The 57,671-nt window shown below is 58.3% G+C and carries 49 protein-coding genes and 1 tRNA gene (1 of these 50 cut by a window edge); 26 read left to right on the top strand and 24 right to left on the bottom strand.

Annotation, left to right across the window (positions count from 1 at the left end; all coding sequences use genetic code 11):
- Positions 1-22: 22 nt before the first annotated feature.
- Positions 23-235 (bottom strand): hypothetical protein, encoded by a 213-nt coding sequence (locus ACP3TA_RS14530; RefSeq protein WP_004928089.1) that lies wholly within the window; start codon positions 233-235, stop codon positions 23-25.
- 227 nt (positions 236-462) lie between these two features.
- Positions 463-550 (bottom strand) — tRNA-Ser (locus ACP3TA_RS14525).
- 229 nt (positions 551-779) lie between these two features.
- Here ACP3TA_RS14525 and yccA point away from each other — a divergent pair.
- Together yccA and tusE are read left to right on the top strand one after the other, a co-directional pair.
- Positions 780-1,439, top strand: coding sequence for an FtsH protease modulator YccA (gene yccA, locus ACP3TA_RS14520; protein ID WP_033642602.1), 660 nt, complete (start codon positions 780-782; stop codon positions 1,437-1,439).
- Between the two features lie 110 nt (positions 1,440-1,549).
- Positions 1,550-1,879 (top strand): sulfurtransferase TusE, encoded by a 330-nt coding sequence (gene tusE, locus ACP3TA_RS14515; RefSeq protein WP_033642601.1) that lies wholly within the window; start codon positions 1,550-1,552, stop codon positions 1,877-1,879.
- A 34-nt stretch (positions 1,880-1,913) separates the two neighbouring features.
- Here the strand turns inward: tusE and yccX are convergent, their stop codons facing one another.
- A complete protein-coding gene (gene yccX / locus ACP3TA_RS14510) occupies positions 1,914-2,192 on the bottom strand; it encodes an acylphosphatase (protein ID WP_033642600.1) in 279 nt (92 codons plus the stop codon).
- A gap of 93 nt (positions 2,193-2,285) precedes the next feature.
- On the opposite strand from yccX, the gene rlmI reads away from it, so the two are divergent.
- Together rlmI and hspQ are read left to right on the top strand one after the other, a co-directional pair.
- Positions 2,286-3,476 carry a 23S rRNA (cytosine(1962)-C(5))-methyltransferase RlmI gene (gene rlmI, locus ACP3TA_RS14505; RefSeq protein ID WP_072627929.1) on the top strand — a complete coding sequence of 397 codons (1,191 nt, stop codon included), beginning with the start codon at positions 2,286-2,288 and terminating at the stop codon, positions 3,474-3,476.
- Between the two features lie 60 nt (positions 3,477-3,536).
- Complete coding sequence (gene hspQ, locus ACP3TA_RS14500; RefSeq protein WP_004928104.1) at positions 3,537-3,854, top strand: heat shock protein HspQ; 318 nt, start codon at positions 3,537-3,539, stop codon at positions 3,852-3,854.
- 58 nt (positions 3,855-3,912) lie between these two features.
- On the opposite strand, the gene ACP3TA_RS14495 is transcribed toward hspQ, so the two are convergent.
- Positions 3,913-4,326 (bottom strand): CoA-binding protein, encoded by a 414-nt coding sequence (locus tag ACP3TA_RS14495; protein WP_033642598.1) that lies wholly within the window; start codon positions 4,324-4,326, stop codon positions 3,913-3,915.
- 256 nt (positions 4,327-4,582) lie between these two features.
- Between ACP3TA_RS14495 and ACP3TA_RS14490 the strand changes: the two genes are divergently transcribed.
- Positions 4,583-5,248 (top strand): DUF2057 family protein, encoded by a 666-nt coding sequence (locus tag ACP3TA_RS14490; protein ID WP_046686791.1) that lies wholly within the window; start codon positions 4,583-4,585, stop codon positions 5,246-5,248.
- Between the two features lie 121 nt (positions 5,249-5,369).
- Positions 5,370-5,828 (top strand): methylglyoxal synthase, encoded by a 459-nt coding sequence (locus tag ACP3TA_RS14485; protein WP_033642596.1) that lies wholly within the window; start codon positions 5,370-5,372, stop codon positions 5,826-5,828.
- Between the two features lie 33 nt (positions 5,829-5,861).
- Here ACP3TA_RS14485 and helD read toward each other — a convergent pair whose 3' ends face one another.
- Entirely contained in the window at positions 5,862-7,916 is a 2,055-nt protein-coding gene (gene helD / locus ACP3TA_RS14480; protein ID WP_033642595.1) for a DNA helicase IV, read from the bottom strand.
- Positions 7,917-8,082: 166 nt separating this feature from the next.
- On the opposite strand from helD, the gene ACP3TA_RS14475 reads away from it, so the two are divergent.
- Complete coding sequence (locus ACP3TA_RS14475; protein ID WP_025302313.1) at positions 8,083-8,535, top strand: YccF domain-containing protein; 453 nt, start codon at positions 8,083-8,085, stop codon at positions 8,533-8,535.
- 26 nt (positions 8,536-8,561) lie between these two features.
- Positions 8,562-10,697: a YccS family putative transporter gene (gene yccS, locus ACP3TA_RS14470; protein WP_103101158.1), complete on the top strand. Its 2,136-nt coding sequence runs from the start codon at positions 8,562-8,564 to the stop codon at positions 10,695-10,697.
- Between the two features lie 4 nt (positions 10,698-10,701).
- Here yccS and ACP3TA_RS14465 read toward each other — a convergent pair whose 3' ends face one another.
- Positions 10,702-11,358: a TfoX/Sxy family DNA transformation protein gene (locus ACP3TA_RS14465; protein ID WP_046686788.1), complete on the bottom strand. Its 657-nt coding sequence runs from the start codon at positions 11,356-11,358 to the stop codon at positions 10,702-10,704.
- A 257-nt stretch (positions 11,359-11,615) separates the two neighbouring features.
- Here ACP3TA_RS14465 and sulA point away from each other — a divergent pair, with 257 nt between their 5' ends.
- Positions 11,616-12,122: an SOS-induced cell division inhibitor SulA gene (sulA, locus tag ACP3TA_RS14460; protein ID WP_241440476.1), complete on the top strand. Its 507-nt coding sequence runs from the start codon at positions 11,616-11,618 to the stop codon at positions 12,120-12,122.
- Between the two features lie 356 nt (positions 12,123-12,478).
- A complete protein-coding gene (ompA, locus tag ACP3TA_RS14455) occupies positions 12,479-13,561 on the top strand; it encodes a porin OmpA (protein ID WP_033644244.1) in 1,083 nt (360 codons plus the stop codon).
- 101 nt (positions 13,562-13,662) lie between these two features.
- On the opposite strand, the gene matP is transcribed toward ompA, so the two are convergent.
- Positions 13,663-14,121, bottom strand: a complete 459-nt coding sequence (matP, locus tag ACP3TA_RS14450; RefSeq protein ID WP_033642591.1) for a macrodomain Ter protein MatP — start codon at positions 14,119-14,121, stop codon at positions 13,663-13,665.
- A gap of 210 nt (positions 14,122-14,331) precedes the next feature.
- Here matP and ACP3TA_RS14445 point away from each other — a divergent pair, with 210 nt between their 5' ends.
- The 4 genes from ACP3TA_RS14445 to fabF all read left to right on the top strand — a co-directional run bounded on the left by ACP3TA_RS14445 (position 14,332) and on the right by fabF (position 18,935).
- Positions 14,332-16,080 (top strand): AAA family ATPase, encoded by a 1,749-nt coding sequence (locus tag ACP3TA_RS14445; protein WP_206196411.1) that lies wholly within the window; start codon positions 14,332-14,334, stop codon positions 16,078-16,080.
- A 68-nt stretch (positions 16,081-16,148) separates the two neighbouring features.
- Positions 16,149-16,667 (top strand): bifunctional 3-hydroxydecanoyl-ACP dehydratase/trans-2-decenoyl-ACP isomerase, encoded by a 519-nt coding sequence (gene fabA, locus ACP3TA_RS14440; protein ID WP_004928144.1) that lies wholly within the window; start codon positions 16,149-16,151, stop codon positions 16,665-16,667.
- Positions 16,668-17,133: 466 nt separating this feature from the next.
- Positions 17,134-17,661: a winged helix-turn-helix transcriptional regulator gene (locus ACP3TA_RS14435; RefSeq protein ID WP_033642590.1), complete on the top strand. Its 528-nt coding sequence runs from the start codon at positions 17,134-17,136 to the stop codon at positions 17,659-17,661.
- Positions 17,658-18,935 carry a beta-ketoacyl-ACP synthase II gene (gene fabF / locus ACP3TA_RS14430; RefSeq protein ID WP_060659699.1) on the top strand — a complete coding sequence of 426 codons (1,278 nt, stop codon included), beginning with the start codon at positions 17,658-17,660 and terminating at the stop codon, positions 18,933-18,935. Before ACP3TA_RS14435 ends, fabF begins: the two co-directional genes overlap by 4 nt.
- Before the next feature lie 64 nt (positions 18,936-18,999).
- On the opposite strand, the gene rmf is transcribed toward fabF, so the two are convergent.
- From rmf to rlmKL, 6 genes are all read right to left on the bottom strand, one after another.
- On the bottom strand, positions 19,000-19,170 hold the full coding sequence (rmf, locus tag ACP3TA_RS14425; protein WP_004928150.1) for a ribosome modulation factor: 171 nt from the start codon (positions 19,168-19,170) through the stop codon (positions 19,000-19,002).
- A 270-nt stretch (positions 19,171-19,440) separates the two neighbouring features.
- Positions 19,441-20,001 (bottom strand): membrane integrity-associated transporter subunit PqiC, encoded by a 561-nt coding sequence (gene pqiC, locus ACP3TA_RS14420; RefSeq protein ID WP_206196412.1) that lies wholly within the window; start codon positions 19,999-20,001, stop codon positions 19,441-19,443.
- Positions 19,998-21,644: an intermembrane transport protein PqiB gene (gene pqiB, locus ACP3TA_RS14415; protein WP_033642587.1), complete on the bottom strand. Its 1,647-nt coding sequence runs from the start codon at positions 21,642-21,644 to the stop codon at positions 19,998-20,000. Before pqiB ends, pqiC begins: the two co-directional genes overlap by 4 nt.
- On the bottom strand, positions 21,631-22,944 hold the full coding sequence (pqiA, locus tag ACP3TA_RS14410) for a membrane integrity-associated transporter subunit PqiA (RefSeq protein ID WP_426784644.1): 1,314 nt from the start codon (positions 22,942-22,944) through the stop codon (positions 21,631-21,633). Before pqiA ends, pqiB begins: the two co-directional genes overlap by 14 nt.
- Before the next feature lie 76 nt (positions 22,945-23,020).
- Positions 23,021-24,925, bottom strand: a complete 1,905-nt coding sequence (locus ACP3TA_RS14405; RefSeq protein ID WP_033642586.1) for an ABC transporter ATP-binding protein — start codon at positions 24,923-24,925, stop codon at positions 23,021-23,023.
- Positions 24,926-24,930: 5 nt separating this feature from the next.
- Positions 24,931-27,057 carry a bifunctional 23S rRNA (guanine(2069)-N(7))-methyltransferase RlmK/23S rRNA (guanine(2445)-N(2))-methyltransferase RlmL gene (gene rlmKL / locus ACP3TA_RS14400; RefSeq protein WP_089192583.1) on the bottom strand — a complete coding sequence of 709 codons (2,127 nt, stop codon included), beginning with the start codon at positions 27,055-27,057 and terminating at the stop codon, positions 24,931-24,933.
- Positions 27,058-27,160: 103 nt separating this feature from the next.
- Between rlmKL and ACP3TA_RS14395 the strand changes: the two genes are divergently transcribed.
- Complete coding sequence (locus ACP3TA_RS14395) at positions 27,161-28,264, top strand: YcbX family protein (RefSeq protein WP_197775714.1); 1,104 nt, start codon at positions 27,161-27,163, stop codon at positions 28,262-28,264.
- A 6-nt stretch (positions 28,265-28,270) separates the two neighbouring features.
- Here ACP3TA_RS14395 and ACP3TA_RS14390 read toward each other — a convergent pair whose 3' ends face one another.
- Positions 28,271-28,819 carry a cell division protein ZapC gene (locus tag ACP3TA_RS14390; protein ID WP_004928171.1) on the bottom strand — a complete coding sequence of 183 codons (549 nt, stop codon included), beginning with the start codon at positions 28,817-28,819 and terminating at the stop codon, positions 28,271-28,273.
- A gap of 176 nt (positions 28,820-28,995) precedes the next feature.
- A complete protein-coding gene (gene pyrD / locus ACP3TA_RS14385) occupies positions 28,996-30,006 on the bottom strand; it encodes a quinone-dependent dihydroorotate dehydrogenase (RefSeq protein WP_019454516.1) in 1,011 nt (336 codons plus the stop codon).
- A 258-nt stretch (positions 30,007-30,264) separates the two neighbouring features.
- Here pyrD and ssuE point away from each other — a divergent pair, with 258 nt between their 5' ends.
- Genes ssuE through ssuB form a run of 5 tightly spaced genes read left to right on the top strand, consistent with a single transcriptional unit; the run spans position 30,265 to position 34,577 of the window.
- On the top strand, positions 30,265-30,843 hold the full coding sequence (gene ssuE / locus ACP3TA_RS14380) for an NADPH-dependent FMN reductase (RefSeq protein WP_033642583.1): 579 nt from the start codon (positions 30,265-30,267) through the stop codon (positions 30,841-30,843).
- A gap of 24 nt (positions 30,844-30,867) precedes the next feature.
- Positions 30,868-31,833: a sulfonate ABC transporter substrate-binding protein gene (locus ACP3TA_RS14375; RefSeq protein ID WP_033642582.1), complete on the top strand. Its 966-nt coding sequence runs from the start codon at positions 30,868-30,870 to the stop codon at positions 31,831-31,833.
- Between the two features lie 19 nt (positions 31,834-31,852).
- Positions 31,853-33,001, top strand: coding sequence for an FMNH2-dependent alkanesulfonate monooxygenase (gene ssuD / locus ACP3TA_RS14370; RefSeq protein ID WP_016928301.1), 1,149 nt, complete (start codon positions 31,853-31,855; stop codon positions 32,999-33,001).
- Between the two features lie 11 nt (positions 33,002-33,012).
- On the top strand, positions 33,013-33,807 hold the full coding sequence (gene ssuC / locus ACP3TA_RS14365) for an aliphatic sulfonate ABC transporter permease SsuC (RefSeq protein WP_033642581.1): 795 nt from the start codon (positions 33,013-33,015) through the stop codon (positions 33,805-33,807).
- Entirely contained in the window at positions 33,804-34,577 is a 774-nt protein-coding gene (ssuB, locus tag ACP3TA_RS14360) for an aliphatic sulfonates ABC transporter ATP-binding protein (protein ID WP_042784124.1), read from the top strand. Before ssuC ends, ssuB begins: the two co-directional genes overlap by 4 nt.
- 52 nt (positions 34,578-34,629) lie before the next feature.
- On the opposite strand, the gene pepN is transcribed toward ssuB, so the two are convergent.
- On the bottom strand, positions 34,630-37,248 hold the full coding sequence (pepN, locus tag ACP3TA_RS14355; RefSeq protein WP_426784332.1) for an aminopeptidase N: 2,619 nt from the start codon (positions 37,246-37,248) through the stop codon (positions 34,630-34,632).
- A gap of 336 nt (positions 37,249-37,584) precedes the next feature.
- On the opposite strand from pepN, the gene ACP3TA_RS14350 reads away from it, so the two are divergent.
- From ACP3TA_RS14350 to ACP3TA_RS14330, 5 genes are all read left to right on the top strand, one after another.
- Positions 37,585-39,285: a GGDEF domain-containing protein gene (locus ACP3TA_RS14350; protein WP_163964879.1), complete on the top strand. Its 1,701-nt coding sequence runs from the start codon at positions 37,585-37,587 to the stop codon at positions 39,283-39,285.
- A gap of 255 nt (positions 39,286-39,540) precedes the next feature.
- On the top strand, positions 39,541-40,746 hold the full coding sequence (gene pncB, locus ACP3TA_RS14345; protein ID WP_206196413.1) for a nicotinate phosphoribosyltransferase: 1,206 nt from the start codon (positions 39,541-39,543) through the stop codon (positions 40,744-40,746).
- 217 nt (positions 40,747-40,963) lie between these two features.
- Positions 40,964-42,364, top strand: a complete 1,401-nt coding sequence (gene asnS / locus ACP3TA_RS14340; protein ID WP_033642576.1) for an asparagine--tRNA ligase — start codon at positions 40,964-40,966, stop codon at positions 42,362-42,364.
- A gap of 301 nt (positions 42,365-42,665) precedes the next feature.
- Positions 42,666-43,805 (top strand): porin OmpC, encoded by a 1,140-nt coding sequence (gene ompC, locus ACP3TA_RS14335; protein WP_269474742.1) that lies wholly within the window; start codon positions 42,666-42,668, stop codon positions 43,803-43,805.
- Positions 43,806-44,049: 244 nt separating this feature from the next.
- On the top strand, positions 44,050-45,240 hold the full coding sequence (locus tag ACP3TA_RS14330) for an amino acid aminotransferase (protein WP_033642574.1): 1,191 nt from the start codon (positions 44,050-44,052) through the stop codon (positions 45,238-45,240).
- 74 nt (positions 45,241-45,314) lie between these two features.
- Here ACP3TA_RS14330 and ACP3TA_RS14325 read toward each other — a convergent pair whose 3' ends face one another.
- The 7 genes from ACP3TA_RS14325 to cmoM form a co-directional block, all read right to left on the bottom strand.
- On the bottom strand, positions 45,315-45,962 hold the full coding sequence (locus ACP3TA_RS14325) for an MBL fold metallo-hydrolase (protein ID WP_033642573.1): 648 nt from the start codon (positions 45,960-45,962) through the stop codon (positions 45,315-45,317).
- Between the two features lie 64 nt (positions 45,963-46,026).
- Positions 46,027-46,575, bottom strand: a complete 549-nt coding sequence (locus ACP3TA_RS14320; RefSeq protein WP_004928217.1) for a YcbK family protein — start codon at positions 46,573-46,575, stop codon at positions 46,027-46,029.
- Between the two features lie 180 nt (positions 46,576-46,755).
- Positions 46,756-48,564, bottom strand: a complete 1,809-nt coding sequence (ldtD, locus tag ACP3TA_RS14315; RefSeq protein WP_072022477.1) for a L,D-transpeptidase — start codon at positions 48,562-48,564, stop codon at positions 46,756-46,758.
- A gap of 221 nt (positions 48,565-48,785) precedes the next feature.
- Complete coding sequence (gene mukB, locus ACP3TA_RS14310) at positions 48,786-53,234, bottom strand: chromosome partition protein MukB (RefSeq protein WP_089196851.1); 4,449 nt, start codon at positions 53,232-53,234, stop codon at positions 48,786-48,788.
- Positions 53,231-53,959, bottom strand: coding sequence for a chromosome partition protein MukE (gene mukE / locus ACP3TA_RS14305; protein WP_004928226.1), 729 nt, complete (start codon positions 53,957-53,959; stop codon positions 53,231-53,233). The genes mukB and mukE overlap by 4 nt, the downstream gene beginning before the upstream one ends.
- Positions 53,940-55,262: a chromosome partition protein MukF gene (gene mukF / locus ACP3TA_RS14300; protein WP_004928228.1), complete on the bottom strand. Its 1,323-nt coding sequence runs from the start codon at positions 55,260-55,262 to the stop codon at positions 53,940-53,942. Before mukF ends, mukE begins: the two co-directional genes overlap by 20 nt.
- Positions 55,259-56,044 (bottom strand): tRNA uridine 5-oxyacetic acid(34) methyltransferase CmoM, encoded by a 786-nt coding sequence (gene cmoM, locus ACP3TA_RS14295; RefSeq protein WP_033642570.1) that lies wholly within the window; start codon positions 56,042-56,044, stop codon positions 55,259-55,261. Before cmoM ends, mukF begins: the two co-directional genes overlap by 4 nt.
- Positions 56,045-56,196: 152 nt before the next feature.
- Here cmoM and elyC point away from each other — a divergent pair, with 152 nt between their 5' ends.
- On the top strand, positions 56,197-56,970 hold the full coding sequence (gene elyC / locus ACP3TA_RS14290; protein ID WP_033642569.1) for an envelope biogenesis factor ElyC: 774 nt from the start codon (positions 56,197-56,199) through the stop codon (positions 56,968-56,970).
- A gap of 8 nt (positions 56,971-56,978) precedes the next feature.
- Here the strand turns inward: elyC and ACP3TA_RS14285 are convergent, their stop codons facing one another.
- A protein-coding gene (locus ACP3TA_RS14285) for a YcbJ family phosphotransferase (RefSeq protein WP_033642568.1) crosses the window boundary here: on the bottom strand, positions 56,979-57,671 show its 3' portion. The gene runs 204 nt beyond the window's last position; 693 of the gene's 897 nt are visible here — the last part of the coding sequence; its start codon lies beyond the right edge, outside the window — the gene reads right to left on this strand; the stop codon is at positions 56,979-56,981.

Below are 57,671 nucleotides of genomic sequence, written 5' to 3'. Positions count from 1 at the left end.
TAGCAACACAGACATTCGACGATCAGAGCGGCTTTTCAGTCCGTACGATGCCGTGATTCTTCATCACCTCTTCCATCGTAAGGCTATCGTCATACGGCGTCTCGTCGACCACGACGTCTTTCGGACGCTCATAGGGTTTGGTCGCACGTTTGAACATCCACCACCATACGAACACCAGGAAAGCGCCGGACTTGAGAAAAATCATGGTCCATAGGGCGACTTGATACCAGTTCATCTCTGTCTCCTAAGAGTATTAAGCAAAATCGATAAGGCGGCGTTAATTATCGTGCCGGTCACGCCTGACAGCAGCAGGCATCCGAGCAGCCTGCCTTGATGACCGCATAATCTCACCGATGCGTAGCCCTTATCAATAGCCGTTCGCGTTTCCTGCGGGCGACCGTCAAGTTCTCAGCACGCAAAAGCAAAAAACCCCGCGCTCTAAGAGCGCGGGGTCAGAATGTATGGCGGAGGAGCAGAGATTCGAACTCTGGAACGGTTTCCCGTCGACGGTTTTCAAGACCGTTGCCTTCAGCCACTCGGCCACCCCTCCGCAACGACGCGCACTATAAACAGAGCTTATTCGCTTGTAAAGCCCAGGCGCGTTCAACCGCGCGAAAAATCGACGGAATGATGCAAGCCGGCGAACAAACGCGCGGCCGCTCCCCCCGCTGTTGCAACAATGATAACTAAGGGTAAAGATTGGTAAACAAACTTTAATCAAGCGCTTGCGCTGCCTATCATCGGGATTATTTTGTGATGGCCTGATAAGAGAGATCATTATGGACCGCATTGTCGTCTCGTCTTCCTCGCGCGACTCCCTGCTCAGCACGCATAAAGTCCTGCGCAACACCTATTTCCTGTTATCCCTGACGCTGGCTTTCTCGGCGCTGACCGCAACCGCCAGTACCCTGCTGGGCCTGCCTGCGCCGGGCTTGCTGCTGATGCTGGTTGGCTTCTACGGCCTGATGTTCCTGACGCATAAACTGGCCAACAGCCCGGCAGGCATTCTGGCGGCGTTCGCGTTGACCGGTTTCATGGGGTATGCCCTCGGCCCGATCCTCAGCTCGTTCCTGAACGCCGGCGCGGGCGATCTGATCATGCTGGCGCTGGGCGGCACCGCCGCGGTGTTCTTCTGCTGCTCGGCCTACGTGCTGACCACCCGTAAAGACATGTCGTTCCTGTCCGGCATGATGATGGCCGGTTTTGTGGTGCTGCTGGTGGCGGTGATCGCCAACCTGTTCCTGCAGATCCCTGCTCTACACCTGGCGATCAGCGCGCTGTTCATTCTGTTCTCCGCCGGCGCGATCCTGTGGGAAACCAGCAACATCATTCACGGCGGCGAGACCAACTACATTCGCGCCACCGTCAGCCTGTACGTGTCGCTGTACAACATGTTCATCAGCCTGTTGAGCATTCTGGGCTTCGCCCGCAGCAACTGATCGCGTGTTACCCCGCCTTCCAGGCCCCGCTCCGGCGGGGCTTTATTTTTTGCGGCTGAAAAAATTTGCTAAACTGGCGGCCGTTCCGAATTATCCGTTATCGAGGCAGTATGTTGGAGTTTGAAGGTCGGGTTATCGACACTGACGCGCAGGGCTATCTGAAAAACAGCGCCGACTGGCATGAAGGCCTGGCGCCGCTGCTGGCCGCGCAGGAAGAGATCGTGCTCACCGAAGCACACTGGGAAGTGGTGCGCTTTGTGCGCGACTTCTATCAGGAATTCAATACCTCACCGGCTATTCGCATGCTGGTCAAAGCCATGGCGCAGAAATACGGTGAAGAAAAAGGCAACAGCCGCTATCTGTACCGCCTGTTCCCGAAAGGGCCGGCCAAACAGGCCACCAAGATCGCCGGATTGCCCAAACCGGTAAAATGCATCTGACCGCTCCGCCCGCAGCGCCGCTGCAGGCGAGCACTTAATAGCGAATGCCGAACCCGTCGTAGTCGGTCACGCCCTGCGGCTCCACCAGCACGCGTTCGACGCGCGCGCTGCGCGGGCCGCCCTGCTTCAGCCATGCGACCAGCGAGTCCACCTGCTCCTGTGTGCCGCAGGCCACCACCTGAACGCTGCCGTCATCAAGGTTGCGCGCATAGCCCGTCACCCCCAGCGCCTCAGCCTGCCGCTGAGTGGAATAGCGAAACCCTACCCCCTGCACCACGCCATACACATACGCAGCAATGCAAACTTGTGTCATAATCGCCCCCTTAATTCAGTTTTCGTTATGGCATTGCCGTGCCTTTGCACCGCCGTGTCACTTTTTCTATCCTAGCTGGCAGCATTATTAATTATGACCGTACGCCTGTTTCTCGCCAAAGGACGTGAAAAGTCCTTACTCCGTCGTCACCCTTGGGTATTCTCCGGCGCCGTTCAACGCGTCGAGGGCAAAGCGCTCTCCGGTGAAACCATCGATATTCTCGACAGCCAGGGCAAATGGCTGGCTCGCGGCGCCTACTCGCCCGAGTCGCAGATCCGCGCACGCGTCTGGACTTTCCAGCAGGATGAAGAGATTAACATCGATTTCTTCATTCGCCGCCTGCAGCAAGCGCAAAGCTGGCGTGATTGGGTCGCGCAGCGCGACGGCCTGGACGGATACCGCCTGATCGCCGGCGAATCCGACGGCCTGCCGGGCATCACTATCGATCGCTTCCAGAATTTCCTGGTGCTGCAGCTGCTGTCCGCCGGCGCCGAATATCAGCGCCCGGCGCTGCTTTCCGCTCTGCAGCATTGTTACCCGGAATGTTCGATTTACGATCGCTCCGACGTGGCGGTGCGTAAAAAAGAAGGCCTGCCGCTGGCGCAGGGTCCGGTGCTGGGCGATCTGCCGCCGGAGCTGCTGCCGATCACCGAACACGGCATGAAACTGCTGGTGGACATTCAGCAAGGGCACAAGACCGGTTTCTATCTCGATCAGCGCGACAGCCGCTTGGCGGCGCGTAACTACTCCGCCGGCCGCCGGGTGCTGAACTGCTTCTCCTACACCGGCGCCTTCGCCGTTTCCGCTCTGATGGGCGGCTGCGCGCAGGTGATCAGTGTAGATACCTCGCAGGCGGCGCTGGATATCGCCAGACAGAACGTCGAGCTCAACAAGTTGGAGCTGAACAAGGCAGAGTTCGTTCGCGATGACGTGTTCCAACTGCTGCGCAACTACCGCGCCCAGGGCGAGAAATTCGATCTGATCATCATGGATCCGCCGAAGTTCGTCGAGAACAAAAACCAGCTGGCCAGCGCCTGCCGTGGCTACAAAGACATTAATATGCTGGCGCTGCAGCTGCTGAACCCGGGCGGCATTCTGCTCAGCTTCTCTTGCTCCGGGCTGATGCCGACCGATCTGTTCCAGAAAATTTTGGCCGACGCCGCTGTAGATGCCGGACGTGATGTACAATTTATAGAACAGTTCCGCCAGGCTGCCGATCACCCGGTGATCGCCACGTACCCTGAGGGGCTGTATCTGAAAGGCTTCGCTTGTCGGGTGATGTAACTTGAAATGCGCTGCCTTGCCCCCATATATGAGCAAGGCATTGTTTCTCAGGAGGTCATCATGATTGCCAGCAAATTCGGTATCGGACAACAGGTTAGGCATAAACTGCTGGGGTATTTGGGCGTCGTTATCGATATCGACCCTGAATACTCTTTGGAACAACCCAAAGCTGACGAGATAGCGGCGAACGATGAACTGCGTTCCGCTCCTTGGTACCACGTGGTGATGGAAGACGAGGAAGGCCAACCGGTGCATACCTATCTGGCGGAAGCGCAGCTGGATGGCGAGCCCCAGGAAGCGCATCCCGAGCAACCATCGCTGGATGAACTGGCGGAATCCATCCGTCACCAGTTACAGGCGCCACGCTTGCGCAATTGACCGCGCCAAGACCTGAGAAACCCTGAAAGAGCCCGGCAGCGCGCCGGGCTCTTTTTATTTAGCGCTCCAGCCCCAAACGCGGGATTTCGATTTTCGGGCAGCGATCCATCACCACCTGCAGCCCGGCCTGTTGCGCCAGCACTGCCGCCTGGTCATTAATCACGCCGATCTGCAACCACAGCGCCTTGGCACCGATCGCTATCGCCTCTTGCGCCACGCCGTAGGCTGCCTCCGAATTGCGAAAAACGTCGACCATATCGACCGGCTGCGGGATGGCGGCCAGCGTGGCATAAACCGGCTGCCCCAACAGCGTCTGCCCCGCCAGTTTTGGGCTCACCGGGATCACCTGATATCCCTGCGACAACAGATAAGCCATCACCCCATAGCTGGGCCGCGACGGGTTATCGCTGGCGCCCACCAGCGCGATGGTTTTCACCTGCTGCAATAACTCAACAATCTCTTGATCTTGCATCTTCAACTCCCGTTTATCACTGCGTCACTTTTCCGTTTCGAGTGTAACCGATCGGCATTCGCGCGGCTAAACGCTACGCGCAGGAAACTTCAGCGTAATCTTATGGTCTGAGGCTGTCGCGGTTCAGCCACGCACAGACGTGTCTAATTACAAATAAATATGTAAAAATGTAAATAAAATACCCGATTGAAAAATTTTGACACAACCTATGCCATGTTCAACACTTAGAGCTACGTCACTTTATAAGGAGATAATGATGAAATTTGGTCTGGTGGTTGCGGCGTTGCTCAGCATCAGCATGCCTGCCGCGGCTACGACCCTGAAACTCTCCCCGGACATCGATCTGCTAGTGGTCGACGGCAAGAAAATGACAGGTTCGTTGTTAAAAGGCGCCGACAGCCTTGAACTGGATGGCGGACAGCACCAGCTGCTGTTTAAAGTGACCAAAACCGTACGTTCCGGCCAGCATACGCAGGCCTATGCGTCCCTGCCGCTGGTTGCCACCTTCAATACGCAAAAGATCAGTCAGGTGGCAATCGAACTGCCGCGCATCGAGAACGATCGTGACACGCAACGCTTTGATAAAACGCTGAACTATCGGGTGGTGGATAAAGAGGGTAATGCCCTGCCGTTCCAGCATGATGTGCTGCATCCCGACAGCGTCACCTTCAATGCCGATTTGGAAAAGGTGATGACGGATTACAATCGCCAAAACCGCCCGGCTTCCGTCCCGCTTTTCGTCCAGCCGAACACAGGCAACACAATAGCCTCCCTGCCGGCCGGCGCACCGGTGAATGCCCCGACGGTGACGCTGAAAGGTGAAAACGTGTCGGAACAGATGCTGCAATACTGGTTCCAACAGGCGGACAAGGAAACCCAGAAGCGCTTCCTGCACTGGGCCAACAAACAACCGGTTCGCTGATCCCTCCCGGCGCCTTAGCCGCAAAGGCGCCTTTTCTTCGCATTTTCAGCTGCAAACGCTAGGCAGTGAAAAACAGTTTCAGTAATCTGTCGCACATCCCCGATTAGCGAAGGACACTGAGATGGAATTGACCACCCGCACTATCGCCGAGCGCAAGCACATTGCGCTGGTGGCGCACGATCACCGCAAACAGGCCCTGCTGGAATGGGTTGAAAGCCACAAGACCATTCTGGCGCAGCACCAGTTGTACGCCACCGGTACCACCGGCAACCTGATCCAGCGTGCCAGCGGCATTCCCGTCACCAGCATGCTGAGCGGCCCAATGGGGGGCGATCAGCAAGTCGGCGCACTGATTGCGGAAGGCAAGATAGACATGCTGATCTTCTTCTGGGATCCGCTGAACGCGGTTCCGCACGATCCGGACGTGAAGGCGCTGCTGCGGCTGGCGACCGTCTGGAATATTCCGGTAGCGACCAACCGTTCGACCGCTGATTTTTTGATTGACTCTCCGCTGTTCAAAAGCGAGGTGGCGATCGCCATCCCCGACTATCAGCGTTACCTGCAAGACCGCCTGAAATAGTCCTTTCGGCCTGGCTGCCGCCAGGCCTGCTGCTTACGGTTTTTTCTGCACCGGAACGCCAAGCTCACGCAGGTGGTCGACGAACACCGAAGGACGTTCACGATCCTGCAACAGCCATACCTGATGTTTGGCGCGAGTCAACGCGACATACAGCAGACGGCGCTCTTCAGCATCCGGAAAGTCCTCCGGCTGCGGCAGTAACACCTCTTCCAACACCGACTCGCGCGCCACGGCGGGGAAGCCGTCACGCCCCTCATGCAAACCGGCGATGATGACGTATTCCGCCTGCTGCCCCTTGCTGGCGTGGATGGTCATAAACTCCAGATCCAGCTTTGGCCAGCGGGTGGCCGCTTTCGCCAGCGCTTCCGGTTTCAGATGGTGGTAACGCGCCAGCACCAGGATGCGCTCATCCGGCTTGGCGTAGCCGCTCAGCTTGTCCAGTAGCGGCTCCAACTGCTCGTGCGGCAGGATCGTCACCGACTTTTTATTGCCCTTGCTCAGGCTATTGAGCGGTTTTTTCAGCTGGTGCGGGTTCTGCTGCACGAACCGGTTGGCCACCTCGCCGATGCGTTCATTGAAACGATAGGTGGTATCCAGCGCGCACTGCGCGCCTTCGCCGAAGTTCGTGGCGAAGGCCGTGGTTAACGTCAGTTCTGCGCCGCTGAAGCGATAAATCGCCTGCCAGTCATCCCCTACAGCAAACAGGCAGGTCTGCTTGTTCTGTCGGCGCAATGCCGCCAGCAAGAGCGCACGCTGCGGTGAGATATCCTGAAACTCGTCGACCAGAATATGTTTCCACGGGCTGACGAAGCGCCCCTTGTCGAGAATGTTGACCGCCTGATGGATAAGGCCGGAGAAGTCCACCGCCCCTTCCTCTTTCAAGGCGCTTTTCCAGGCTTTCAGCAGCGGCGCCATCAGCCTGATGCGTTTTGAAAACAGATCGCGGATTTCTTCATCCGCCTGCTCGATCATTTCCGCCTGGCTGCCACCGTGCATGCGCATCAGCCCCAACCAGCGTTCCAACCGGCTTGCCAGGCGATCCGCCAGGCGCTTATCCTGCCAGAAGTCGCCTTCCGGCACTTCCCATTCCAGCTCTTCGGTCAACCATTGACGCCACCCCTTGGCCTGCGCTTTCTTCTCCGCGCACTGTTGGCGCCAATGGGTGATCAGCAGCTCTTTGCGCGCTTTGGCATCGGTTTCCAACCGGCTGATGGCCGGCGCTTTGCGGCTGCCTTGTTGAATGATTTGCAGCGCCAAGGCATGGAAGGTCTTGGCCTGAATACCGACATCACCCAAACGTTCTTTGATGCGGTCGTTCATCTCGCCGGCGGCCTGACGGCCGAACGCCAACAGCAAGATTTGACCCGGTTCAGCCTCCTGACGACGCAACAGCCAGCCGGCGCGCGCCACCAGCACCGACGTTTTGCCGCTGCCGGCGCCGGCCAACACCAGCACGGAATCCTCGCCATTGACCACCGCCCGGCTCTGGGCGTCGTTGAGCGGCGAACTCTCGACGGTCTGGAAGAAATCATGGTGTTGATCCAGCATGCGCTCGGTCCACTGCCGGTTGCGTTGCTCGATACTGCGCTCCCCCTGCTGCAACCATTGCAAACACAGATGGTAATCAGCCCGGCAGTTATCGAATTCCTCCAGGCGCGCCACCGGCATCGGCAGCGCGGAGAAAGCCTCGCGAATTTGCTGCTGCAACTTGCCCAGCTCAGACTTTTTGAACCATTTATCTTGTTGTTCAATGCGCTTAATCTGCGCCACCTGCTGTTGCAACACGCCGGCGCTGACGTCGCTCATCTCGGCGCTCCACTGCTGCCACGCCTGCTGCAGAAAGTGATAAAAACGCTGCGTTTCCTGCCATTCGGTGCCGTGCAACCGCACTACTTTTTCGTCCGGTAATTCAAATTCCAGCTCGCCCCAGACGATGCCACGCTTGCACCTGACCTGAATCAGTTGATTGAAGGGGATCAGGTATTCATGTTTTTCCCCGCTCACCTCAACGCCGGCGTGCAGCAACCGCACGCGGTTATAAGGGTGCTGAGCCAGGTGTTTCCCCAGCGATGTCGCTTTAAGTTCCATATCGTCGCGCCATGACTATGTTGAGATTAAATAACGGATATATGCCAGTTTACCTGCGATAAGCAGTGGCACTCTAGCGCTAAAAAAAGGGTAGAATAGATTTTGCGTTTTTATCGTGAATACGCCCGCATCGCGGTTTGGCTATCATTAGAGCAGAATGACGTCTATGCGTACTGTACTGAATATTCTTAATTTTGTGTTGGGCGGTTTCTTCACCACGCTAGGCTGGCTTATTGCTACGGTGTTCAGCGTGCTGCTTGTCATCACACTGCCGCTTACCCGCTCCTGTTGGGAAATCACCAAGCTGTCGCTGGTGCCGTTCGGCAACGAAGCGATACACGTCGATGAACTGTATCCGGAAAAAAGCAATGCGCTGCTCTCCGCCGGCGGCTCGCTGCTCAACATTATCTGGCTGGTGCTGTTCGGCTGGTGGCTGTGTCTGTCACACATTGCCGCCGGTATCGTGCAATGCGTTTCAATCATCGGCATTCCGGTCGGCATCGCCAATTTCAAAATAGCCGCCATCGCGCTGTGGCCGGTGGGACGCCGCGTCGTCTCGGTAGAAATGGCTCAGCAAGCCCGTATTGAGAATGCTCGCCGCCACTATCAACAGCGTTAATTTTTTCTCCGTTTGAGGAGTTTTTCGTGCTCTCTTTTGCACCCGCAGTTCGTCGTTATACTTACAACAGCAATCTGCTGTATCACTTGCGCATCCTCATTGCGCTGATCGGCACCACCGCCGTTCCCTGGTGGCTCGGCATTCCCAAGCTGACTATCCCGTTAACGCTGGGCGTGGTGGCAGCCGCCCTGACTGATTTGGACGACCGCCTGGCCGGCAGATTACGCAATCTGCTGATCACGTTGGTATGCTTCTTTATTGCTTCCGCCTCGATTGAGCTGCTGTTTCCCTACCCTTGGTTGTTCGCGCTTGGCTTAACCACCTCGACCTGCGGTTTTATCCTGCTGGGCGCCTTGGGGCAACGTTACGCCACCATCGCCTTCGGTGCGCTGCTGATCGCGGTTTACACCATGCTCGGCACTTCCATGTACGATGCCTGGTATCAGCAACCGCTGCTGCTGGTGATCGGTGCATTGTGGTACAACTTGCTGACGCTGGCGGGCCACCTGCTGTTCCCGATCCGGCCGCTGCAAGAGAACCTGGCGCGCTGTTACGATCAACTGGCCAACTATCTGGATGCCAAGGCCAATCTGTTCGATCCCGACGCCGAACGCGCCGCCGACCTGCCATGGATGGATGTCGCGATGGCCAACAGCGCGTTGGTCGCGTTACTCAACCAGACCAAAGCCTCGCTGCTGACGCGCCTGAAAGGCGATCGCGGCCAGCGCGGCACCCGCCGCACCTTGCACTACTATTTTGTCGCGCAGGATATCCACGAACGCGCCAGCTCTTCCCACGTTCAGTACCACGCGCTCAGCCGGCAATTCCGTCACAGCGATATTTTATTCCGCTTCCAGCGTTTGCTGAGCATGCAGGCGCGCGCCTGCCGCCAGCTGGCACAATCGATCCTGCTGCGGCAAAAATACCAGCACAACCCGCGTTTTGAGCCGGCTTTCAGCCGCATTCAGGAGGCCTTGGCACGCATCGCCGAAACCCAGGGCAATAGCGAACAGACCAGGGCGCTGGCGCATCTGCTGAAAAACCTGCATGCGATAGATGCGCAGTTGGCCAATATCGAGTCCGAGCAAACGCTGGCGAGCGGACAAGCGGAAGAGAACAGCCTGGCCGACGATCGCTTAACCGGTTGGAGCGACATCCGGCTGCGCATCAGCCGCCATTTAACGCCGCAGTCGGCCCTGTTCCGCCATGCGATCCGCATGTCGGCGGTGCTGTGCGTCGGTTACGCCTTTATCCAGTTCACCGGTATGCAGCACGGTTACTGGATCCTGCTGACCAGCCTGTTCGTCTGCCAACCGAACTACAACGCCACCCGCCGGCGCCTGGCACTGCGCATCATCGGCACTCTGGCAGGTATCCTGATCGGCCTGCCAATCCTCTATTTCGTGCCTTCCGTAGAAGGGCAACTGGTGTTGATCGTCATCACCGGTGTCTTGTTCTTCGCTTTTCGCACCGTACAGTATGCCCATGCAACGATGTTCATCACGCTGCTTGTGTTGCTGTGCTTTAACCTGTTGGGTGAAGGTTTCGAAGTGGCCGCCCCGCGCGTTTACGATACCTTATTGGGTTGCGCCATCGCCTGGGCGGCGGTCAGCTTCATCTGGCCGGACTGGAAGTTCCGCCAACTGCCGGCGGTGGTGGATAAAACGCTGAATGCCAACTGCCGCTATCTGGACGCCATTTTGGTGCAATATCATCAAGGTAAGGATAACGGCCTCGCTTACCGCATTGCACGACGAGATGCCCATAACAGCGATGCGGAACTGGCTTCGGTCATCTCCAACATGTCAGCCGATCCCAAGGCCGACAAAGCGCTGCAGGAAGCCGCCTTCCGCTTGCTCTGTCTGAACCACACGCTCCTGAGCTATATCTCCGCATTGGGGGCGCACCGCGAGCGGCTTAACACCCCGGCCACGCTCGATCTGCTCAATGACGCCGTGTGTTACGTGGACGGCGCCCTGCATCAGGAAGAACGGAACAGCCAGCGCATTGCGCAGGCGTTGGAACAGCTGGCGGAGCGCATCAGCAAAGCCGTTCCGGAACCTGAAAGCAAAGAACAATTGGTCTTGCAGCAGGTGGGATTGGTGCTCGAGCTGCTGCCGGAGCTCACCGCGCTGCATGCCCAAATCAATAAGGCAGCCTAACTATTCAGGGCCCGATCGATGGGCCCTGAATAACCGGCTCATGCCCATGGCGGCGCATCGCCATCGTATGATCGAACCAACGCACTAGCTCGCTGCGTAATTCGGCCGGCAACGCCGCCTGATGATAACCGGCTATCGCCCCGCCCAGCGACAGCAGCACTCGTAGCCCCAAATTAGTCTGCTGTTTCAATAAACGGAGATAGCTGCGTTTGGCGCCATGCAGCCGTAGGTCATACGCGTTGCGAATGCCCGCTCGCCACAGCAGACGTTCCATATTGACGTCAATATTCGGCAATGCCTTCAGTCGGCCATGATCGCCAGCCTTAAGCCGCTGCTCCCGGCGCGCCTCCCTGACAGCCTGCCAGGCCAGCCCCACCAGCTCGTTGCGTTCCCGCCACAGCGACTCGTCAACCCAGTAATAGCGCAAGGTAATGGGCACACCGCGTTTGGAATAGACCATATTGACCATTCCGCGGGCGCGAAAGGCGGGTTCCATGCTTGCCGTAGCCCGCAAATACAGCTCCCCCTCCGCTATCACCGCAAACATGACGCCCTCAGCCAGCAGACCGTAACCGCCGAACTGCGACCGAGTCGTGATGGCCCCCAATGCCGCAAAGCAATTTTTAGCCTGCGCGATTCTTCTCGTCGACATCCTTTTCATAGCGTTCCTCCTTTTTAGGTTCTGGCCTTTAGGTTCTGGCCTTTAGGTTCTGGCCGTATTATTTCTCTCATCAATGAAAAAAGTAACGTGAACAACTAATTAGAAAAATACGCACTATCCGCCCGCCTGCCAATCACAAAAACCATCGGTACAAAAAATGATCGCAATTATGCGAGCCGCTACGAAAATTTGGGTTGATCTTATCCTAAATCAGGGATACTGTATAAACATACAGTAACACGACGGGCGGGAACTTTATGCGTACTCAATCACTCTACCAACCTCATTTCGGCCATGGCTCTTATACAACGCGCAATGTTGCGAAGAACACGGATGTCGGCAAAGAGAATGGCTTGATCAGTGAACTTGTTTACAACGAGCGCCAGCCCGCAGTGGCTCAATTGCTGTTGCCCCTGCTGCAGCAACTGGGCAAGCAGTCTCGCTGGCTTCTGTGGCTCACGCCGCAGCAAAAATTAAGCAAACAGTGGCTGCAGCAATCCGGCCTGCCGGTGGATAAAGTGGTGCAATTGAGCCAGATCAGCCCGGTGAATACGGTTGAGGCAATGGAAAAAGCGCTGCAAACGGGGAATTACAGCGTGGTTCTCGGCTGGTTGCCCGAGCTAACGGAGGGGGATCGTCTAAAATTAAGACGAGCGGCAGAATTGGGTAACGCATACGGGTTTATCATGCGTCCACAACGTGACATTAGCCCGACTCACGGACAGTGTTCTACCCTAAAAATTCACTCTTCTTTGTATCATTAAGTAAATTTAGGATTTTTCCCATCATTTTCGCACCCCGTAAAGGGAACCTTTGCGGGATAAGGCAAAAAGCTAGTCCGGCCGCGGTTCGGCAAGGAAAAACGCCCTGTTGATCGCCGCTTTTTTGAGCGGAGAATGTTAGCAAATATGTACGATTCTGCGTTTTTTTTTAGAGCCTTATCACATCACACTTGTAACTTTCGCGCCACGTTGTAGACTTTACATCGCCAAGGTTGCTCTATAACGTCAGAAAAACTGGCGAGTAACAAACGAGGGCTTAAACCTTGGCGAAGGAATTTAACCAAGGGCTTAAACAGCTTTAAAGCTCATTGCCTATTTGGATGATAACGAGGCGCAAAATGAAAAAGACAGCTATCGCATTAGCAGTGGCACTGGCAGGTTTCGCTACCGTAGCGCAAGCCGCTCCAAAAGATAACACCTGGTACACCGGTGCTAAACTGGGCTGGTCCCAGTACCACGACACTGGTTTCTACGGTAACGGTTACCAGAACGGTATCGGCAATGGCCCAACCCATAAAGATCAGCTGGGTGCAGGCGCGTTCCTGGGCTACCAGGCAAACCAATATCTGGGCTTCGAACTGGGCTATGACTGGCTGGGCCGCATGCCTTACAAAGGCAGCGTGAACAACGGTGCTTTCAAAGCGCAGGGCGTTCAACTGGCCGCTAAACTGAGCTACCCAATTGCTGACGATCTGGACATCTACACTCGTCTGGGTGGTATGGTATGGCGCGCAGACTCCAAAGCGAACTACGGCCGTACTGGTCAGCGTCTGAGCGACCACGACACCGGCGTTTCTCCGCTGGCTGCTGTTGGTGTTGAATACGCACTGACCAAAAACTGGGCTACTCGCCTGGACTACCAGTTCGTAAGCAACATCGGTGACGCAGGTACCGTTGGCGCGCGTCCAGACAACACAATGCTGAGCCTGGGCGTTTCTTACCGCTTCGGTCAGGATGACGTAGTTGCTCCAGTTGCTCCAGCTCCAGCTCCGGCTCCAGTTGTTGAAACCAAGCGTTTCACTCTGAAGTCTGACGTGCTGTTCAACTTCAACAAGTCTACTCTGAAAGCAGAAGGCCAGCAGGCTCTGGATCAGCTGTATACCCAACTGAGCTCCATGGATCCTAAAGACGGTTCCGTAGTGGTTCTGGGTTACACCGACGCCGTTGGTTCTGACCAGTACAACCAGAAACTGTCTGAAAAACGCGCACAGAGCGTTGTTGACTACCTGGTCTCCAAAGGCATCCCGTCAGACAAAATCTCTGCACGTGGTATGGGTGAAGCAGAGCCAGTTACTGGCAACACCTGTGGCTACAAATCTGGCCGCGCTACCAAAGCTCAGATCGCTTGCCTGGCACCAGATCGTCGCGTAGAGATCGAAGTTAAAGGTATCAAAGACGTTGTAACTCAGCCTCAGGGCTAAGTTTACTCGCCTAATAAAAAACCCCGCAATGCGGGGTTTTTTTTCGTCCTGTTTTTGTCAGAGCATTCAAGGCCTGGTGCAACGAAGGCGCTCTGCCCCGTTTATTTAGGTTCTTTGCCGAGAATCGCCTTCAGGTCTTCTTTCAACGACGACATCTGATTCGCATACTTCTCTTTGCGCTCAGCATCTTCGATAAGCTGCACGACGGTTTCCGACAGCGTCACGCCGCGACGACGCGCCAGGGCAGCCAAACGTTGCCAAACCAAAAACTCCAGATCGATAGATTTTTTACGCGTATGCTGGTGTTCTGCGTTAAAATGACGTTTGCGGCGGGCGCGGATCGTTTGTTTCATCCGGTTATCCAGATCCGGATTCATATGAGCGGCAATCCATGCAAGTACCTTTACCGGCTCATTTTCCAGTTTCAGCAGCTCGTTAACCGCTTCCTGAGCAGCGCTGTTTTCAATGTAGCGGGTAATGAGTTCCCCTTCCCGGTGCTTCTTCACCAGGTACTTCCATTTCCAACCGCTCTCCAGATTTTCCAGTTGCTGATATTTCATCTTGAGCTCTTCAGTGACCGCGTAACTTCAAATAAGCATAACAGCTTTACGCCGAATTTCCCCGGCAATTAAGCCGTCTTTTAGACTGTTTTTTGCACAGTCATCGCGCGATGTCAAACTCCCTGATGCCAACTGGCACTCCACATGTATCAAGCTGCCGTTATTCTTGTATAATCGCCCTTTCCCTTTTTAACGATTGCATCTAACACTTTGACCAATAACCGACTTGAATGGCAATCTTTATTGCCGGACGTAACGCCTTATCAGGCGATATTTGATACCGCCGCTCAGTTGGCACCCGTGCCCTTTTCCGCCATTCAGCCTCGGCTGGAAAATGCCCTGACGCTATTTTGTCACCCCCAATCGCCACCGCGATTCATGCTGTTGAAAGCGCAAGAAACGCGAGAATACCTGGAACTGATCGCTAACGCCGTCAAACCACTGCCGCCGCAAAACACGGCATGCCGCGGCAGCCACTATGTCATTCAGGATGGCAAGGTCAGCGTAGAGCCTGCCAGCCATGGCGATGAACCTTTCGCTGCCGGCGGTGCTTGCGTGTTCCAAGAGTGGATTGAACCGGAGCAGCTGTTTGGTTGCGTACGGATCCACAATGGCGACATCACTCTGCAGCCCGGTCTGGTGCACCAGGCCAACGGCGGTATTCTGATCCTGTCAGCCCGGGCGCTGCTGGCCCAGCCGTTGCTATGGCTGCGGTTGAAGCAAATGATCGGCCAGCGTCAGTTCCATTGGGTTTCGCCTGACGAAACCCGCCCGCTGCCGGTTGCTATTCCGCCGATGCCGCTGGATCTGCGGCTGATTGTGGTCGGCGACCGCCACGGCCTGGCCGATTTCCACGATATCGAGCCAGAACTGAGTGAACAAGCGGTCTATGGCGAATATGAAGACGATCTGCAACTGACTGAAGTTGATGATATGGCGCAGTGGTGCGGCTACGTCAACGGTGTGATCGCCGAGCGGCAGTTACCGATGTTGGCGGCCGATGCCTGGCTGCCGCTGATCGTTCAGGCGGTGCGTTATAGTGGCGATCAGGGCATCCTGCCACTCTCACCGGTTTGGCTTGGGCAGCAGTTGTCCGAAGCTGCACTGTACGCCGAAGAAGACCGCATTACGGCCAAAGCGTTTGAAGCGGCATTGAATGCCCGCGAATGGCGTGAAAGCTATCTCGCCGAGCGTATGCAGGATGAGATCGAACTGGGTCAGATCCTGATCGAGACCGAGGGTGAAGTGGTTGGGCAAATCAACGGCCTGTCAGTCCTGGATTATCCCGGCCACCCACGCAGCTTCGGCGAACCGTCGCGCATCAGTTGCGTTGTGCATCTCGGCGACGGCGAATTTACCGACGTCGAACGCAAGGCCGAGCTGGGCGGCAACCTGCACGCTAAAGGTATGATGATCATGCAAGCGTTCGTGATCGCCGAACTGGACCTGGATCAGCAGCTGCCCTTCTCCGCCTCGATCGTTTTTGAACAATCTTACGGTGAAGTGGACGGCGACAGCGCCTCGCTGGCTGAACTGTGCGCCCTGATCAGCGCCCTGTCACAGCAGCCGATCACACAACAGATCGCCGTCACCGGCTCCGTTGACCAATTCGGCAACGTACAGCCGATAGGGGGCGTTAACGAAAAGGTCGAAGGTTTCTTCGAGGTTTGTTTACGCCGCGGCCTGACGGGCAAACAGGGCGTCATACTGCCCGTGACCAACGTGCGCCACCTGTGCCTGCGTCAGGATGTCGTTGACGCAGTGCGCGAGGGACAATTCCACCTGTGGGCGGTAGAGAGCGCGGCGGAAGCCTTGCCTTTGCTCACCGGTTGCCTCTACTCTGACGAACAACAGCCGAATTTGTTGGCGGCCATTCAGGAACGGATTGCGCAGGTGAGCCTGCAGGAACGCCGTCGTCCATGGCCGCTACGCTGGCTCAACTGGTTCAACCACGGCTGATCGGACTTGTTCAGCGTACACGTGTTAGCTAACCTGCGTCCTTCATTAAAATAAGGCTTACTGAGAACATGGTAGATAAACGCGATTCCTATACGAAAGAAGACCTCGAAGCATCCGGCCGCGGCGAGCTGTTCGGCGCCGGTGGCCCGCCGTTGCCGGCGGGTAACATGTTGATGATGGACCGCGTGGTCAAAATGACCGAAGACGGCGGGACTCACAACAAAGGTTATGTGGAAGCGGAGCTGGATATTAATCCGGACCTATGGTTCTTCGGTTGCCACTTTATCGGCGATCCGGTCATGCCGGGCTGCCTGGGCCTGGATGCGATGTGGCAGCTGGTCGGTTTCTACCTCGGTTGGCTCGGTGGCGAAGGCAAAGGCCGCGCGCTGGGCGTCGGTGAAGTCAAGTTCACCGGCCAGGTGCTGCCGACCGCGAAAAAGGTAACCTATCGTATTAACTTCAAACGCGTCATCACCCGCAAGCTGATCATGGGCGTCGCCGATGGCGAAGTGCTGGTTGACGGTGAAGTGATCTATACCGCCACCGATCTGAAAGTGGGCCTGTTCAAAGATACCACCGCGTTCTAATCACGCTGACGAGAAGGCGGCCACTGCCTTCTCTCTAACGTTCTTCGCATGCCGTCATGTTCGACGTGATGGCATTTCTTTCTCTTATCCTTTCCCGGCCTTTCAAAGACTCCCGCCCCTCTTTTTAACCGCCGTTAGCATCATCTTATTATTCAGTTCTCATCAAAGAGGGTTAGGGCCGATAGCGAAGATGCGCTATCGGGCGATATGAAATATCGCATCACGCTGGCATTGACGCTGGGTGCTCCTTATTTCATCGCCCGACACCGAAATGCCTTCCCCCACCGCTCTCTGCCCTATGCTTACCCGAAGCGGCCAAAGCAACAGGCAGCCTGAAAGGCGGCCTCCCTCAATACCCGCATCAGTGCGATAGCGGTTTTTTTGCATCCGGTTATTCTCTTGCCCCTCAAGATCCTCTAACATGACTAGCATAGTAACTACAATTATTGTACTTAGTGAGAAAGGTATGCAAAAAACCCGCTTTAGCGACGCGCCTTGCCCCGTAGCGCGTGCATTGGATCGCGTGGGGGAATGGTGGAGCATCCTGATCCTTCGCGATGCTTTTCAGGGGCTGTCCCGGTTCGACGAATTCCAACAAAGTCTGGGGATGTCACCCACGCTACTGGCGCGTCGCCTGAAGGATTTGGTGGCCCACGGCATTCTGTATAAAGAACGTTATCAAACGCGGCCGGTGCGCTATCACTACCTGCTTACTGAGCGCGGCAACGATTTTCTCCCGGTGTTGGCGGCGCTCTCACAATGGGGCAACAATCATCTGACCGACGGGGACGTCAGCGCCCTATTGGTCGACGGACGCAACGATCGGCCGATCCAAGTCCAGTTGGTCAATCGTGATACCCAACAGCCGGTGCCGCCGCAGTTCATTACGCTGGCGCCAGGGCCGGCGGCAAGCGACGGCATACATCAACGCGCCGAACTGATGCGGCAGCGGCGCCTCGCCGACTTACCCGAATTTACCAAGGAGCCATCATGAGCAATCGTCGTATCGTCATTACCGGCATGGGCGCCGTTTCACCGCTAGGGTGCGGTGTTGAAGCCATCTGGCAACGTTTGTTAAAAGGAGAATCCGGCATTCGAGCGTTGCCTGACGAGATCGTTGCAGATTTACCGGTCAAGGTCGGAGGACAGGTCCCGGCGCTGGCGCAGGATGCTGAAGCGGGCTTCAACCCCGACGCCTCCGTCGCCCCCAAGGACCAAAAGAAAATGGACCGCTTTATCCTGTTTGCTATGGCGGCGGCGGACGAAGCCATTCGTCAGGCCGGCTGGATAGCCGATACGGACGAAAAACAAGAGCGCACAGCCACCGTCATTGCCTCGGGTATTGGCGGTTTCCCGGCGATTGCCCAGGCGGTGCGCACAACCGACAGCCGCGGCGCCAAGCGGCTGTCGCCGTTCACCATCCCCTCATTCCTGGTCAATCTGGCGGCCGGCCACGTTTCAATCAAACACCACTTCAAAGGGCCGATTGGCGCGCCGGTCACCGCCTGTGCCGCCGGCGTGCAAGCCATTGGCGACGCAGTGCGTATGATCCGCAATGATGAAGCCGATATCGCCGTGTGCGGCGGTACCGAAGCCGCTATAGATACCGTCAGCCTGGGCGGGTTCGCCGCCGCGCGCGCCATGTCCACCGCTCCGGCCGAATTGGCGCAACAGGCCTCTCGGCCCTTCGATAGCGCCCGGGACGGATTTGTCATGGGGGAAGGCGCCGGCATGCTGGTCATTGAAACGCTGGAACACGCACTGGCGCGCGGCGCCACCCCGCTCGCGGAAATCGTCGGCTACGGCACCAGCGGCGACGCCTACCATATGACATCCGGCGCTGAAGACGGCAACGGCGCCTATCGGGCGATGAAAATCGCGTTGAAGCAGGCGAACGTCGTTCCCGAGGAGGTACAGCATTTAAATGCTCACGCGACGTCGACACCCGTAGGGGATTTGGGCGAAATCAACGCCATCAAACACCTGTTTGGCACGGCCGGGACTGTCGCCGTGACCTCAACAAAATCAGCGACGGGGCACCTGCTGGGCGCCGCGGGCGGGCTGGAAACCATCTTTACCGCCTTGGCTCTGCGCGATCAGATAGCCCCTGCCACGCTAAATCTGGATAACCCCGATCCGGCGGCGGCAGGTTTGCATCTGGTCGCGAAACAGGCGGAATCGATGGACATGACCTACGCCTTATCAAACGGCTTCGGCTTTGGCGGCGTGAATGCGAGTATTTTGTTGAAACGCTGGCGGGATGAATAAGCGCCTGAAACAAAAACCTCCGCCAAGGGGCGGAGGTTATTCCTTTTATTTGACAGGGAGCCGCTTAAGCGGTCACAGCCCTGTCTTCCATGGCTTCTCGCCAACCTCCCAGCCATTGAGACCGGGCGTCCACTGATGATTGGTAGGGACAATGTTCCCTGGAACGCCCTAAAATACCTGCCTGATACCCTCTCGAATGCGCCCTTTCCAGACGATCGCGTTTCTGTCTCTTCATGCCTCGTTTCCCTCATTTTGGTCTGGTGGAAAGAAAACAATGGCTGCTTTTTGCGCAGCCACGAGTAATCAATAGCGCTAAAAGAAGAGAAGATCAATGCGCAAAATTCACGCCAATGTCATATTTGTGAGCTACGCCCGAGGAAAATGCTAAGTGGCTGATCTGCAGAGGAAGGAGTTAACCAATTGAAATGAAATAGAAATCCCTGCCAGCGAGAAAAAACGACTTTTCACGCCGACAGGGATTAGACGATTTTAGACCAAATTATGACTAAATGCCGCCCATCTGTGCTGCGATAGCCTGGGCTTCCTGCTGCCACCCCTGCGCCAGAGTGCGCACCAGGGCATCATAGCCGTCTTCACCCTGTTTCAGCTCCAGGCTGAAAGGCCTTTTGATCAAACGCCCCTGGCGGTTCAGCACCCACTCGCCGCGAATGATCGCTTTCCCGTCAAAGCGGCCGTGGAAGCCGCTGATGGTCACGTTCAGCACATCCTGCTCGCTGCTCATCGGCTGCGAAGAGACCACCCACCCCGGCAGCGCGCTGCTGAGGTTGGTGACCAGCGTTTGCTGCAGCTGCTGATCGAGCGGGCTGGCCCACAGGTTGTTCTGGGCTATCACATACTGCACGTCGTTGGTCTGATACACCACGCCGCTCTGCGCCAGATAATCCGCCACGCTCACGTGCTCCAGCCACAGCTGGCGCGTGGAGGCGCCGCTGCTGCCGGCCGCGGCCGGCGCGCCCAGCGCCGGCAACTGATAGTAAGTCTTCTGTGGCGAACTGCTGCAGGCGCTGAGCAACAGCGCCAGGGCTACCGGGATCCATTTCATCATTTCGTGGCCTTCTTCGGCTGAGGGTCATTGCTGCCGGCGGCTTCAAACACCAGCGCGTTGCTCTTCTCATTCAGGGTGCGCAACACCGGTTGCAGCTCACGCAAGACCTGATCGAGACGCTGCATGTCGCCCACCATCTTGTTGTAAGCCGGTGAACCAGGCTGGAACCCTTTCATGCTGCGGTTCAGCTCCAGCAGCGTTTTCTGCATGTCCTGCGGCAGCGCCTGCATCTCTTTGCTGGCGATGATGTCGTTCAACGACTTCATGGTCTGCTGCGTCGACTTCATGGTTTTCTGGCTTTCCGCCAGCGTCTTGGTCGCTTCGCTGATCATCGGATTGATCGGCATCGAATTAATCTTATCCAACGTCTGCATCAGCTTCTGCTGGATCTGCGCCAGACCGCCGCTGGTGGTCGGCATCAGCGGATAACCGAACAGCTCGCGCGGCCCTTTCCACGGTTTTTCCTGCGGATAGAAGTCGAGATCGATGTACAGCGAACCGGTCAGCAGGTTGGCGGACTTCATCGAGGCGCGCATGCCGCGGGATTCCGCATCTTTCAAGTGCCCTTCAATATCGAAGTTGCCGCCCAGCTGTTTCTGGAAGCGATCCGGCTCGATGCGGATCAGCACCGGAATGCGGTAGTCGTTATCCAGACGCTGCGCCATGCCGTCTTTATAGAACGGCACCTGCGCCACCGTCCCCAGACGGATGCCGCGGAACTCGACCGGCGCGCCCGGCTGCAGGCCGCGTACCGAATCGGAGAAGAACAGCAGGTAGTCTTTATGCACGGTATACAGCGAATCCTGCGTGCTGCGCTGGTTGTCGAACAGCCGGTACTCCGCTTTCTCTTTCGCCTGTTCACCGCGATCCCAGCCGTCCGGCACATCGAAGCTGACGCCGCCGCTGAACAGCGTGGTCAACGAGCCCATCTCCACCCGCATGCCCTGTGCCGACATGTCAAACGCCACGCCGCTGTCTTTCCAGAAGCGCACGTTGGTGGTGACCAACTGATCGTAAGGCGCAGTGATGAACAGCTGATAGCGCATGGCGCGCTCTTTAGGATCGAAGTAGCTGGTTTCCACCGACCCGACGCGATAGCCGCGGAACAGCACCGGATCGCCGGCGTTGAGCTGGCCTGACTTCTCGCTGTCCAGCACGATGCGCAACCCTTTGGCGTCCGGAGAGGCCAGCGGCGGCGCATCGAGCAGTTGATAGTTGTCTTTGCCGTCTTTGCCTTTGTTGCCCGGCTGCAGTTCGATATAGGCGCCGGAGAGCAGCGTGCCCAGCCCGGAGACGCCTTCACGGCCGATCTGCGGCTTCACCACCCAGAAGGCGGAATCCTGGCGCAGCAATTTCTCCATGCCGGAATTGAGACGCGCCTGCACCATCACCTTGCTCAGGTCATCGCTCAACGTGACGGTTTCCACCACGCCGACGTCAACGCTGCGGCTTTTGATTTTGGTTTTACCCGCTTCCAGCCCTTCCGCCGTCGTGGTCACCAGCGTCACCACCGGCCCCTGATGGCTGAAGTGGTAAAACAGGATCCAGGCGCCGATCAGCGCGGTCACGATGGGAATGATCCACACCGGCGACCAGCGTTTGATCTTCTCGACGTCCGCGACGCTATGATTATTTTCCGTCACCTTGCGGCTCCTTGTTTATTGTTTCACTTGCGCGATCCCAGGTCAGCCGGGGATCAAATGTCATGGCGGCGAACATGGTGAGGATCACCACCAGCGCGAACAGCACGGCGCCCGTCGCGGGATAAATGCTCATCAACTGCCCCATTCGCACCAACGCCGACAACACGGCGATCACAAACACGTCGATCATTGACCAACGACCAACGAATTCGACCACTTCATAAATCAGATGCATACGCTCGCTGTCGGCGCGCGGTTTCTTCCTGCCGTTCGCATCCCAGCACAGCCAACCGATCGCCAACATTTTCAGCGACGGCACCATGATACTGGCGATGAAAATCACCATCGCTACCGGATAAGAGCCGTCCCCCCACAGCAGGATCACCCCCGCCATGATGGTGGAATTCATCTTGTTACCCAGCGCCTCGGTCACCATGATGGGCATCAGGTTGGCCGGAATATACAGCATGACAGAGGTCACCAGCAGCGCCTGCGTCCACTGCAGGCTGTGGCGGCGACGCACGTAGCCCTTGGTGTGGCAGCGCGGGCAGCGCACCTGATCGGCCGGCAGGATCGCCGTGCAGCACGCGCAGGAGCGCACGCCCTGGCGCATGCCGGTGCGCCCCACCGTCAGCGGGCGATTAAGCCGCGGCGCCGGTTCGATATCCTGCCACAGCCAGCGCCGATCCACGCACTGGAAAGCGCGCACCTGCAGCAGACAGAACAGGCAGTAAGGCACGAAGCTGCTGCCGATGCCGATGTCGCCGTAGGCCATCAGCTTGACGAAGCTGACCAGCACCCCGGCGAGGAAAATTTCCACCATGCACCAGGTCTTGAACTGGAACAGCACCCGGGCCATCCACTCTTTGAGACCCAGCGGCAAGCGCACCCTGGCGCACAGCAGGATGATCGCCACCATGCAAAACGCCGGGATCAGCTGCACGAACACCATAAACAAGGTGGCCATGCTGGCGTAGTCTTCCGCCACCATGACTTCCGGGATTTGGATCAGCCGGATTTCGTTGCCGAGGCCGGCGACGCGCATGTTGATAAACGGGAAAATGTTGGCCAGCACCAGCATGAACAAGGCGCTGAGCGCGTAACCGATCGGCCGCTTGCGCGGCTCGTCCCAGCGGGCGCTGAGCGTGGTTTTGCAGCGCGGGCATACCGCTTTGCTGCCATAGGCCAGCGGCGGCAGCGCCACCAGCATGTCGCACTGCGGGCACAGCATCAGGTTATCCTGCTGCGCCGCCGAGGGTGCGGAATGACTATGCTGCTGATGATTGTTGTGGGAACACACCATATTCCTCCTAAATAACGTTGCTCACCGGCACGTCGATACCGCCCGCAGCAGCGCGCGGGCGGTATCGCAACGGTCAGCCGTTTTTCATCGCTTCCAGCTCTTCCCAGCGGGCGAAGGCCTGCTCGAGCGCCTGCTCGGCGTTAGCCAACGCCGTCAGCACTTCTTGCGTTTCGCTGTGCGGCCGCGTGAAGAAGTCGGCATCGCTCATCTGCGCCTGCAGCGCTTCGATTTCCGCTTCCAGCTGTTCGAGCCGCTGCGGCAGCTGTTCCAGTTCGCGCAGCAGGTTGTAACTCAGCTTGGCCGTCGCTTTCTTCGGCTGTTCGGCCTTTTTCTCCGCCGCCGGTTTGCTCGCGCTCGGCGCCGCCTGACGAATCGGTTTCGCTGTCGCGCGCTGGTGATGCGCATCGTAGTAACCGCCGACGAAGGCGTTGATCACGCCATTGCCTTCGAAGATCCAGCACTCGGTCACCGAGTTGTCGACGAACTGACGATCGTGGCTTACCAGCAGCACGGTGCCCTGATAGCCGTCGATCAGCTCTTCCAGCAGCTCCAGCGTTTCGACGTCGAGATCGTTGGTTGGTTCATCGAGGATCAGCAGATTGCTCGGTTTCAGAAACAGCTTAGCCAACAGCAAGCGGTTACGCTCACCGCCCGACAGCGCCTTCACCGGCGTCATCGCGCGTTTCGGGTGGAACAGGAAGTCCTGCAGGTAGCCCAGCACGTGGCGAGGACGGCCGTTGACCATCACTTCCTGCTTGCCTTCCGCCAGGTTGTCCATCACCGTGCGCTCCGGATCGAGATCGGCGCGGTGCTGGTCGAAATAGGCCACTTCCAGCTTGGTGCCGCAGTGCACGCGGCCGCTGTCGGCTTTCAGCTGACCGAGCATCAGTTTCAGCAGCGTGGTTTTGCCGCAGCCGTTCGGCCCCACCAACGCAATCTTGTCGCCGCGCTGCACCTGGGCGGAGAAACCGCGTACCAGCACCTTTTCGCCAACCTGATAATTGACGTCTTCCAGCTCGAATACGATTTTGCCGGAGCGGGTCGCCTCTTCCACCTGCATCTTGGCGGTGCCCATCACTTCACGGCGCTCTGAACGCTCGACGCGCAGCGCCTTCAGCGCGCGCACGCGGCCCTCGTTGCGGGTGCGGCGCGCCTTGATGCCCTGACGGATCCAGACCTCTTCCTGCGCCAGCTTGCGGTCGAACTCGGCGTTTTGCAGCTCTTCCACCCGCAGCGCTTCTTCTTTGCTCTGCAGGTACAGATCGTAGTTACCCGGCCAGGAAACCAGCTTGCCGCGATCCAGATCGACGATGCGCGTCGCCATGTTGCGGATAAACGAACGGTCGTGCGAGATGAAGACGATGCTGCCGTCGAACTCTTTCAGGAAACCTTCCAGCCAGTCGATGGTTTCGATATCCAGGTGGTTGGTCGGTTCGTCGAGCAACAACACGCGCGGCGAGCTCACCAGCGCGCGGCCCAGCGCCGCTTTGCGCAGCCAGCCGCCGGACAGCGAGGAAAGCTCGGCGTCGCCGTTCAGCCCCAGCTGCAGCAGCACTTCGCTGATGCGGCTGTCGAGCTGCCACAGCCCCTGGTGATCGAGGATCTCCATGATTTGCGCCATGCGCGCCAGGTTTTTCTCGCTCGGATCGCTTTCCACCAGGTGAGAGATCGCGTGATAGGCCTTCAGGTGTTCCGCCTGCTCCGCGACGCCTTCCGCCACGAAATCGAACACGCTGCCGCCGATATTGCGCGGCGGATCCTGTTGCAGACGCGCCACGATCAGATCCTGTTCGTAGATCACCCGGCCGTCGTCCAGCGGGATCTCTTTGCCGAGGATTTTCAGCAGCGTGGATTTGCCGGCGCCGTTGCGCCCGACCAGACACACGCGCTCGTTGTCTTCGATATGAATTTCGGTGTTGTCTAACAATGGCGCATCGCTGAAAGAGAGCCAGGCGCCGGACATGCTGATTAACGACATAGTAATTATTTTCCTTCGCCGGCGTGAGTCACCAGCCAGCAGTTGTGGATCTGACGGTTACGGGCAAAATCCTGCGACAGCGTCTTGGCGGTGATCTCTTTCGCCTCCAGGCCCAGCGCACTCAGCCCTGCCATATCCATTTGGAAACCGCGCTTGTTGTTCGAGAACATGATGGTCCCGTTGCGGCGCAGCAACCGTTTCAAATCTTTCATCAGCGCCAGGTGATCGCGCTGCACGTCAAAGGTGTTCTCCATCCGCTTGGAGTTGGAGAACGTCGGCGGATCGATGAAGATCACGTCGAACTGTTCATTGGCATTGCTCAGCCACGACAGGCAGTCGGCCTGGATCAGCCGATGCTGGCGGCCGGTCAGGCCGTTGGCGCGCAGGTTCTTCTCCGCCCATTCCAGGTAGGTGCGCGACATGTCCACCGTGGTGGTGCTGCGCGCGCCGCCCAGCCCGGCATGCACGCTGGCGGTGCCGGTATAGGCGAACAGGTTGAGGAAGTCCTTGCCGCCGCTCATCTCGCCCAGCATACGGCGCGCAATGCGGTGATCGAGGAACAGGCCGGTATCGAGATAGTCGGTCAGGTTGACCCACAGCTTGGCGTTATACTCTTCCACCAGCAAGAACTCGCCCTTCTGCGCCAGTTTCTCGTACTGGTTTTTGCCCTTCTGCCGCTCGCGGGTTTTCAGGATCAGCTGATTCGACGGCAATTCCAGCACCGCCAGCGTCGCGTTGATCACATCGAACAGGCGCTGACGCGCCTTCTGCGCATCGACGGTTTTCGGCGGCGCATACTCCTGCACCACCACCTTGCTGCCGTAACGGTCCACCGCGACGTTGTATTCTGGCAGATCGGCATCGTACAGGCGGTAGCATTCGATGCCTTGTTGCTTCGCCCACTTGTCGAGCTTCTTCAAATTCTTGCGCAGACGGTTGGCGAAATCTTCCGCCACCTGCACGCCGCCGGTAGCATTGCCGGCCGGGCTTGCCGCCAGCTGATAGTTTTTCTGCACGCACTCCAGCGGGCCGTTCTTCGCCTTAAACTGGCGCTCGGCGCGCAGCTGCAGGCAGCTCAACAGCTCCGGCGAGGCGCTGAACAGCGACAGCTGCCAACCGCCGAAGGCGCTTTTCATCACGCGCCCCAGCATGTTGTGCAGCGCGATCAGCGCCGGTTCGCTTTCCAGACGCTCGCCGTACGGCGGGTTGCTGATCACCGTGCCGTGCGGGCCTTCCGGCAGCGGGTTGGTCAAGCGCGCGACGTCGCCGACGTTGAAGGTGATCAGCTCGGCGACGCCGGCGCGGCGGGCGTTGCCGCGCGCCATCTCAATCACCCGACGATCGATATCGGAACCGAAGAAGCGAGAGGTAGTTTCCTGCAGGCCGCGACGCGCGCGCACCTGCGCTTCGGTGGTGACTTCACGCCACAGTTCGGCGTTGTGACCATTCCAGGCGCTGAAGCCCCAGTGTTGACGGTGCAGGCCCGGCGCGCGATCGGCGGCGATCATCGCCGCTTCGATCAACAGCGTGCCGGAGCCGCACATCGGATCGAGCATCGGCGTGCCCGGCTGCCAGCCGGAACGCAACACGATGGCGGCCGCCAGGTTTTCCTTCAACGGCGCCTGGCCGGTGAGATCGCGGTAGCCGCGCTGGTGCAGGCCTTCGCCGCTCAGATCGAGCGCCACGCTGGCCATATCGCGTTGCAGGAAGACGTTAACGCGAATGTCCGGCTGCTGTTTGGCAACCGTCGGGCGTTGGTCGAGCTTACGGGTGAAGCTGTCAACGATGGCGTCTTTCACCTTCAGCGCGCCATACTGGCTGTTGCGGATCTCTTCGTTCACGCCGCTGAAATGCACGGCGAAGGTTTTATCCACGCCAAAAATGCTCGGCCAGTCAATCGCCTGCACGCCGAGGTACAGATCCAGGTCGCTGTGCACGCGGAATTCGTTCAGCGGCAACAAAATGCGCGAAGCCAGGCGGCTCCACAGCAGGCTTTGGTACAGAAGACGATCGTCACCCTGAAAATGTACCCCGCCCTGCACCACTTTGCAGTCGTGAGCGCCAAGCGTTTCCAGCTCGCTTTTTAACAGTTCTTCCAATCCACGCGCCGTGCTGGCAAACAGAGAGTTCATATCGTACTTATCACCAAAAAGAAAATTGTTGCGCATTATAGCTAATCCGCACCGCTTGTCATAAAGTTGCTCCCTTCTATTTAATCATCGCACGGAGATAAGGGTGATCACGCTTTCCAGACTCTACGTCCATCCGGTTAAATCACTGCGCGGCTTGCAGCTTTCCTACGCCCAGGTCGGCAGCAGCGGTCTGGCCTTTGACCGCAACTTTATGATCACCGAACCGGACGGCACCTTTATTACCGCGCGCCAATATCCGCAGATGGTGTTGTTCACGCCGGCGCTGTTGCCGGACGGGCTGTTTCTGACCGCGCCGGACGGTGAAAGCGCCGCCATTCGCTTCAGCGACTTCGCAGCCACGCCGCAGCCGACCGAGGTGTGGGGCAACCATTTCACCGCGCTGATCGCGCCGGATGAGATCAACGGCTGGCTGAGCGGCTATTTCCAGCGCGACGTGCAGCTGCGCTGGCTGGGGCCGGAGCTGACCCGCCGGGTCAAGAAACACCCTGAAATCCCGCTGACGTTTGCCGACGGCTACCCTTATCTGCTGATTAACCAAGCCTCGTTCAACGACCTGCAGCAGCGTTGCCCCGGCAGCATCAAGCTGGAACAGTTCCGCCCCAATCTGGTGGTGAGCGGCGCTACCGCCTGGGCTGAAGACGGCTGGCAGGTGATCCGCGTCGGCGACGTGATGTTCGATCTGGTGAAACCCTGCAGCCGCTGCGTGCTCACCACCGTCAGCACCGAGCGTGGCCGCAAGCACCCGAGCGGCGAACCGCTCAGCACGCTGCAAAAATTCCGCTCCGCCGACAACGGCGACATCGATTTCGGCCAGAATATGATCGCGCGCAACAGCGGCATCATTCGCGTGGGCGATACGGTGGAAGTCTTGTCAACCAAGCCGCCGCGCCCTTATGGCGCAGGTAAAGTGGTGGAGAGCGTGCAGGCGCCGCAGGACAGCGCGCACAGCGTCACGATCGAATATGAAGGAAAGGTATTTACCGGCAATAACCAGCAGATCCTGCTCGAACAACTGGAACAGCAAGGCATTCGCGTGCCTTACTCGTGCCGCGCCGGGATTTGCGGCAGCTGCCGCATTACATTGCTGAGCGGTGAAGTCGCGCCCCTGAAGAAAAGCGCGCTGGGCGACAACGGCACCATCCTGTGCTGCAGCTGCATCCCGAAAACTGATTTGACGTTGGCGTAATCCGCCTTATACCGCCCTGTCGTAAGCCGGGGCGGCGCTTTCATCCTGCGCGCAAGGTTTCAGCCGATCGTGCATCACCTTGATAGCGTCGCCCAAGACCATGGTGCGGCCGGCGACCGTCAGCTGATTTTGCGCCAGCAGGCACAGGCTGGCGTTATCCCCGGCCTCCACCACCAGCAGGCGCGCTTCCGCGCCGCTTTCCATCACTTTCACCGCCGCCAGCTCGCCGTTTTTCGGCTGCAACGGGTAGTGCTGCTGCGAGAAATGCCAGCTCTTCGGCATCAGCGGTTTCAGGAAGCGGTAGGCGACCAGCGCATTCAACACCAGCTCGGCGCGCTGTTCATGGCTCAGCTTGACCTGCTTGCACTGTTCTTCATAGGTGAAATAAAGGGCGGCGTCATCCACGCAAAAAGCGCATTCATCGAAGGCGTCCGGCGTTAACATTTTGGCCGGGAAACGTGAACGAAAGATCATACCATTAGCTAAATCCAGCATTAGCCGATCGTGTTCGGCATCAAAATACCAACGCCAATTATCGTCAGGTTTTATCTTCATTTCGTATCCTTCTCGCTGCCCATGCCAACGCCGCACTCACCCTAAAAGGCGATTTTATCACCGATGAAATAGCTTAAACATCGGATAATTCCGCGAACGATATTTAAGCTAACGAACAAAATATAGACGAGCCGGGGGCAGAAATAAACCCCCGGAATAAAATGAGAGGAAAAATATTAGATATGGGTAACGATATCTTTAATCAAACGCGGGCCGTGATAGATAAATCCGGAATAAATTTGCAGCAGGCTCGCGCCGGCCTCCATTTTTTCGCGCGCCGCCGTCAGCGAATCGATGCCGCCTACGCCGATAATCGGCAGACGCCCTTGCAGTTCGGTGGAGAGGCGACGGATCACTTCGGTGCTGCGTGATTGCAACGGACGCCCACTTAACCCGCCCGCTTGTTCGCAGTAATTCAGCCCTTGGATCAATTTTCGATCCAACGTGGTATTGGTGGCGATCACGCCATCGATATTATGCCGCACCAGGCTATCGGCAATTTGGATCAATTCTTCTTCAGAAAGATCCGGCGCGATCTTTACCGCCACCGGCACATATTTGTGATGGCGCGCATGTAATTCCTGCTGCTTATTTTTAATCGCAGCCAAAAGATCGTCCAACGCTTCGCCATACTGTAAGGATCGTAACCCCGGCGTATTCGGTGAAGAGATGTTAATCGCGATATATCCGGCATACGGATAAACTTTATCCATGCAGATCAAATAATCGTCTTTGCCCTGCTCGACCGGCGTGTCTTTATTCTTGCCGATATTGATCCCAAGAATGCCGCCGAAATGGGATTTCTTAACGTTTTCAACCAGATTGTCCACACCATGGTTATTGAACCCCATGCGGTTAATCAGGCCTTCCGCCTCAACCACGCGGAACAAGCGCGGCTTGTCGTTGCCCGGTTGCGGACGCGGCGTCACGGTGCCGACTTCCACATGGCCGAAGCCCATCGCGCCGAACGCATCGATGCATTCGCCGTTTTTATCCAGACCGGCGGCCAATCCCAGCGGGTTTTTAAACGACAGCCCCATGCAGCTGACCGGTTTGGTCGGCACGGACTGACGGACAAGAAACGCTAATGGGGTGCCGGTAATACGGCTGAGCTGACGAAAGGTCACTTCGTGCGCGCGCTCCGGATCGAGCTGGAACAACGCTTTCCTGATGAGGGGGTAGTACATGGACTCTCCTGATTTCCCGGTTGCAAACCGGGGGCGTATTATCCGGTATCCCCCGCCTAATTGGAATTGATTAAAGGCAAAAAAAGCCGTTTTTACGCAATCGTTTTCCCTCTTCATCGCCAAATCGGCGCCAATCCGCTTTTACGCATATCCAAATCAAAAAATGAGATTTAAAAAACGCGCCCGGTTGCTGGTAGGTTTAAAACACTTCCCATTAATTTTCTAATTAAACCTAACTTTTAGTTATAAGGAGTGGCAATGCGCGTTATATCACTGGCCGGTAGCCCACGCATCCCATCACGTTCCGCCGCGCTGCTCTCGCTGAGTCAGAACTGGCTGCGGCAACAAGGGGTGGAGGTGACGGCCTATACCCTGCACGACTTCGATGCCGAAGATCTGCTGTACGCCAACTTCAACAGTCCGGCGATCAAGGCGTTTGCCGACCAGCTGGCGCAGGCCGACGGCCTGCTGATTTCCACACCGGTTTATAAAGCGTCGTTCTCCGGCGCGCTGAAAACCCTGCTGGACCTGCTGCCGGAACGCGCGCTGGACCATAAAGTGGTGCTGCCGCTGGCGACCGGCGGTTCTGTCGGTCACATGCTGGCGGTGGACTATGCGCTGAAACCGGTGCTGGCGGCGCTCAAAGCGCAAGAGGTGCTGCACGGCGTGTTCGCCGACGACAGTCAGATCCAGCTGACCGGCGAAAGCGCCACGCTCACCGACGCCGTGGCCGCCCGGTTGGAAGAAGCGCTCGCCAGTTTCTATCTGGCGCTTGGGCGCCGCAAACCGCCCGCGCTGCGCGTCGCCTCGCCGCTGACGGCGCGTCAAACCGCCTGAAATGCCTGGAAAAGGAGAGCCTGAATGAAACAACGCAACGCTTTGCGACGTTGGCTGAACGCAGCGGCCTTCACCGGCCTGCTGTCGCTGGTCTGGGCCAACGCCGCCGTCGCGCAGGATCCGGCGCAATTTCGCATCGGTTACCAGAAAGGATCGGTGAGTCTGGTGCTGGCGAAAAGCCACCGGCTGCTGGAGGAGCGCTTCCCCGCCACCCGCATCAGTTGGATTGAATTTCCCGCCGGCCCGCAGATGCTGGAAGCCTTGAACGTCGGCAGCATCGATCTGGGCAGCACCGGTGATATTCCGCCGATCTTCGCGCAGGCCGCCGGGGCGGACCTGCTGTATGTCGGCGTTGAGCCTCCCAAACCGAAGGCGGAAGTGATCCTGGTGCCGGAAAACAGCCCGATCAAAACCGTCGCCGATCTGAAAGGCCATAAGGTCGCATTTCAGAAAGGATCCAGCTCACACAACCTGCTGCTGCGATCGCTGCAAAAGGCCGGCCTGAAATTTACGGATATCCAACCTGCCTACCTGACCCCCGCCGATGCGCGCGCCGCATTCCAGCAGGGCAACGTCGATGCCTGGGCTATCTGGGATCCTTATTATTCCGCCGCGCTGCTGCAGGGCGGCGTTCGGGTGCTCGGCGACGGCACCGATCTGAACCAGACCGGTTCCTTCTATCTGGCGGCGCGCCCTTATGTCGAAGCCAATGGCGCCTTTATCAGCCAGGTCCTGACGGTGCTGACCCAGGCCGATGCGCTCACCCGCAGCGACCGGGCGCAAAGCGTGACCTTGCTGGCCAACGCCATGGGGCTGCCGGAACCGGTGATCGCCAGCTATCTGGATCACCGTCCCCCGACCGCCATCACACCGCTCGATGCGCATACGATCGCCGCGCAGCAGCAAACCGCCGACCTGTTTTACGCCAACCGGCTGGTGCCGGTGAAGGTCGACATCTCGCAACGCATCTGGCGCCCAAGCGCGCAATAAATACGGGAGAGCATTGACGATGAGCCTGAACGTTTTCTGGTTTTTACCCACCCACGGCGACGGCCACTATCTTGGCAGCGCACAGGGCGCTCGCAGCGTCGATCACGGTTACTTGCAACAAATCGCCCAAGCGGCGGACCGGCTGGGATTCGGCGGCGTGCTGATCCCCACCGGTCGCTCTTGCGAAGACTCCTGGCTGGTGGCCGCCTCGCTGATCCCGGTCACCCAGCGGCTGAAATTTTTGGTCGCGCTGCGGCCGGGTATCATCTCCCCTACGCTGGCGGCGCGTCAGGCGGCGACGCTGGATCGCCTGTCCAACGGCCGCGCCCTGTTCAATCTGGTCACCGGCGGCGATCCAGAAGAGCTGGCGGCGGAGGGGTTGCATCTCAGTCATGAAGAGCGTTACGAAGCCTCGACCGAGTTCACTCATATCTGGCGCAGGGTGCTGGAAGGTGAAACCGTCGATTTCCACGGCAAGCATATTCAGGTGAAAGGCGCCAAACTGCTGTTCCCGCCGGTGCAGCAACCGCGCCCGCCGCTCTATTTCGGCGGATCCTCCGCCGCCGCGCAGGATCTGGCCGCCGAGCAGGTAGAAATGTACCTCACCTGGGGAGAGCCGCCGGCACAGGTCAAAGAGAAGATCGAAGAGGTGCGCGCCAAAGCGGCGGCGAAGGGCCGGCAGGTACGCTTCGGCATCCGTCTGCACGTCATCGTGCGGGAAACCACCGAAGAAGCCTGGCGCGCCGCCGATCGGCTGATCGCTCACCTCGATGAGGAAACCATCGCCAACGCGCAGCAGGCCTTTGCCCGCTTCGACTCCGTCGGCCAACGGCGCATGGCGGCGCTGCACGGCGGCAAGAAGGATAATCTGGAGATCAGCCCGAACCTGTGGGCCGGCATCGGCCTGGTGCGCGGCGGCGCCGGCACCGCGCTGGTGGGCGATGGCCCGACGGTCGCGGCGCGCATGCAGGAATACGCCGATCTGGGTATCGACACCTTTATTCTCTCCGGTTATCCGCATCTGGAAGAGGCCTACCGCGTCGGCGAACTGCTGTTTCCGCACCTCGATCTGGCGCAGGAGGAAACGCCCGCGCGCCTTCAACCGGTGCGCCCGCAGGGCGAAGTGGTGGCCAACATCTATGTTCCGCAAAAAGTGTCGCAGAGCTGAGGAGCGCCCCGATGGCAAAGAACGCGCAACGCATCCTGTACCGGCTGGCCCCTTGGGCGCTGCCGCTGGCGCTGGTGATCATCTGGCAAGTCGCCGTCGAAACCGGCTGGCTGTCCAACCGCATTTTGCCGGCGCCGAGTGCGGTGCTGGCCGCCTTCTGGCGCCTGAGCCAAAGCGGCGAACTGTGGCAGCACCTGAGCATCAGCAGCCAGCGCGCGTTGTTAGGCTTCGCCATCGGCGGCAGCATCGGACTGATTCTCGGCTTTATTACCGGGCTGTCGCGCTGGGGTGAACGCCTGTTGGACAGTTCGGTGCAAATGATCCGCAACGTGCCGCACCTGGCGCTAATCCCACTGGTGATCCTGTGGTTCGGCATCGATGAATCCGCCAAGATCTTTCTGGTGGCGCTCGGCACGTTGTTCCCGATTTATCTCAATACCTATCACGGCATCAAAAACATCGATCGCGGCCTGCTGGAGATGGCGCGCAGCTACGGTCTGAGCGGTTTTCGCCTGTTCACGCAGGTAGTGCTGCCGGGCGCGTTGCCGTCGATTATGGTCGGCGTGCGTTTCGCCCTCGGGTTCATGTGGTTGACGCTGATCGTCGCCGAAACCATCTCGGCCAACTCCGGCATCGGTTATCTGGCGATGAACGCGCGTGAATTTCTGCAAACCGACGTGGTGGTGGTGGCGATCGTGCTGTACGCCCTGCTCGGCAAGCTGGCAGACGTGGGCGCGCAACTGCTGGAACGCGTCTGGCTGCGCTGGCATCCGGCCTATCAACTGAAACAGGGAGAAGCGCTATGACCCTTCCCGCTCGCCTTGCGCAAGGCACGCCGGTGACGCTGGAGTCCATCGGCAAACGTTACGGCAACCGCACCGTGCTGGATAACATTCAGCTACGCATCTCTGCCGGGCAGTTCGTGGCGGTGGTCGGCCGCAGCGGCTGCGGCAAGAGCACCCTGCTGCGTCTGTTGGCCGGCCTGGAACAGGCCAGCAGCGGCGCGCTGCTCAGCGGCAATGCGCCGCTTGCCGCCGCCAAAGAGGATACCCGGCTGATGTTTCAGGATGCGCGCCTGTTGCCGTGGAAAACGGTGATCGACAACGTGGGTCTGGGGCTGCGCGGCCACTGGCGCGACGCGGCGCTGCAGGCGCTGGCCGCGGTCGGTTTGGCGGATCGCGCCCGCGACTGGCCGGCGGCGCTGTCCGGCGGACAAAAGCAGCGGGTCGCCCTGGCACGCGCGTTGATCCACCGCCCCCGCCTGCTGCTGCTGGACGAACCGCTCGGGGCGCTGGATGCCCTGACGCGCATCGAGATGCAAGGGCTGATAGAATCGCTGTGGCAACAGCACGGTTTTACCGTACTGCTGGTGACGCACGACGTCAGCGAAGCCATCGCGCTGGCGGATCGGGTGATCCTGATTGAAGAGGGGCACATCGGACTGGATCTGAGCATCGATCTGCCGCGGCCACGCCGTAAGGGTTCAGCCAGGCTGGCGGAACTGGAAGCTGAAGTGCTGGAGCGGGTGTTATCGCCGCCGGTCACCGCGGCCAGCCCACGCCAGGCGGCGAATTGAACGAAAAAAGGGACGGCGCAGGCCGTCCCTTTGGGTATTCACGGTGAAAAGATTAGGCGTCGAGCGCCTTGCTGATCTTCTCGTACAGATCGCCGGACAGGTTTTCCAACCCTTTCAGCTGTTCCAACGCTTTGCGCATCAGCGCCTGGCGACCGGCGTCGTAACGCTTCAGGCGAATCAACGGTTCGATCAGGCGCGCGGCGATCTGCGGGTTGCGCTGGTTGAGATCGCTGAGGATCTCCACCAGGAATTGATAACCGCTGCCATCCGCCGCATGGAACGCCGCCGGATTGCCTGAAGCGAAGCCGCCGATCAGCGAGCGGGTGCGGTTCGGGTTGCTCAGGCTGAACGAGCGGTGTTGCAGCAGCGCACGCACCTTGCTCAACACATCCGCCGACGGGCTGCTCCCCTGCAGCACGAACCATTTGTCCATCACCAGGCCATCCTGATGCCAGCGCTCGTCGAACGCCGCCAACAGCGCATCGCGACACGGCAACTGGGCCGCAACCGCAGCGGACAGCGCCGCCAGCGAGTCGGTCATGTTATCCGCCTGGCGATACTGTTCGCTCACCAGTTGGTCCGCCAGCGCCGCATCTTCGCCGAACGCCAGATAACCCAGGCACACATTGCGCAAGGCGCGCTTGGCGATGTCGGCGTGCTCCACGCGGTAGCCGTCGGTCTTGTTGGCGTGATACACCGCCAGCCACTCATCGGCCAACTCCCGCGCCAGGCAGCGAACGATCGCTTCGTGCACCGCGGCGATCGCTTCCGGATCGATGGTGGCGAACAGTTCAGCGGTTTCGTTCTCCGACGGCAGCGTTAGGATCTGCGCCGCCAGCGCCGGATCCAGCGTCTCGTTCAGCAACACCGCACGGAACGCGTCGGCCACGTGCAGCGGCAGCGACAACGGCTGCTTCTGCTGGTGCCGCGCCACGTTCAGTTTGATGTAGGTCGCAAGCAGGCTCTGCGCCGCATCCCAACGCGCAAACTCATTGCGCGCGTGCTGCATCAGGAAGGTCAGTTGCTGATCGCTGTACGGATAATCCAGTTTCACCGGCGCAGAGAATTCACGCAGCAGCGACGGCACCGGCTTGTGCGCCACGCCGTCGAACACGAAGGTCTGCTCCGCTTCGGTGACGTTCAGCACGTTGTTGACCGGCAGGCCGCCCTTCTGCAGCGCGATGACGTTGCCTTCGCTGTCGTACAGCTCGATATCCAGCGGAATATGCAGCGGCAACTTCTCAGGCTGATCGGCGGTCGGCGGGGTTTTCTGGCTGACATGCAGGCGATATTGCTGAGTTTCCGCATCGTACTCGTCGCGCACCGTCAACAGCGGCGTGCCGGACTGGCTATACCAACGGCGGAAGCGCGACAGATCCACGTTGGACGCGTCCTCCATCGCCTGTACGAAGTCATCGCAGGTGGCGGCGCTGCCGTCGTGGCGTTCGAAATAGAGCTGCATCCCTTTCTGGAAGTTCTCTTCCCCCAGCAGGGTGTGCATCATGCGGATCACTTCAGAACCTTTCTCATACACCGTCAGGGTGTAAAAGTTGTTCATCTCGATGACTTTATCCGGACGAATGGCATGCGCCATCGGGCTGGCGTCTTCGGCGAACTGCGCGCCGCGCATCACGCGCACGTTATCGATGCGGTTGACCGAACGCGAGCCCAGATCGGAACTGAACTCTTGATCGCGGAACACCGTCAGCCCCTCTTTCAGGCTGAGCTGGAACCAGTCGCGGCAGGTGACGCGGTTGCCGGTCCAGTTGTGGAAGTATTCGTGGCCAATCACTGCTTCGATGTTCAGGTAATCTTTGTCGGTGGCGGTTTCCGCCTTCGCCAACACGTATTTGGAGTTAAAGATATTTAACCCTTTGTTCTCCATCGCGCCCATATTGAAGAAATCGACCGCCACGATCATATAAATGTCGAGATCGTATTCCAGACCGAAGCGGGTCTCGTCCCACTTCATCGAGTTTTTCAACGAGGTCATCGCCCAGTCGGCGCGATCCAGGTTGCCGCGATCGACAAACAGCTCCAGCGCGACCTTACGGCCGGAACGGGTGGTGAAGCTGTCGCGCAGCACGTCGAAGTCCCCCGCCACCAACGCGAACAGGTAGCAAGGTTTCGGGAACGGATCCTGCCATTGCACCCAGTGGCGACCATCGGCCAATTCACCCTGGCCAATACGGTTGCCGTTCGACAGCAGGAACGGATAGCGCGCCTTGTCGGCCACGATGCGGGTGGTAAAGCGCGCCAGCACGTCCGGGCGATCCTGGTAATAGGTAATATGATGGAAGCCTTCGGCTTCGCATTGCGTGCACAGCGCATCGCCGGACAGATACAGCCCTTCCAGCGCGGTGTTTTTCGCCGGGTGAATATCGTTGACGATGGTCAGAGTGAATTGTGCCGGCAACGCTTCGACGATCAGCTGGTTATCCTGCTGACGATAGGCGCTCCACGGTTGACCGTCGACCTGAATGCTCACCAGCGTCAGATCCTCGCCATCCAGCACCAGCGGTGCGCCGGCCGCGCCCTGACGTTTGATTTTACTGACGGCGGTCACGCGCGTGGTTTCCGCGTCCAGACTGAAGTCCAAATCGATGTCGGTCGTGGTGTAATCGGGCGCGCGATAATCGTGGCGATATTTTGCCTGTGGCTGTTGTGTCATAAAAACCCTTAAACGTCTCAGTGAGTTATAGGTGCCAGGCCGCTCTTCTCCTCCGCGCCGTCGCTGGGGATTTCCCCTGCGGCGCTCGGCGAACCTGATTGTGAATAAACTGTATCACAGCTGGCTGAAAAGCCCAGATCCGCCGGGCAAGCGCGATAAAGAAATCAGAGGCAAATCATAGTTCACCCACCAGATGGCAGCGCGGGTGACCAATGGCTAAATAAAAATCAGCATTTAATGCTAAAAAACCGCCTTCGCGGCGCTCCGGCATTGTTGAGGCGGCACAGGCGGCATGATGGTATAATTGCCGAATCAGGCTCAGGGATGACTCGCACTATGAAAATCAAATACGCTATCTATTTTTTCACCCTGTGCCTGATGACCTCCTTCTCGCTGTTCATCGTCGAGGAACTGCTCGAAGCCCATACCGAGTACCGCGATAACCAGCTCAACCTGTATAAGATCGATCGCGCCAAAGAAATCTCCGAGGCCTTTCAGGCTTCGCTGCAGGCTCACCGTCTCAAACGCTTGAGCCTGATCGATCCGCAAATCACTCGCGCGCAGTGTCTGACCGCCGATCGGGTGGCGCGCGAGAAAATCGCCCGGATCCGCGAGCATCTGAACGACACGGTCGCCAGGGAGCTGGGTGTGCGGCAAAAAATCGCCGCGCTGTCGATGATTGGCCTGATGGAACAGTTGCTGGATAACGACAACCTGCAGCTTTCGCAGGTCAACAACGCCAACGCCAACCTGTTCAACATCAACAGCGCCTATTACATCTCGCAAACCAGCAAGAGCTATTACCGCTACACCTACGATACCCGAATGGTGGATACCGACTCCTTTATGTTTCTCGAGGCCATTCGCCTCAACAACCGGCTGAATATGTCGCTGACGGAGTTAAGCGATCAGATTATCGACGTCAACGTCAGCCCGCTCGATCGCAAAGACGCCTATCTGAAGTCCATTCAGTTGACCGGCGTCCTGAACGCGCTGAGCACCCGGTTGATCTTCATGAAGCTCAACTACGACGACGTGCAAACCACCAGCATCGTCAATCAGTTGCTCACCCAGGTGTCTACCGAACGCCTCAAGCAGATTACCGATGGGCTATACACCGCCATCAATACCCAAAAGCCTTATCCCGCCGCGCTGATCTCGCGCTATGTCGACGAGTTGAGCGGGCTTTCTCAGACGCTGTATCAACGCAGTTTCGAGCTGGAAACCGTCGCTTCGCGTCACAAGATTTATGACAGCCAGACCACCATTTACGGCATGATCGCGCTCGCCGGTCTGGGGGTGCTGCTGTTCATTTTGCCGGCGCTGGTGTTCTGCACCAACATCAACCGCTGGTTGACCAAAACCCACAACAATATCGTGCGGCTGTCGCGCGGCGAGATGAATATCGATCGCAACGACGCCTTCTACAGCCGGGAACTGATCGCCATCAGCGACGCCATTCAACAGCTCAGACAATATCAGTTGGACAAGGTCTCGCTGGAAAGCGAGAAACAGCTGCTGATTAAAGAGCTTGAGGCCTCTTCCTTCCTCGATCCGCTCACCAACATTTATAACCGCCGTAAATTCTTCCTCGAATGCCAGCTATTGGGCGACGGTAGCTACCCGCAGGCCTTTTGCCTGATCGATATCGACAACTTCAAACAGCTCAACGACAGCTACGGCCACGATGTCGGTGACCGGGCGCTGGTGGAATTCGGCCATCTGTTGCAACGCGCGTTTCGCGCCAGCGACATCTTCTGCCGCTACGGTGGCGAAGAGTTCGCGGTGCTGCTGGGCGACTGTTCGTTGGACAACGCGCGGGACATCATGGAGCAATTGCGCGCCCGCACCCATCGCCTGACGCTAAATTTGGCCGACGGGCGGCAAGTGCGTTTCACCACCAGCTGCGGCATTGCGCCGGTCAACGCGTTCACTGCGCTGCAGGCGGCGATAAAACAGGCGGACGAAGCGCTCTATTTTTGCAAAAAGAACGGCAAGGATCGGGTCAGCGTGCACACCCAGGCCGGGTTTATCTGATTTGTTGTTTAAAATAATTAACATTATAATTTTTATGACTAATTAGGCTAAGTCATTCACCTTACAGGCATATCTGGCTTTTTTCCCCCGCCGCCGTCGCCAGCCCGCCATAAAGGCACGTTTAATCCTCGACCCGCTTCGGTGATTTATGGTGTGATGCAGCTTCAATAACAGGATAATCCGGGTATACTCCACCCCCACTTTTATGATTATCCGGATTTGGACACGCGCCTGACGAGGATGCTGTAACGCGCTATGACTCAATACGCTTCCCCGATTTTGACATCACTGCTTGATACCGATGCTTACAAGCTTCATATGCAGCAAGCAGTGTTCCATCGCTATCCCGCGATCAGCGTGGCGGCGGAATTCCGCTGCCGCGGCGACGAACTGCTGGGCGAATATGCCGACGAGATCCGCGCGCAGGTCGCCCTGATGAGCCAGCTGGCGCTGACCGACGCCGAATTCGCTTACCTTTCGGGCCTGCCTTTCTTCCGTCAAGATTACCTGAGCTGGCTGCGCACGTTCCGATACCATCCGCAGCAGGTGACCATCAACAACCGCGACGGCAAGCTGCAAATCCGCATCGCCGGGCCGTGGCGTGAAGTGATCATGTGGGAAGTGCCGCTGCTGGCGGTGATCAGCGAAGTGGTGCACCGCCGGCGTTCTCCGCTGGCGACGCCGGAACAGGCGGTAGCCCACCTGCAAACCAAGTTGGCGCAGTTCAAGACGCTGGCGGGCGATTTGGATCTTTCACGCTTCAAGCTGATGGACTTCGGCACCCGTCGCCGTTTCTCCCAGGGCGTACAACAGGCCATCGTCAGCACCTTGCAGGCCGAATTCCCGTACCTGTCGGGCACCAGCAATTACGATCTGGCGCATCAGCTCGGCCTGGCGCCGGTCGGCACGCAGGCGCATGAATGGTTCCAGGCGCATCAGCAGATAAGCCCGGTGCTGGCCAACAGCCAGCGCGCCGCATTGCAGGCCTGGCTGGATGAATACCCGGATCAGCTTGGCATCGCGCTCACCGACTGCATTACCATGGATGCTTTCCTGCGCGACTTCGGCCCGCAGTTCGCCGAGCGTTATCAGGGGCTGCGCCACGATTCGGGCGATCCCGTCGAGTGGGGTGAGAAAGCCATTGCCCACTATCAGAAACTGGGCATCGACCCCATGAGCAAAACGCTGGTGTTCTCGGACAACCTGGATCTGGAAAAAGCGCTGGCGCTCTATCGCCACTTCTATCAGCGCATCAATCTCAGCTTCGGTATCGGCACGCGCCTGACCTGTGATATTCCGGGCGTTAAACCGTTGAATATCGTGATCAAGCTGGTCGAATGCAAAGGCAAACCGGTGGCTAAGCTCTCCGACAGCCCCGGCAAGACCATCTGCCAGGACCAGGCATTCGTGCGGGCCTTGCGCAAGGCCTTCGATCTGCCGCTGGTGAAGAAAGCCAGCTGAACCTTCTCTATATAGAGAGAAAGAAAGCCGGCCCGGTTTACGCGCCGGCTTTTTTGTTTTTATCCCGAACGCCCTCTTTTCAGTCAGCCGCGATAAATGTTGCGACAATCCGATGATTTCTGCTTGTGCTCTGCACCGCGGCAAGTAACATAGCCATTACCCCCATATTCTTGGGTTGTAAGCTATTTCTAAACCAAATTATTAAAGAGAGAAATCTATGAGCGTAGTGCCTGTAGTCGACGTACTGCAAGGTCGTGCTGCGGTTGACAGTGAAGTCACCGTACGCGGCTGGGTACGTACCCGGAGAGATTCAAAAGCTGGTATCTCCTTCCTGGCCGTCTATGACGGTTCCTGCTTTGATCCGTTACAGGCCGTCGTTAATAATTCTCTGCCGAATTATCAGGATGAAGTGCTGCATCTGACCACCGGTTGTTCGGTTGAAGTCACCGGCAAAGTCGTCGCTTCACCGGGCGAAGGCCAGAGCTTCGAACTGCAGGCTACCGCAATCAAAGTGGTCGGCTGGGTCGACGATCCGGACACTTACCCGATGGCGGCCAAGCGCCACAGCATCGAATACCTGCGCGAAGTGGCTCACCTGCGCCCGCGCACCAACCTGATCGGCGCCGTGGCGCGCGTACGTCATACTCTGGCGCAGGCGATCCACCGCTTCTTCCATGAAAATGGGTATTTCTGGGTCTCTACTCCGCTGATCACCGCCTCCGATACCGAAGGCGCCGGTGAGATGTTCCGCGTGTCCACGCTGGATCTGGAAAACCTGCCGCGCACCGACAAAGGCACCGTCGATTTCAGCGAAGACTTCTTCGGTAAGGAAGCCTTCCTCACCGTTTCCGGCCAGCTGAACGGCGAAACCTACGCTTGCGCGCTGTCGAAGGTTTACACCTTCGGCCCAACCTTCCGCGCCGAAAACTCCAACACCAGCCGCCACCTGGCGGAGTTCTGGATGATCGAACCGGAAGTGGCCTTCGCTACGCTGGACGACGTCGCCGGCCTGGCCGAAAGCATGCTGAAGTATGTGTTCCAGGCGGTGCTGGATGAACGTGCCGACGATCTGAAATTCTTCGCCGAGCGCGTGGATAAAGACGCTATCGCTCGTCTGGAGCGCTTCGTGTCTTCCGATTTCGCCCAGGTGGACTACACCGACGCCATTGAGATCCTGCTGGCTTCGGGCCAAACCTTCGAAAACCCGGTTTCCTGGGGCATCGATCTCTCTTCCGAGCATGAACGTTACCTGGCGGAGAAACACTTCCAGGCGCCGGTGGTGGTGAAAAACTACCCGAAAGACATCAAAGCGTTCTACATGCGCATGAACGAAGACGGCAAGACCGTCGCGGCCATGGACGTGCTGGCGCCGGGCATCGGCGAAATCATCGGCGGCTCGCAGCGTGAAGAACGCCTCGACGTGCTCGATCAGCGTCTGGAAGAGATGGGGCTGAATAAAGAAGACTACTGGTGGTATCGCGATCTGCGCCGGTACGGCACCGTGCCGCATTCCGGTTTCGGCCTGGGCTTTGAACGTTTAATCGCCTATGTCACCGGCGTGCAAAACGTGCGCGATGTGATTCCATTCCCGCGCACGCCGCGTAACGCAAGCTTCTAATTTATACGATCACACGTTTTTTAAACGATTTCGTTACAAAACAAAGGCCAGCATCGCTGGCCTTTCGCATTTTTTAATATTGACGCACGTCACAAAGTTCCCGAAAAATTACATTTGGTTACACATACTTTCCTTTTGCAACCTGATTGGGACATTGGTATCATTTTCGTCCTAGATTAACCCGCCTGTGAATGGAACACTGCGTTCAGACACAGGACGACACCAATCTATCAACAATAGTTCCCAAAGAATTATTGGCGGCAGTGGCAAAGGTGTCCGAATAACACCAATGAGGGTAATAATGATGAAGCGCAACATTCTTGCAGTGGTAATCCCGGCTCTGTTGGCTGCTGGTGCAGCAAACGCAGCTGAAATCTACAACAAAGACGGCAACAAGCTGGATCTGTACGGCAAAGTTGACGGTCTGCACTACTTCTCCAAAGACAAAGGTAATGACGGCGATCAGACCTATGTTCGTTTCGGCTTCAAAGGTGAAACCCAGATTACTGACCAACTGACCGGTTACGGCCAGTGGGAATACAACGTTCAGTCCAACCACGCCGAATCTCAGGGCACCGAAGGCACCAAAACCCGTCTGGGCTTCGCCGGTCTGAAATTCGCTGACTACGGCTCCTTCGACTACGGCCGTAACTACGGCGTACTGTACGACGTGGAAGGCTGGACCGATATGCTGCCAGAGTTCGGTGGTGATACTTACACCTACTCCGACAACTTCATGACCGGCCGTACCAACGGCGTTGCGACCTATCGTAACAACAACTTCTTCGGTCTGGTTGACGGTCTGAACTTCGCTCTGCAATACCAGGGCAAAAACCAGAACGACGGTCGCGACATTAAGAAACAGAACGGCGACGGCTGGGGCATCTCCTCTACTTATGACATCGGCGAAGGCATCAGCGTAGGTGCAGCATACGCATCTTCCAACCGTACCGACGCTCAAAAACGCTCCAACGAGCGTGGCGACAAGGCTGATGCATGGACCGTGGGCGCGAAATACGACGCCAACAACGTCTACCTGGCGGCGATGTATGCAGAAACTCGCAACATGACTCCGTTCGGCGGCAACAACTCGCTGAAAGATGGCACCACCTCTTGTGCTGACACTCAGAACAACAGCTGTGGTGGTTTCGCCAGCAAAACTCAGAACTTCGAAGTGACCGCACAGTACCAGTTCGACTTCGGTCTGCGTCCAGAAGTGTCTTACCTGCAGTCTAAAGGTAAGAACATGAACGTCCCAGGCGCGGGCTCTGACCAGGATCTGGTTAAATATGTTTCTGTTGGTACCACTTACTACTTCAACAAAAACATGTCCACCTACGTTGATTACAAAATCAACCTGCTGGATGACAACGCGTTCACCAAAGCAACCGGCATCGCAACTGACGATATCGTAGGCGTTGGTCTGGTATACCAGTTCTAAGTTGTCTCGCTTATCGGCGGTTCACCGTCGGCTAAGTTAAAAAACAGGGCTTCGGCCCTGTTTTTGTTTGTATCAGCCGGTAACTTTTTATCCTGCCGATTCCCCCTTCCCCATCATTTTTTCTGTCGAATCCTTCACGTTCATAAGATCGCGGTGTTTTTATCGCAAACGGTTGGCAAAGCCGATAACTGGCGCTACCCTGATGCTTCTGTCTGCTTAACTCCGAGATTTGGAAGCACCTGACATGTTTGAAAAAATCACCGCCGCACCCGCCGACCCGATCCTGGGCCTGACCGACATTTTCCGCGCCGACGCCCGCCCGAATAAAATCAATTTAGGCATTGGCGTTTATAAAGACGAAACCGGTAAAACCCCGGTGCTGACCAGCGTAAAGAAAGCTGAACAGTATCTGTTGGAAAATGAGACCACCAAAAACTATCTCGGCATTGAGGGCATCCCGGCGTTCGCCAGCTGCACGCAAGAGCTGCTGTTCGGTAAAGAGAGCCCGATCGTCGCCGATCGCCGCGCGCGCACCGCACAGACGCCTGGCGGCACCGGCGGCCTGCGCGTGGCGGCAGACTTTATCGCCAACCAGACCAGCGCCAAACGCATCTGGATCAGCAACCCAAGCTGGCCGAACCACAAGAACGTCTTTAGCGCCGTGGGCCTGGAAGTGCTGGAATACGCCTACTATGACGCCGCCAACCACGCGTTGGATTTTGACGGCCTGCTGAACAGCCTGAAACAGGCGCAGGCCGGCGATGTCGTGCTGTTCCACGGCTGCTGCCATAACCCGACCGGTATCGATCCAACGCCGGAACAGTGGGCGCAGCTGGCTGAACTTTCCGTCGCCAACGGGTGGTTGCCGCTGTTCGACTTCGCTTATCAGGGCTTCGCCAACGGCCTGGAAGAAGATGCGCAGGGCCTGCGTATTTTCGCCGCCAAACATAAAGAACTGATCGTCGCCAGTTCCTATTCGAAAAACTTCGGTCTGTACAATGAACGCGTCGGCGCTTGCACTATTGTAGCCGCCGATGCCGAAACCGCCGATCGCGCCTTCAGCCAGGTGAAAGCGGCCATTCGCGCCAACTACTCCAACCCGCCGTCACACGGCGCCGCCGTTGTCGCCACTATTCTGGGCAACGATGCGCTGCGCGCGATGTGGGAACAAGAGCTGACCGATATGCGCCAACGCATTCACCGCATGCGTCAGCTGTTTGTGAACACCCTGCAGGAGAAAGGCGCGCAGCAGGACTTCAGCTTCATCATCCAGCAGAACGGCATGTTCTCGTTCAGCGGCCTGACCAAAGAGCAGGTGCTGCGTCTGCGTGAAGAGTTTGGCGTTTACGCTGTGAACTCGGGCCGGGTGAACGTGGCGGGCATGACGCCGGACAATATGGCGCCGCTGTGTGAAGCCATCGTCGCCGTGCTCTAAGCGCGTCGGCGAAAGCCACCAGTTTGAAGGGGCGCGCTATGCGCCCCTTAATTATTTCTGCCGGGAAATGATCGTTACCACACCGCCGGCTCTTCGCGCAGGAACGGGTTGGTCTGGCGCTCGTGACCGAAGGTCGACATTGGACCGTGGCCGGGAATAAAGCGCATGTCGTCGCCTAACGGCAACAGCTTGGTGCGAATAGAGGCGATCAGCGCCTGATGGTCACCGCGCGGGAAGTCGCTGCGCCCCACGCCGCCGTTAAACAGCACGTCACCCACCAGCGCCAAACGCGCCTGCTCATTGATAAAGACAATGTGGCCCGGTGTGTGCCCAGGACAATGCAACACCTTGAGCTTCATCTCGCCCACCTGCATCTCATCGCCTTCCGACAACCAACGGGTCGGGGTCAGCGGCGCACACTCTTCCAGCCCGAACATCCGGCTCTGCGCCGGCAAACCATCCAGCCAAAAAGCGTCCTCTTTATCCGGGCCGTAAATCGGCACCTGATAATGTTCCGCCAGCTCCGCCGCCGCGCCGACGTGATCCAAATGGCCGTGCGTCAGCAAAATCTGCGTGATTGTCACACCCTGCTTCGCCACTTCCGCTTTGATTTTTTCCGCTTCGCCGCCGGGATCGACCAACGCCGCCTGCTGCGTGTTTTCACACCAGATCAGGCTGCAATTCTGGCTAAAAGCGGTAACGGGAATAAGATGGTATTTCATAAGGCTCCAACGACAATAACGCCGCCTCCGCAAGGAGCGGCGTTATTCACTGAGGGCACCGCGATTACCAGCTCCGAACCGGGCCGGTATCGATGTGCACGAAGTTGCTACGTGGGTAATATCCTACACCACCAGCGCGCATTTTTAACGCCGCTTTACGGATATTACTCAATTGGATACCTTCAATATGGAAATCCATCGCCTGGCCCTTGGTATGGTAGCTGTGCTTGGCCACACCACGGCTGTGCGCGCGCAATTCGTTGTTGGTATCTACGGAACGGTAACCGGAGATCAGCTGCACCGGCTTGCTGGTACCCAGCAGCCCCTGCAGGCGATAGAGGTGATCAAACAAACTGGGATCGATAGATTTAACCTTGTTGGCGCGATAATCGCGGAACAGATGATTTAGCCGAACCAACTCTTCTTTATTGTAGCCTTTGCCGTCAAAGAACTCGGCTTTAATAGATTCACCGGTATTCAGGTTATTCAACACTAAAATACGCGGTCGAGCGGTGGAAAGACTGGCAAACGCCTGCCCTGGAAGCAGCGCTATGCCCATAGCTGCGCCGCCTAGCGCCAGCCATTTACGGCGATGATGATCAATTTTGTCCATGACTCTGTTAAACCCGGCAAGAATGTCAAAATAAATGCACAAAGCAGCGCACTGTCCGAACCATAACCGCCTGCGTATGCTGAGTCAACCCGCGATACGCCTAGGTTTACAGGCCCCCAGGTAAGAGGGCCTGCGGTATAGCCAAACATTCTGACCGTTATTTATTTATAATTACTGCATTTACTGCATTAATTTTTTGGCCTGAGCCAAAATTTGTGCGCCCGATCTCACCGTATTATCATAATTGTAAATATCTGTACGGAATTGCGGTTGGCCGTCATCCGAAACCCAGGCGGTCAGATAATACAGTTTTACGGGAATACGCTGGCGAATATTCACATAAGTAGTATTCCCTTCTTTCAGCGTGGAGGAAACGCGGCTATTGTTCCAGCCGGCATCCTGCAGCAGCATATTTGCCAAATCGGAAGCCTTGTTCACCCGCACGCAGCCGGAGCTGAGCGCGCGAATGTCTTTCTGGAACAGGCTGTGGTTCGGGGTATCGTGCAGGTAGATCGCGTCCGAACTCGGCATATTGAACTTGAAACGCCCCAGCGAGTTGGTGGCGCCCGGCGCCTGGCGCACACGATACGGGAAGTTGCGCGCAGAGACCATGCTCCAGTCGATCATCGCCGGGTTGATCACCTCCGCATCGTTGCTCCAACCCGACAGCACGGTATAGCCGTGTTTCTGGAAATAGTTACCGTCGCGCATCGCCTTCGGCACGATATCCTCACGCACCAGCGTAGTCGGTACGTTCCAAGGCGGGTTGACCACCACGTTGTTCAACGCGCTGCTCATCAGCGGTGTCTTGCGGCTCGGCCGCCCGACGATAACGCGGGAGGACAGCACTTCGTTGCCGTTCTGGTAGTAGGTCAGCGAGTAGTTGGGAATATTCACCATAATGCCGGTGCCGACATGCCCCGGTAAAATTCGCAGACGTTGGATATTCAGCGCCAGCAGCGCGGCGCGGGTTTTCGGTGACACGTTGAGCCACTCGCGAGTGCGCACGCCGATCACGCCGTCCGCCGTCAGCCCCTGCCATTTCTGGAAACGTTTGACGCCCTCCACCAGCTCGTTGGTGTAGAGGTTGTCGCTCACCACGCTGCCGACCTGCGGCGGCGTCTGTTCAGCGGTCAACTCCGTCACTGGCGCCGCCGACGGACTGACCGTCACACGCCCCTTCTCTTCGTCTACCGTCAGCCCGCCGTCATCAGGCTCATTGCTCTTCGCCGAGACGACCGCCGGCTCCGGCTCGGCCTCCGGTGCCGAAGCGGCCAACATGCCGGTGCGCGTCAGGATCTCACGCAGCGCAGGAATATCGTTGCTCATTTGTCCTGGGCGCAGGCTCGGGCCGCTGCCCACCTGCGGCCAGGGGCGGTTATCCGCCAGCATATCGCGCAGCGCCTGATGCATCTTGGCGTATTGCGGGTGCTGCGGCGCGAGCGAATTCACGTAGCTCAGCGTGCGCGCCTGACGCACCGCCAGCTGCCATTGGTTGATCACCGCAGTGGGCGGCAAGCTAAGCTTGTAGGGAATATTGCTGTACAGCCAACTGGTGCCGTTGGCGCCGATAGCGGACACGAACTGCAAATAGCCCAGCATCGCATCGGACAGCACCACATCGCGGCCTACGTCATTGAGCGCCGGATTGGTCAACATCTTCACCCATTGGGTGAACTGCGGCTGCACGCCGGACATCGCCAGCTCGGCCAGCTGCTGTTGAAACTGCTGAACGGCCTCGCGATCCTGCCACATCGGCTGCATATGATTCGCCGCATACAGCGGCGCCAGCGTGGAAAGGTAGTGCAGATCCATGCCGCGCGGCAACGCGGCCAGCAGTTCAGAACGGCTCTGCGCAACGGACATGCCTGCTGATGCCACCGGTAACGCCGTTACGGTGGCCAATGCGGAAAACGACGACACAAGACTACAGGCGATAGCGCCACTCAGCGCCAAACGTCGTAGAGAGTTTCCCTTTTTAAGCAACATCCCTTGCCCCCTGTATGCTCACAAAAAAAACGTCAAAAAACTGCATATAGCTTCAGTATACAAACAGAAAGGCCGTTTCGCCCTGCGGACGTCGAATTACTGTTTATCTGATTAAACTAACCGCTTTTCAACGGATAAAAAAGCAGGACTATCATCCACGCGCACAAAAAAATAGCCACCCTGCGGCGGCTATTTTCAGATTTTTAGGGTGTTTTTCTGCGTTACGGCGTTTCGACCGGCGCAGTGCCCAGCGCCGGCGGCTCGCTGGCGAAACCGCGCAGCCCCACCACGTGCACATGCTCGTGGTTCTGGAACACCTTACGCACCAGTTTATAGGTGGTGCCCTTCTCAGGACTGATGTTTTCCGGCGCCGCGATAATCAGCTGCATCTCCAGACGGTCACATAACTCGAACAGCGTGGCGATCGATTTGGCATCCAGACGCGCCGCTTCATCGAGGAACAGCAAGCGACATGGCGAGATGTCTTTACCGCGCAGGCGGCGGGATTCTTCTTCCCAGCTCTGCACCACCATCACCAGAATTGACATCCCGGTACCGATGGCTTCACCGGTAGACAAGGCGCCGCTTTCCGCACGCAGCCAGCCGTCGGAGCCACGGTACACTTCCACTTCCATCTCCAGGTAGTTGCGGTAGTCCAGCAACTCCTCACCGATGGTCTGCGGCGTGCGCTGCCCCATATCGATCTGCGGATTCAGACGCTGATACAGCTTGGCCAACGCTTCGGAGAAGGTCAGGCGGTTGCTGTTGAACAGATCCTGATGCTGTTCCTGCTGCTCGGAGAGCACGTCCAGCAGGGTGGCATGCGCTTCGCGCACGTTGACGTTCAGACGGACGCTCTTCACCTGGCCGAAAGCAACGGCCTGCAACCCCTGGTTCAGCATGCGAATGCGGTTCTGCTCGCGCTGAATGGTTTTGCGAATGATGTTGGCCACGCTTTTCGAACTGATCGCCAGCTTCTGCTCGCGCGCGGTCAGTTCTTCGGTCAGACGGCCCAGCTCAATCTCCATCTGCTCGATGGCCTCGACCGGATCGTCGGTACGGATGATGTCCTGGCGGATACGTTCGCGCAGGTGTTGGTACACCGCGATATAGAACTGAATCTTACGCTCTGGCCGCTTCGGATCTTCCGACAGACGCAGCACGTCGCGCAGGTGTTCGTTGTCCGCCACCGCCAGACGCAGCGCGCCGAGCGCCTTATCCGACATCGAGCGCAGCTCGTCGCCATCCATATACGCCAGTTCGCGGCGATGCAGGCGGCGTTCCACGCCGTTGTCTTTCACCAGACGCATCACCGCGCACCAGCCCGCCTTGGCGGTCACCACCTGCTCGCGCAGCTGATGGTAGTCGCGTTCCAGCTTGCGCAGTTTCTTCTGCAGGCCATCCATTTCGGCTTCGCAGAAGGTCAGCTGTTTCTCCAACTGATTACGGCGAGCGCGGTTGTTGCTCAGCGCCGCATGCAGCTCGTCGCGGCGCTGACGCGCGCGCGCTTCCGCGTTGGCGTCGGCCTGCACGCCGATATCCACCAGCTCCTGGCTCAGCTCTTTCAGCATGTCGCGCTTGGCGTCATACGAGCTTTTCAGCGAGGCCAGCACCTGGCTGTATTGGGTGAACTGGGTTTGATATTGACGCAGCTGCTCACGGGCGCGGGCGCGTTCGGCTTCCGCCTGTTCCAGACGCTGGCGCAGCTTGTCGTTGAGATCGTTGTTGGCATTCTGCATGCCGGCGGAGTCGGTATAGCTGAAGTGCGCGCGACGCTGCACCACCTCTGTCAACGCGAACGCCTGCTGTTTGGCCTGACGCTGCACGCTTTGCGCCTGCGCGTAGTCCTGCTGCAGCTGTTCATGCTGCTGCGGATCGCTCTGCAGCACCGACAGCAGCGGCTCCAGTTTGGTCAGCGACACCCCGTGCTGTTGAATGTGGCGCGCGGCGTCCTGCGCTTCTTCCAGCTCTTCACGGATCTCGTCGACGCGATCCTGCAGCGTTTCATCGTTCAGCAACGACACCAGCGGCATCAGGCGGTTGAGCGCGGAAATGCCCTCTTTGGCCTGCTCGTACTGCTGGCGCTGCTGCTGATTCTGCGCTTCGTGATTGTTCAGCGCACGCTCGATCTCGCCGCGACGGGCGTTCAGATTGCGGATCTCCGCTTCCGGGTCAGCGTCGAACGCCACCGCCAGATGGGTGCCGATAAAGCGGCTGAAGGCCTGATGCGAACGCTGGGTTTTCTGCACGTCGAACGACAGCGTGGCATAGCGCTCCGCCAGCGTTTCACGCTCGGCATGCAGCACTTCCAGACGGTTTTCGCGCGCCGCGCGGCCGAACAACGGCACTTCCGGGTAGCGGGAATAACGCCACTGGCGATCGGCGATCTTCACCACCACCGCTTTGTCCTGCTCTTCGACGGCGAATACGCTGTCATCGAACGACTGCGGATCCCCTTCGATCAGGTAAAGATCTTCCGGGCAATCTTCCAGCCCTTCCAGCATCTCGCGCACCAGCGACAGATCCGGCACCACGATGGCGTGGCGCGAAGGGCCGTACAGCGCCGAGAAGTAAGGCGCGTCGTCGATGGTGACGTCATCGTAAATTTCCGACAGCAACACGCCGCCGAAACGTTCGGCCAAGGTGACCAGGCGTTGATCTTCCGCGCCGCCCGGCTGGCTGAGACGTTCGATCTGCGCTTCCACTTCGCGCTTGCGGGCCGCCACTTCGTCGCGCTCGACGGTGGTTTCACGCTCGCGCTCCAGCAGCTGCTGCATGTATTCGGTCACCTGCTGGCTGTTTTCCAGCGGCTCTCCGCTCTGATCGCTGAGCTGGCTCAGGGCGTCCTGCGCCGCCAGCCACACCGGCGCGCGCGCCGTCAGTTCACGGATGCGCTGCTGGATCTGCTCCAGCTCCTGGCGCATCTCCATGCGGCGTTCGCCGGCTTCGCTGACGTTCTGCGACAGCGCTTCCAGGCGCTCTTCCAGCTCCTGCTGCAGCATGTCGAGATCGTCCGGCTGGTACTCCTGACCATGGCGTTTGCAAAATTCTTGCAGCAGGCGCTCGGCGTCCTGCTGCGAGCGCAGGCGCTGTTCCAGTTCGCTCAGGCGCAGTCGCAGCGGCTGAACGCGCTCGGCGAGGTGTTGCTGCGAAGGCCAGTCGCGCAGCAATTCGCGCGCACACTGCCAGGCTTCGCTGCGGCTGACCTGGCCGGCGATTTTACCCACCAGCTGATAGGCCTGCTCGAACTGGCCGTGCGCGGCGTCGGCCACGCTCAGCTTCTGCTCCAGCATCAGCAGCGCTTCGGTCGCCTCCTGCTCGCGAGCCTGGAAGGTGTCCAGCCACTGTTCAGCGTTGTCGGCGGTCAGGTCCGGCAGTTGGCACAGCGCGCGCGCGCGCTCCAACGCCTGCAGCGCCTGTTGGTACTGAATGGCGCGGGTCTGCTGCACGTCAAGCGCCTGCTGGTAGTCGGCCAGCTGGCTCTTCAGCTCGTCCACTTCCAGCTCGGCCGCTTCGGCGCGCGCTTCGTTCTCGGCCTGCTGCTCGCTCGCCTCGGCCACCACTTCGTTCTGCTCTTCCAGACGGTAGGTCAGCTCTTCCAGATCGGCTTCATAGCGTTCGATCTTCTCCTGCTGACGCATCGCCGTCTGCACCAGGTTCAGGTGGTCGCTGGCGGCCTGGTAATCGGTTTCCAGATCGGATTCGGCGCCGCTCTGCTCGCTCAGCTCACGCGCCATTTCCACATGGCGATACTGTTCGGCGGCCAGCTGCTTGCGGCTGCCCAACAGATCGCTGCGCAGCGCCAGCGCGCCGTCCAGGTGGATGCGGCGTTCGTTGGCGTGGCGCATATAGTCCGCCGCCACATAGGAGGTGGCCTCGGAGATCAAATGCTTGAACAGGTCGCGATCCGACTGGGTGACGCGGATCGCTTCCAGCGTCATGCGGTTTTCGCGCAGCGCCGCTTCCATGTCCTGGAACGCCTTGCGCACGCCGCTGTTTTCCGGCAACAGGTAGTCGCGCAGCGAGCGGGTGATGGCGCTGGAGATGCCGCCGTACAGCGACGCTTCAATCAGACGATAGAATTTGCTGCGATCGGCGGACGAACGCAGGCGTTTCGGGATCACGCCCAGATCGAACATCAGCGAGTGGTAATCGGTGATCGAGTTGAACTGCTTGAACTGCACGCCTTCCATCTCTTCCACGCGCTCTTTCAACTCTTGCAGCGACAGCACGCGCGCTTGGCGCTCACCCACGGTCTGGGTCAGCAATTCAGTCGGCTGTACCGCGGTCGGCAGGCCCTGGATGGTGAAAGGTTTGATATCGACCTTGCGATCGCGTCCCGCCACCTGCTGCAGACGCACGCCAACCACCACGCGCTGGTGGCGCGAGTTGACGACGTCGAGGGTGGAGTAACATACGCCGGCGCGCAGCTTGCCGTGCAGGCCCTTGTCGCGCGAACCGCTGGTGGCACCCGCTTCGGTGGTGTTACGGAAGTGCAGCAGCGTCAGATCGGGGATCAGTGCGGTGACGAAGGCCGCCATGGTGGTGGATTTCCCCGCCCCGTTCCCGCCGGACAGCGTGGTCACCAGCTCATCGAGATCAAAGGTGCGGGCAAAGAAGCCGTTCCAGTTAACCAGCGTCAGCGAGCGAAATTTACCGCGTTCAATCATTCCTGTTCATCCTCTGCACCGTCAGGAGCGTTATCAACCTGCTGATCCTCAGCGTCATTCTCATCGTTAAGCGACAGGCTGGTTTCAACCGGCATCGCCTCGCCGTCGCGAATCATGCGCAGCTGCGCTTCACGCGGATCGTCGCCGCTGCGCACGTCGGCGCCGAAGCGGAACACCGCCTCGGTAATGCGGAACTTGCTGCTGTCATTGCCCATGAAATAGACCATGCCGAGGCGGCGCAGGCGGTTGAGCGAGGTGCGCACCTTCTCGTGCAGCTTCTGCCGATCGAGATCCGAACCGGTGGAGCGCTGGTTGACGAACTTGAGCAGCTTGTTCTCATCCGCCAGGCTCAGCAGTTCATCGTACAGCTCCTGATGGCTGAAAATGCCTTCGTGCGCCAGGCGCTCGGGGCTGAGATACAGGTAACACAAGATCTTGCCGACCATCATATCCAGCTCGGACAGCACCGAACGCGGGATCAGCGTGGTGGAGCGCGGGCGCAAATAGAAGAAACCTTCCGGCGCCCGAATCAGCTCGACGCTGTAACGGTTGTAAAACTCTTCCAGCTCATCCTGGAAATCCATTAAAAAGGCGTGGTTGTCCAGCTCATCGATACCGATGTGACGACCCGCGCGCAGTTGGCTGTCCAGCGCCGGGAACAGCGAGTTGGACAACGCTTTGGCCAGCTTGACTGGCATTACTTGTTCAATATTTGTCGATGACATGGGCCTGGACCTTGGCTCCGTAATCATTGATTGCCTGCCATTCCGCCGGCAACCCTGAGAAATCTGCTTCAGCCACACCGAGGCGCACTGCCTGGTCGACCACTAAACGTGCCACGTCGAAATGACGCGCACGTGGATATTGCGCCAGGTAATCGCGCATCACTGCTGCAAGGTTGAGCGGCATCTGCTGTTCCTGGTACACCTTCAACGCCTCTTCGATCATCGCCGCCAGCTGTTCGCGAATCTCGCTGAACTCTTCGAACTCCAGATCCGGCGGCAGTTCCCCGGTCACTTCCTCGCTGCGCAGCGCCAGTTCTTCGTCGCGCATATCCAGCAGACGATCGGCATTGGCATGAGTCAGCGCCCACGGGTGGTCGAAATAGGTTTGCACCGACTGGCGCAGGCGTTGGGCGAACACGCGGTTTTTATCCATATCGATAGCGGTACGGATAAATTTGTGCACGTGACGATCGTAGCCGATCCACAGGTCGATCGCCTGCTGGCCCCAGCTGATGATGCGATCCAGCTTGCTCTGCAGATCGAACACCAGCTTGTCGACGAAGCCGAGCTCCACGTTGCCGAGGGTTGCGTCCTGGATGCGCAGCAGATTGGCCTGCAGCTTGTCGCCCGCCGCATCCAGCGTATCCTGCAGTTCGCGCAGGGTGCCTGAGGTTTCCGACAGCAGCATTTCGCAGCTGGAGATCGCCGCCCGCCAGTCTTTGCTCAGCAGCGCCGCGATGTCATTTTTCACGCTCTGCTGCTGCTCGTCCATCACGCGTTGCGTCATGTCGATGCTGTCGAAGATTTCCGCCACCGAATATTTCAACGGCGCGAACACGTTACGGTGCCAATGGAAATCGTCGCCGCCCTCGTCGGCGGCATCGGCGGCGCGCTTCAGTTCCTGCGCCACGATCGACAGCTGCATCGACAGACGCAGCGTGGAGAATTCGCGTTGGCGAATATAGTAATCGGTAATGCCGATACCCAGCGGCGTCAGGCGGTAAATCGCGTTACCGTCCGCCAGTTCGCTGGTAAAGCGGTTCAACAGGCGCTGGCGCACCATGTCGTTGATCGCATTGTTGGCGCGCATCGCCACCGTTTCATGCGTCTGTTCAAAACCCTTGCTGACATGGCGAAATGCATCAACCAGCTCACCTTCGCTCATCTCGCCGTCCAGCCGTTCGCCATTCAGGGTGGCGATAGCGAGCAGAAATGCGAGACGCTCCGTAGGGAGCGAAATAGAGAAATCATTTTTCCGTGCCCAGGCGACCAGTTCGGGTACTGTCTGGGAAAATTCACTCATAGTTCGTCCTTCAGGTTTGGTTTATGCGCCATGACGTGAATATAGCGCCCCAAACTCACGTACGGCTCCTGCCGGCAATAGTGCTGTTCAAGCGCCAGTAACTCTTCAAATTTTTGGGTTTGCAGCTGTCTGCTCTGCAGATAGTCGTGGAACACCCGCACGCCGGTTTTGCCGCTGATGCGCATGCCCAGCTGTTCCAGCCAGCCGTAGACCAATAGCGGATCGTGCGGATATTGCGGCGACAGCGAACGCTTGCGGCGCCGTCTGACCTCGGGATCCACCAATTGGAAGTTACCCAACACCACGTTACGCATCAAGAGACCGTTGGCGTTGAAGAACATCAGCGACAGCGCGCCGCCCGGCGTCAGACAATCGCACAACGCCTGCAGCGCCGCCACGGGTTCAGCGATCCATTCAAGCACTGCATGAAACAATATCAGATCAACCGGCTGTTCCAAATGTTGAGCGATATCCTGCGCAGAACTTTGTACGAATTGCATGTTCTGGCTCACACCTTTCTGCTCCGCCAGCTGCGCGGCGCGCTGGATCATCTCACCAGAAAGATCGCACAACAACACCTGATGTCCTAATTCTGCCAGTTGGCAAGCCATATGGCCTTCACCGCCCCCGGCATCAAGGATGCGCAGCGGCCGCTGCGGCAACTGGGCCAGCAGCCCGGTCAGATCCTGCCAAACCACCGCCTGGCGGATTTTTCCTTTCGTGGTGCCGTAAATATTACGCGCAAATTTTTCAGCAATATCGTCAAAATTACGATCCTGCATGGACAACGGCTCCGCTGATCTCAGTCTTGTCGGCGGCAAAGCGCACGCCCATTCAAACCTGCTATTTTGGCACAGACTGGCTTAGAATGTATCTTCTTGCGGCCTGTTTATGCCTGGATGCCGTTTTTTCACTCAAAAGGATCTGATTTTCGATGCTGTTCAACCTGAAAAAGTTCTTTGGCGCTCTGCTGATGCCGCTGCCGCTGTTGATGCTGCTGATGGGGCTGGCGCTGCTGCTGCTGTGGTTCACCCGCTGGCAAAAAAGCGGTAAGACGATTTTCACGCTGAGCTGGCTGTTTTTACTGCTTTTCAGCCTGCAACCGGTGGCCGACCGCCTGCTGCGGCCGATCGAAGCCGAATACCAGACATATCGCGGCAACGATGCGGTCAGCTACATCGTGGTGTTGGGCGGAGGCTATACCTACAATCCCGACTGGGCACCCAGCTCGAACCTGCTCGGCAACAGTCTGCCGCGCGTGACGGAGGGCGTGCGGCTCTATCTGGCGCACCCTGGCGCCAGGATGGTGTTTACCGGCGCGCCCGGCGGACGCATGCAGAGCAACGCCGCCACGGCAGCGCTGGTAGCGGAAAGCCTGGGCGTGCCGCGCAGCGACATAGTGATCCTGGGGGAACCGCGCGATACCGAGGAAGAAGCCGCTCAGGTAGCCAAGTTGGTCGGCGAACACCCCTTCCTTCTGGTGACTTCCGCCAACCATCTGCCGCGCGCCATGCGTTTCTTCGAGGCTAAGGGCCTGCACCCGATCCCGGCCCCGGCCAACCAATTGGCGATCGACTCGCCGCTGAATATCTGGGATCGCGCCACGCCGTCGTCCATGTTCCTCGGCCATACCGAGCGCGCCTGGTATGAAACGCTGGGCAGCCTGTGGCAACGGCTGAAAGGCGTGGATAGCGCCGGCGCCGAGTAAGGCCCCGTTCAACCGGCCAGCCAGGGCAGCAGCTGTTGCGACGCATAGTCGAACGGCTGCCGCTCCAGCTTGCCGGTATGGATCAAACGCCCTACCGCTTCCCACACCACGTACAGCCAGCGCCGCGCCAGGAAAGCGTCGGCGACCGGCGCCCGCTGCAGATAGCTGAACAACAGTTGGCTGGGCATGCCCGCTTCGCAGAGGCGGAAAAGATCGTATTCGCGCGGCGCCCACAGCACCACACCGGGATTAAGCATCGCCAACAGCTGATCGCTTTTGGGATCTTTCAACATGCTGCGCAGCGACAGGTTACCGTGCACCAGGACACAGGGATCGTCGAAACCGACGAAGAAATGGGTCAGCGCTTCGCGCGTGCGGTACAGCAAACGCCGATCTGCCATGGTCAGCTGCGGGGTAGTGAGATTGACCACCGTCGCCCACAGCACTTCGACCCGCTGTTGATACCAGCAAAACCAGTCATTCTCCTGCGTACTGTCAACGGTGCCGACGCTGCCATGGCTGTCGATGCGGTGCCAGGCCAACATCCCGTCAACGATCTGCTCCATTAACATGTTCCAGCGATCCGGCGAACGCGTTGGCGCTTCGGCCGACACGCCGCGCAGACGCTCGATCAGCAGGATTTCCGTATACGGCGCCTGGTGGGTGCATACCACGCCGTACACCGTGGGCAGGCGGATATC

The organism is Serratia sp. 2C06 (assembly GCF_050037615.1).
Classification (GTDB): Bacteria; Pseudomonadota; Gammaproteobacteria; order Enterobacterales; family Enterobacteriaceae; genus Serratia; species Serratia ureilytica.
This window is presented reverse-complemented; position numbering and strand designations above follow the sequence as displayed.

Coding starts and splice junctions, on each gene's coding strand:
- tusE (WP_033642601.1), top strand. CDS start 1,550: ATGTTGGAGTTTGAAGGTCGGGTTATCGACACTGACGCGCAGGGCTAT.
- helD (WP_033642595.1), bottom strand. CDS start 7,916: ATGGAACTTAAAGCGACATCGCTGGGGAAACACCTGGCTCAGCACCCT.
- mukB (WP_089196851.1), bottom strand. CDS start 53,234: ATGATTGAACGCGGTAAATTTCGCTCGCTGACGCTGGTTAACTGGAAC.
- matP (WP_033642591.1), bottom strand. CDS start 14,121: ATGAAATATCAGCAACTGGAAAATCTGGAGAGCGGTTGGAAATGGAAG.
- ACP3TA_RS14495 (WP_033642598.1), bottom strand. CDS start 4,326: ATGCAAGATCAAGAGATTGTTGAGTTATTGCAGCAGGTGAAAACCATC.
- ACP3TA_RS14465 (WP_046686788.1), bottom strand. CDS start 11,358: ATGAAAAGGATGTCGACGAGAAGAATCGCGCAGGCTAAAAATTGCTTT.
- pyrD (WP_019454516.1), bottom strand. CDS start 30,006: ATGTACTACCCCCTCATCAGGAAAGCGTTGTTCCAGCTCGATCCGGAG.
- ACP3TA_RS14490 (WP_046686791.1), top strand. CDS start 4,583: ATGAAATTTGGTCTGGTGGTTGCGGCGTTGCTCAGCATCAGCATGCCT.
- elyC (WP_033642569.1), top strand. CDS start 56,197: ATGCTGTTCAACCTGAAAAAGTTCTTTGGCGCTCTGCTGATGCCGCTG.
- ACP3TA_RS14405 (WP_033642586.1), bottom strand. CDS start 24,925: ATGTCGTTAATCAGCATGTCCGGCGCCTGGCTCTCTTTCAGCGATGCG.
- rmf (WP_004928150.1), bottom strand. CDS start 19,170: ATGAAGAGACAGAAACGCGATCGTCTGGAAAGGGCGCATTCGAGAGGG.
- ompC (WP_269474742.1), top strand. CDS start 42,666: ATGATGAAGCGCAACATTCTTGCAGTGGTAATCCCGGCTCTGTTGGCT.
- pncB (WP_206196413.1), top strand. CDS start 39,541: ATGACTCAATACGCTTCCCCGATTTTGACATCACTGCTTGATACCGAT.
- ssuE (WP_033642583.1), top strand. CDS start 30,265: ATGCGCGTTATATCACTGGCCGGTAGCCCACGCATCCCATCACGTTCC.
- ACP3TA_RS14530 (WP_004928089.1), bottom strand. CDS start 235: ATGAACTGGTATCAAGTCGCCCTATGGACCATGATTTTTCTCAAGTCC.
- ACP3TA_RS14320 (WP_004928217.1), bottom strand. CDS start 46,575: ATGGACAAAATTGATCATCATCGCCGTAAATGGCTGGCGCTAGGCGGC.
- ACP3TA_RS14435 (WP_033642590.1), top strand. CDS start 17,134: ATGCAAAAAACCCGCTTTAGCGACGCGCCTTGCCCCGTAGCGCGTGCA.
- mukE (WP_004928226.1), bottom strand. CDS start 53,959: ATGTCATCGACAAATATTGAACAAGTAATGCCAGTCAAGCTGGCCAAA.
- hspQ (WP_004928104.1), top strand. CDS start 3,537: ATGATTGCCAGCAAATTCGGTATCGGACAACAGGTTAGGCATAAACTG.
- ssuC (WP_033642581.1), top strand. CDS start 33,013: ATGGCAAAGAACGCGCAACGCATCCTGTACCGGCTGGCCCCTTGGGCG.
- ompA (WP_033644244.1), top strand. CDS start 12,479: ATGAAAAAGACAGCTATCGCATTAGCAGTGGCACTGGCAGGTTTCGCT.
- asnS (WP_033642576.1), top strand. CDS start 40,964: ATGAGCGTAGTGCCTGTAGTCGACGTACTGCAAGGTCGTGCTGCGGTT.
- ACP3TA_RS14350 (WP_163964879.1), top strand. CDS start 37,585: ATGAAAATCAAATACGCTATCTATTTTTTCACCCTGTGCCTGATGACC.
- ACP3TA_RS14325 (WP_033642573.1), bottom strand. CDS start 45,962: ATGAAATACCATCTTATTCCCGTTACCGCTTTTAGCCAGAATTGCAGC.
- ACP3TA_RS14330 (WP_033642574.1), top strand. CDS start 44,050: ATGTTTGAAAAAATCACCGCCGCACCCGCCGACCCGATCCTGGGCCTG.
- mukF (WP_004928228.1), bottom strand. CDS start 55,262: ATGAGTGAATTTTCCCAGACAGTACCCGAACTGGTCGCCTGGGCACGG.
- cmoM (WP_033642570.1), bottom strand. CDS start 56,044: ATGCAGGATCGTAATTTTGACGATATTGCTGAAAAATTTGCGCGTAAT.
- ssuB (WP_042784124.1), top strand. CDS start 33,804: ATGACCCTTCCCGCTCGCCTTGCGCAAGGCACGCCGGTGACGCTGGAG.
- yccX (WP_033642600.1), bottom strand. CDS start 2,192: ATGACACAAGTTTGCATTGCTGCGTATGTGTATGGCGTGGTGCAGGGG.
- sulA (WP_241440476.1), top strand. CDS start 11,616: ATGCGTACTCAATCACTCTACCAACCTCATTTCGGCCATGGCTCTTAT.
- ACP3TA_RS14475 (WP_025302313.1), top strand. CDS start 8,083: ATGCGTACTGTACTGAATATTCTTAATTTTGTGTTGGGCGGTTTCTTC.
- ldtD (WP_072022477.1), bottom strand. CDS start 48,564: ATGTTGCTTAAAAAGGGAAACTCTCTACGACGTTTGGCGCTGAGTGGC.
- ACP3TA_RS14485 (WP_033642596.1), top strand. CDS start 5,370: ATGGAATTGACCACCCGCACTATCGCCGAGCGCAAGCACATTGCGCTG.
- fabF (WP_060659699.1), top strand. CDS start 17,658: ATGAGCAATCGTCGTATCGTCATTACCGGCATGGGCGCCGTTTCACCG.
- ssuD (WP_016928301.1), top strand. CDS start 31,853: ATGAGCCTGAACGTTTTCTGGTTTTTACCCACCCACGGCGACGGCCAC.
- ACP3TA_RS14390 (WP_004928171.1), bottom strand. CDS start 28,819: ATGAAGATAAAACCTGACGATAATTGGCGTTGGTATTTTGATGCCGAA.
- ACP3TA_RS14375 (WP_033642582.1), top strand. CDS start 30,868: ATGAAACAACGCAACGCTTTGCGACGTTGGCTGAACGCAGCGGCCTTC.
- rlmKL (WP_089192583.1), bottom strand. CDS start 27,057: ATGAACTCTCTGTTTGCCAGCACGGCGCGTGGATTGGAAGAACTGTTA.
- yccA (WP_033642602.1), top strand. CDS start 780: ATGGACCGCATTGTCGTCTCGTCTTCCTCGCGCGACTCCCTGCTCAGC.
- fabA (WP_004928144.1), top strand. CDS start 16,149: ATGGTAGATAAACGCGATTCCTATACGAAAGAAGACCTCGAAGCATCC.
- pepN (WP_426784332.1), bottom strand. CDS start 37,248: ATGACACAACAGCCACAGGCAAAATATCGCCACGATTATCGCGCGCCC.
- pqiC (WP_206196412.1), bottom strand. CDS start 20,001: ATGATGAAATGGATCCCGGTAGCCCTGGCGCTGTTGCTCAGCGCCTGC.
- rlmI (WP_072627929.1), top strand. CDS start 2,286: ATGACCGTACGCCTGTTTCTCGCCAAAGGACGTGAAAAGTCCTTACTC.